Annotated in this window: 52 protein-coding genes, 1 pseudogene and 1 riboswitch (2 of these 54 cut by a window edge); of the genes and pseudogenes, 30 read left to right on the forward strand and 23 right to left on the reverse strand. The window is 71.8% G+C overall.

Annotated elements, in window-relative coordinates:
* The 4 genes and pseudogenes from panC to ACLQ2R_RS29115 form a co-directional block, all read left to right on the forward strand.
* Positions 1-299, forward strand: partial view of a pantoate--beta-alanine ligase gene (panC, locus tag ACLQ2R_RS29100; protein ID WP_425964020.1) — the end only. It extends 550 nt beyond the left edge of the window; only the last 299 of its 849 coding nucleotides appear in the window; the start codon falls outside the window, past its left edge; it ends in the stop codon at positions 297-299.
* Positions 300-561: 262 nt separating this feature from the next.
* Positions 562-3,192, forward strand: a complete 2,631-nt coding sequence (locus ACLQ2R_RS29105; RefSeq protein WP_425964021.1) for an L-aspartate oxidase — start codon at positions 562-564, stop codon at positions 3,190-3,192.
* Positions 3,192-3,974 (forward strand): type III pantothenate kinase, encoded by a 783-nt coding sequence (locus ACLQ2R_RS29110; RefSeq protein ID WP_425964022.1) that lies wholly within the window; start codon positions 3,192-3,194, stop codon positions 3,972-3,974. The genes ACLQ2R_RS29105 and ACLQ2R_RS29110 overlap by 1 nt, the downstream gene beginning before the upstream one ends.
* 23 nt (positions 3,975-3,997) lie before the next feature.
* Positions 3,998-4,330 (forward strand): annotated as a pseudogene (locus ACLQ2R_RS29115) (amino acid--tRNA ligase-related protein); the annotation flags it as partial.
* Here the strand turns inward: ACLQ2R_RS29115 and ACLQ2R_RS29120 are convergent.
* Positions 4,308-5,636, reverse strand: a complete 1,329-nt coding sequence (locus ACLQ2R_RS29120; RefSeq protein WP_425964023.1) for a cytochrome P450 — start codon at positions 5,634-5,636, stop codon at positions 4,308-4,310. The pseudogene ACLQ2R_RS29115 and the gene ACLQ2R_RS29120 overlap by 23 nt on opposite strands.
* A 539-nt stretch (positions 5,637-6,175) precedes the next feature.
* On the opposite strand from ACLQ2R_RS29120, the gene ACLQ2R_RS29125 reads away from it, so the two are divergent.
* Positions 6,176-6,424 carry a LuxR family transcriptional regulator gene (locus tag ACLQ2R_RS29125; protein ID WP_386239504.1) on the forward strand — a complete coding sequence of 83 codons (249 nt, stop codon included), beginning with the start codon at positions 6,176-6,178 and terminating at the stop codon, positions 6,422-6,424.
* A 259-nt stretch (positions 6,425-6,683) separates the two neighbouring features.
* On the opposite strand, the gene ACLQ2R_RS29130 is transcribed toward ACLQ2R_RS29125, so the two are convergent.
* Positions 6,684-7,646, reverse strand: coding sequence for an NlpC/P60 family protein (locus tag ACLQ2R_RS29130; RefSeq protein ID WP_425964024.1), 963 nt, complete (start codon positions 7,644-7,646; stop codon positions 6,684-6,686).
* 92 nt (positions 7,647-7,738) lie between these two features.
* Positions 7,739-7,885, reverse strand: a riboswitch (cyclic di-AMP (ydaO/yuaA leader).
* A gap of 557 nt (positions 7,886-8,442) precedes the next feature.
* Here ACLQ2R_RS29130 and ACLQ2R_RS29135 point away from each other — a divergent pair.
* The 5 genes from ACLQ2R_RS29135 to ACLQ2R_RS29155 all read left to right on the forward strand — a co-directional run bounded on the left by ACLQ2R_RS29135 (position 8,443) and on the right by ACLQ2R_RS29155 (position 16,423).
* On the forward strand, positions 8,443-9,009 hold the full coding sequence (locus ACLQ2R_RS29135) for an amino-acid N-acetyltransferase (RefSeq protein ID WP_425964274.1): 567 nt from the start codon (positions 8,443-8,445) through the stop codon (positions 9,007-9,009).
* A gap of 216 nt (positions 9,010-9,225) precedes the next feature.
* Positions 9,226-10,311, forward strand: a complete 1,086-nt coding sequence (locus tag ACLQ2R_RS29140; protein WP_425964025.1) for an RDD family protein — start codon at positions 9,226-9,228, stop codon at positions 10,309-10,311.
* A gap of 1,672 nt (positions 10,312-11,983) precedes the next feature.
* Positions 11,984-12,316 (forward strand): histone-like nucleoid-structuring protein Lsr2, encoded by a 333-nt coding sequence (locus tag ACLQ2R_RS29145; RefSeq protein WP_362799437.1) that lies wholly within the window; start codon positions 11,984-11,986, stop codon positions 12,314-12,316.
* Between the two features lie 279 nt (positions 12,317-12,595).
* The gene (locus ACLQ2R_RS29150; RefSeq protein ID WP_425964027.1) at positions 12,596-15,103 is read left to right on the forward strand and encodes an ATP-dependent Clp protease ATP-binding subunit; all 2,508 of its coding nucleotides are present in this window, start codon (positions 12,596-12,598) and stop codon (positions 15,101-15,103) included.
* A gap of 369 nt (positions 15,104-15,472) precedes the next feature.
* Positions 15,473-16,423, forward strand: a complete 951-nt coding sequence (locus ACLQ2R_RS29155) for a TIM barrel protein (RefSeq protein ID WP_425964028.1) — start codon at positions 15,473-15,475, stop codon at positions 16,421-16,423.
* 130 nt (positions 16,424-16,553) lie between these two features.
* On the opposite strand, the gene ACLQ2R_RS29160 is transcribed toward ACLQ2R_RS29155, so the two are convergent.
* Positions 16,554-17,429 (reverse strand): A/G-specific adenine glycosylase, encoded by an 876-nt coding sequence (locus tag ACLQ2R_RS29160; protein ID WP_425964029.1) that lies wholly within the window; start codon positions 17,427-17,429, stop codon positions 16,554-16,556.
* 164 nt (positions 17,430-17,593) lie between these two features.
* Here ACLQ2R_RS29160 and ACLQ2R_RS29165 point away from each other — a divergent pair, with 164 nt between their 5' ends.
* On the forward strand, positions 17,594-18,334 hold the full coding sequence (locus ACLQ2R_RS29165; RefSeq protein ID WP_425964030.1) for a hypothetical protein: 741 nt from the start codon (positions 17,594-17,596) through the stop codon (positions 18,332-18,334).
* 460 nt (positions 18,335-18,794) lie between these two features.
* Here ACLQ2R_RS29165 and disA read toward each other — a convergent pair whose 3' ends face one another.
* The 5 genes from disA to ACLQ2R_RS29190 form a co-directional block, all read right to left on the reverse strand.
* The gene (gene disA / locus ACLQ2R_RS29170) at positions 18,795-19,880 is read right to left on the reverse strand and encodes a DNA integrity scanning diadenylate cyclase DisA (RefSeq protein ID WP_425964031.1); all 1,086 of its coding nucleotides are present in this window, start codon (positions 19,878-19,880) and stop codon (positions 18,795-18,797) included.
* Positions 19,881-20,001: 121 nt separating this feature from the next.
* On the reverse strand, positions 20,002-21,405 hold the full coding sequence (gene radA, locus ACLQ2R_RS29175; protein ID WP_425964033.1) for a DNA repair protein RadA: 1,404 nt from the start codon (positions 21,403-21,405) through the stop codon (positions 20,002-20,004).
* Positions 21,406-21,488: 83 nt separating this feature from the next.
* Positions 21,489-21,803 (reverse strand): thioredoxin, encoded by a 315-nt coding sequence (gene trxA / locus ACLQ2R_RS29180; protein ID WP_425964035.1) that lies wholly within the window; start codon positions 21,801-21,803, stop codon positions 21,489-21,491.
* Complete coding sequence (locus ACLQ2R_RS29185) at positions 21,800-22,180, reverse strand: MerR family transcriptional regulator (protein WP_386239513.1); 381 nt, start codon at positions 22,178-22,180, stop codon at positions 21,800-21,802. Before ACLQ2R_RS29185 ends, trxA begins: the two co-directional genes overlap by 4 nt.
* Positions 22,181-22,373: 193 nt before the next feature.
* Complete coding sequence (locus tag ACLQ2R_RS29190) at positions 22,374-23,072, reverse strand: class I SAM-dependent methyltransferase (RefSeq protein WP_425964036.1); 699 nt, start codon at positions 23,070-23,072, stop codon at positions 22,374-22,376.
* A gap of 163 nt (positions 23,073-23,235) precedes the next feature.
* Between ACLQ2R_RS29190 and ACLQ2R_RS29195 the strand changes: the two genes are divergently transcribed.
* The 6 genes from ACLQ2R_RS29195 (at position 23,236) to ACLQ2R_RS29220 (ending at position 29,692) form a co-directional block, all read left to right on the forward strand.
* The gene (locus ACLQ2R_RS29195) at positions 23,236-24,045 is read left to right on the forward strand and encodes a sugar phosphate isomerase/epimerase family protein (protein WP_425964037.1); all 810 of its coding nucleotides are present in this window, start codon (positions 23,236-23,238) and stop codon (positions 24,043-24,045) included.
* 11 nt (positions 24,046-24,056) lie between these two features.
* On the forward strand, positions 24,057-24,833 hold the full coding sequence (locus ACLQ2R_RS29200) for a TetR family transcriptional regulator (protein ID WP_425964038.1): 777 nt from the start codon (positions 24,057-24,059) through the stop codon (positions 24,831-24,833).
* 288 nt (positions 24,834-25,121) lie between these two features.
* A complete protein-coding gene (locus ACLQ2R_RS29205; protein WP_425964039.1) occupies positions 25,122-27,272 on the forward strand; it encodes a (Fe-S)-binding protein in 2,151 nt (716 codons plus the stop codon).
* Positions 27,273-27,435: 163 nt separating this feature from the next.
* On the forward strand, positions 27,436-28,230 hold the full coding sequence (locus ACLQ2R_RS29210; protein WP_425964041.1) for a hypothetical protein: 795 nt from the start codon (positions 27,436-27,438) through the stop codon (positions 28,228-28,230).
* Positions 28,227-29,303 (forward strand): glycosyltransferase, encoded by a 1,077-nt coding sequence (locus tag ACLQ2R_RS29215; RefSeq protein ID WP_425964042.1) that lies wholly within the window; start codon positions 28,227-28,229, stop codon positions 29,301-29,303. The genes ACLQ2R_RS29210 and ACLQ2R_RS29215 overlap by 4 nt, the downstream gene beginning before the upstream one ends.
* A 107-nt stretch (positions 29,304-29,410) precedes the next feature.
* Positions 29,411-29,692 carry a metal-sensitive transcriptional regulator gene (locus tag ACLQ2R_RS29220; protein WP_362799392.1) on the forward strand — a complete coding sequence of 94 codons (282 nt, stop codon included), beginning with the start codon at positions 29,411-29,413 and terminating at the stop codon, positions 29,690-29,692.
* 88 nt (positions 29,693-29,780) lie between these two features.
* Here the strand turns inward: ACLQ2R_RS29220 and ACLQ2R_RS29225 are convergent, their stop codons facing one another.
* The 3 genes from ACLQ2R_RS29225 to ACLQ2R_RS29235 form a co-directional block, all read right to left on the reverse strand.
* Positions 29,781-29,969, reverse strand: coding sequence for a hypothetical protein (locus tag ACLQ2R_RS29225; protein ID WP_362799636.1), 189 nt, complete (start codon positions 29,967-29,969; stop codon positions 29,781-29,783).
* A gap of 208 nt (positions 29,970-30,177) precedes the next feature.
* Positions 30,178-31,521, reverse strand: a complete 1,344-nt coding sequence (locus ACLQ2R_RS29230) for a hypothetical protein (RefSeq protein WP_425964043.1) — start codon at positions 31,519-31,521, stop codon at positions 30,178-30,180.
* 13 nt (positions 31,522-31,534) lie between these two features.
* The gene (locus ACLQ2R_RS29235; RefSeq protein ID WP_425964044.1) at positions 31,535-32,077 is read right to left on the reverse strand and encodes a gamma carbonic anhydrase family protein; all 543 of its coding nucleotides are present in this window, start codon (positions 32,075-32,077) and stop codon (positions 31,535-31,537) included.
* 138 nt (positions 32,078-32,215) lie between these two features.
* Between ACLQ2R_RS29235 and ACLQ2R_RS29240 the strand changes: the two genes are divergently transcribed.
* Positions 32,216-33,871, forward strand: coding sequence for a hypothetical protein (locus tag ACLQ2R_RS29240; RefSeq protein ID WP_425964045.1), 1,656 nt, complete (start codon positions 32,216-32,218; stop codon positions 33,869-33,871).
* A gap of 277 nt (positions 33,872-34,148) precedes the next feature.
* On the opposite strand, the gene ACLQ2R_RS29245 is transcribed toward ACLQ2R_RS29240, so the two are convergent.
* From ACLQ2R_RS29245 to ACLQ2R_RS29265, 5 genes are all read right to left on the reverse strand, one after another.
* A complete protein-coding gene (locus ACLQ2R_RS29245) occupies positions 34,149-34,379 on the reverse strand; it encodes a hypothetical protein (protein WP_425964047.1) in 231 nt (76 codons plus the stop codon).
* Between the two features lie 126 nt (positions 34,380-34,505).
* A complete protein-coding gene (locus ACLQ2R_RS29250) occupies positions 34,506-35,258 on the reverse strand; it encodes a GntR family transcriptional regulator (protein ID WP_425964048.1) in 753 nt (250 codons plus the stop codon).
* Positions 35,259-35,409: 151 nt separating this feature from the next.
* Complete coding sequence (locus tag ACLQ2R_RS29255; protein WP_425964049.1) at positions 35,410-35,961, reverse strand: VanZ family protein; 552 nt, start codon at positions 35,959-35,961, stop codon at positions 35,410-35,412.
* A 113-nt stretch (positions 35,962-36,074) separates the two neighbouring features.
* On the reverse strand, positions 36,075-36,857 hold the full coding sequence (locus ACLQ2R_RS29260; RefSeq protein ID WP_425964050.1) for a dienelactone hydrolase family protein: 783 nt from the start codon (positions 36,855-36,857) through the stop codon (positions 36,075-36,077).
* Positions 36,858-37,048: 191 nt separating this feature from the next.
* Positions 37,049-37,807, reverse strand: a complete 759-nt coding sequence (locus ACLQ2R_RS29265) for an IclR family transcriptional regulator (protein WP_425964051.1) — start codon at positions 37,805-37,807, stop codon at positions 37,049-37,051.
* 76 nt (positions 37,808-37,883) lie between these two features.
* On the opposite strand from ACLQ2R_RS29265, the gene ACLQ2R_RS29270 reads away from it, so the two are divergent.
* The 9 genes from ACLQ2R_RS29270 (at position 37,884) to kynU (ending at position 46,324) form a co-directional block, all read left to right on the forward strand.
* On the forward strand, positions 37,884-39,338 hold the full coding sequence (locus tag ACLQ2R_RS29270; protein ID WP_425964052.1) for a 2-hydroxymuconic semialdehyde dehydrogenase: 1,455 nt from the start codon (positions 37,884-37,886) through the stop codon (positions 39,336-39,338).
* Complete coding sequence (locus ACLQ2R_RS29275; RefSeq protein WP_425964053.1) at positions 39,331-40,131, forward strand: 2-keto-4-pentenoate hydratase; 801 nt, start codon at positions 39,331-39,333, stop codon at positions 40,129-40,131. Before ACLQ2R_RS29270 ends, ACLQ2R_RS29275 begins: the two co-directional genes overlap by 8 nt.
* Positions 40,128-41,111 carry an acetaldehyde dehydrogenase (acetylating) gene (locus ACLQ2R_RS29280; RefSeq protein WP_425964054.1) on the forward strand — a complete coding sequence of 328 codons (984 nt, stop codon included), beginning with the start codon at positions 40,128-40,130 and terminating at the stop codon, positions 41,109-41,111. Before ACLQ2R_RS29275 ends, ACLQ2R_RS29280 begins: the two co-directional genes overlap by 4 nt.
* Positions 41,108-42,235: a 4-hydroxy-2-oxovalerate aldolase gene (gene dmpG / locus ACLQ2R_RS29285; protein WP_425964055.1), complete on the forward strand. Its 1,128-nt coding sequence runs from the start codon at positions 41,108-41,110 to the stop codon at positions 42,233-42,235. Before ACLQ2R_RS29280 ends, dmpG begins: the two co-directional genes overlap by 4 nt.
* Entirely contained in the window at positions 42,232-43,026 is a 795-nt protein-coding gene (locus tag ACLQ2R_RS29290; RefSeq protein ID WP_425964056.1) for a 2-keto-4-pentenoate hydratase, read from the forward strand. The genes dmpG and ACLQ2R_RS29290 overlap by 4 nt, the downstream gene beginning before the upstream one ends.
* A complete protein-coding gene (locus ACLQ2R_RS29295; RefSeq protein WP_425964058.1) occupies positions 43,023-43,445 on the forward strand; it encodes a RidA family protein in 423 nt (140 codons plus the stop codon). Before ACLQ2R_RS29290 ends, ACLQ2R_RS29295 begins: the two co-directional genes overlap by 4 nt.
* Positions 43,442-43,957, forward strand: a complete 516-nt coding sequence (locus ACLQ2R_RS29300) for a 3-hydroxyanthranilate 3,4-dioxygenase (protein WP_425964060.1) — start codon at positions 43,442-43,444, stop codon at positions 43,955-43,957. The genes ACLQ2R_RS29295 and ACLQ2R_RS29300 overlap by 4 nt, the downstream gene beginning before the upstream one ends.
* A 3-nt stretch (positions 43,958-43,960) precedes the next feature.
* Positions 43,961-44,932 (forward strand): amidohydrolase family protein, encoded by a 972-nt coding sequence (locus ACLQ2R_RS29305; RefSeq protein ID WP_425964061.1) that lies wholly within the window; start codon positions 43,961-43,963, stop codon positions 44,930-44,932.
* A 147-nt stretch (positions 44,933-45,079) separates the two neighbouring features.
* Entirely contained in the window at positions 45,080-46,324 is a 1,245-nt protein-coding gene (gene kynU / locus ACLQ2R_RS29310; protein WP_425964062.1) for a kynureninase, read from the forward strand.
* Between the two features lie 82 nt (positions 46,325-46,406).
* On the opposite strand, the gene ACLQ2R_RS29315 is transcribed toward kynU, so the two are convergent.
* The 4 genes from ACLQ2R_RS29315 to ACLQ2R_RS29330 all read right to left on the reverse strand — a co-directional run bounded on the left by ACLQ2R_RS29315 (position 46,407) and on the right by ACLQ2R_RS29330 (position 50,832).
* Complete coding sequence (locus ACLQ2R_RS29315; protein ID WP_425964063.1) at positions 46,407-47,108, reverse strand: hypothetical protein; 702 nt, start codon at positions 47,106-47,108, stop codon at positions 46,407-46,409.
* 233 nt (positions 47,109-47,341) lie between these two features.
* Positions 47,342-48,937 carry a CocE/NonD family hydrolase gene (locus tag ACLQ2R_RS29320; protein WP_425964065.1) on the reverse strand — a complete coding sequence of 532 codons (1,596 nt, stop codon included), beginning with the start codon at positions 48,935-48,937 and terminating at the stop codon, positions 47,342-47,344.
* 9 nt (positions 48,938-48,946) lie between these two features.
* Positions 48,947-49,396, reverse strand: a complete 450-nt coding sequence (locus ACLQ2R_RS29325; RefSeq protein WP_425964066.1) for a DUF3237 domain-containing protein — start codon at positions 49,394-49,396, stop codon at positions 48,947-48,949.
* Positions 49,397-49,491: 95 nt separating this feature from the next.
* Positions 49,492-50,832 carry a flavin-dependent oxidoreductase gene (locus ACLQ2R_RS29330; RefSeq protein WP_425964067.1) on the reverse strand — a complete coding sequence of 447 codons (1,341 nt, stop codon included), beginning with the start codon at positions 50,830-50,832 and terminating at the stop codon, positions 49,492-49,494.
* 73 nt (positions 50,833-50,905) lie between these two features.
* Between ACLQ2R_RS29330 and ACLQ2R_RS29335 the strand changes: the two genes are divergently transcribed.
* Positions 50,906-51,409, forward strand: coding sequence for a MarR family winged helix-turn-helix transcriptional regulator (locus ACLQ2R_RS29335; RefSeq protein WP_425964068.1), 504 nt, complete (start codon positions 50,906-50,908; stop codon positions 51,407-51,409).
* Positions 51,410-51,629: 220 nt separating this feature from the next.
* Here ACLQ2R_RS29335 and ACLQ2R_RS29340 read toward each other — a convergent pair whose 3' ends face one another.
* The 3 genes from ACLQ2R_RS29340 to pcaD all read right to left on the reverse strand — a co-directional run bounded on the left by ACLQ2R_RS29340 (position 51,630) and on the right by pcaD (position 54,604).
* Positions 51,630-51,998 carry an MmcQ/YjbR family DNA-binding protein gene (locus tag ACLQ2R_RS29340; RefSeq protein WP_425964070.1) on the reverse strand — a complete coding sequence of 123 codons (369 nt, stop codon included), beginning with the start codon at positions 51,996-51,998 and terminating at the stop codon, positions 51,630-51,632.
* Between the two features lie 48 nt (positions 51,999-52,046).
* Complete coding sequence (locus tag ACLQ2R_RS29345; RefSeq protein ID WP_425964072.1) at positions 52,047-53,792, reverse strand: pyruvate dehydrogenase; 1,746 nt, start codon at positions 53,790-53,792, stop codon at positions 52,047-52,049.
* Between the two features lie 71 nt (positions 53,793-53,863).
* On the reverse strand, positions 53,864-54,604 hold the full coding sequence (gene pcaD / locus ACLQ2R_RS29350) for a 3-oxoadipate enol-lactonase (protein ID WP_425964276.1): 741 nt from the start codon (positions 54,602-54,604) through the stop codon (positions 53,864-53,866).
* 152 nt (positions 54,605-54,756) lie between these two features.
* Here pcaD and ACLQ2R_RS29355 point away from each other — a divergent pair, with 152 nt between their 5' ends.
* Together ACLQ2R_RS29355 and ACLQ2R_RS29360 are read left to right on the forward strand one after the other, a co-directional pair.
* Positions 54,757-55,641, forward strand: coding sequence for a class I SAM-dependent methyltransferase (locus ACLQ2R_RS29355; protein WP_425964074.1), 885 nt, complete (start codon positions 54,757-54,759; stop codon positions 55,639-55,641).
* Between the two features lie 243 nt (positions 55,642-55,884).
* On the forward strand, positions 55,885-56,374 hold the beginning of the coding sequence (locus tag ACLQ2R_RS29360) for an MFS transporter (RefSeq protein ID WP_425964075.1). 941 nt of this gene lie beyond the right edge of the window; only the first 490 of its 1,431 coding nucleotides appear in the window; its start codon is at positions 55,885-55,887; its stop codon lies off the right edge, out of view.

The raw sequence follows: 56,374 nt of genomic DNA on the forward strand, positions 1-56,374 counted from the left end.
ACGGCCTGGCGCTGTCGAGCCGCAACCGCTACCTGTCGGCCCAGGACCGGCCGGTGGCGCTGGCCCTGTCCCGGGCGCTGGACGAGGGGGCGCGGGAGCGTACGGCGCCCCGGGTCCGCCGGGCCGCCCGCGCGGTGCTGGACGCCGAGCCGTCGCTGGCCCTGGACTACCTGGTGCTGGTCGATCCGGCGACGTTCGCGGAGGTCGGCGACGACCACGCGGGCGAGGCGATCCTCGCGGTGGCGGCACGGGTGGGGACCACCAGGCTGATCGACAACGTCACACTCACCCTCGGCTGACCGGAACCGGCGGACGGTCCCCGTAACCGGTTCCGGTTCCGGTCGCACGGTGCCCGCACCTGGAACCGGAACCGGCCGCACGATGCCCGCACCCGGAACCGGCCGCACGGCGCCCGTCGCCGCGACAGGAGCGGGCCGCGCGATGCCCGGGATCGGTGCCGGTCCCCAGGGACCCACCCCGGGGTGGGTCCGCTCGGACCCGCGCGTTATCGTCACATTGACGAAATGAACGGCCTCAACGAACCCCCGCGAGGAGGCGGCAATGAGCATCCCGGCCATCCCCCAGAGGTTGACCGCGCCCGCACCGGGCTGGACGGTCCAGGCGGACGTGGTCGTGGTGGGCTCCGGAATCGCGGGCCTCACCCTGGCACTCCGGTACGCGAGCCTCGACCCCGCCGCGAAGGTCCTGGTCGTCACCAAGGACGTCCTGTCGTCCGGCTCCACCCGCTGGGCCCAGGGCGGCATCGCCGCCGTGCTCGACCCGGCCGACACCCCCGCCGAGCACCTGTCCGACACGCTCGTCGCCGGGGTGGGGCTCTGTGACGAGGAGGCCGTACGGGTCCTGGTGACCGAGGGGCCGGACGCGCTGCGCGACCTGATCGCCTCGGGCGCCCGGTTCGACACCGACGCCTCCGGCGCGCTCCAGCTCACCAGGGAGGGCGGTCACCGGCGCGACCGCATCGTGCACGCGGGCGGCGACGCCACCGGCGCCGAGGTGCAGCGGGCACTGGTGCAGGCCGTCGGCGGGGCGGGGATCGAGGTGATCGAGCACGCGCTCGTCCTCGACCTCCTCAAGGACGCGCGCGGCCACGCGGCGGGGGTGACCCTGCACGTCATGGGCGAGGGCGAGCGCGACGGGGTGGGCGCGGTCACCGCCGGGGCGGTGGTGCTGGCCACCGGCGGCATGGGACAGGTCTACGCCGCCACCACCAATCCGGTCGTCTCCACCGGCGACGGGGTGGCGCTCGCGCTGCGCGCCGGCGCCGTGGTCAGGGACCTGGAGTTCGTCCAGTTCCATCCCACGGTGCTCTGGCTGGGCGAGGACTCCACCGGCCAGCAGCCGCTGATCTCCGAGGCGGTCAGGGGTGAGGGCGCGGTGCTGGTCGACGCGGACGGCACCCGGTTCATGCGGGACGTGCACGAGCTGGCCGACCTGGCCCCCCGCGACGTGGTGGCCAAGGCGATCATGCGGCGGATGCGCGCCACCGGGGCCGACCACGTCTACCTCGACGCCCGCCACTTCGGCGAGGAGAAGTGGCGCACCCGCTTCCCGACGATCCACGCGGTCTGCCGGGAGCACGGCATCGACCCGGTCGTCGACCTCGTCCCGGTCGCCCCCGCCGCCCACTACGCCAGCGGCGGCGTCCGCACCGACCTGCGCGGCCGTACCAGCGTCCCGGGACTGTACGCGTGCGGGGAGGTCGCGTGCACCGGCGTGCACGGCGCCAACCGGCTGGCCTCCAACTCCCTGCTGGAGGGGCTGGTCTTCGCTGCGCGGATCGCCGCCGACGTCCACGCCGGATCGGCCGGAAGGTCCGCGCACGGCCCGTCCACCGTGACCGGCACCCCGGACGCCGGGACCGTCGAGGCCGACGCCAGGACCGACGCCGGGGCCACCGGGGACGTCCCGGCGGGCGGGCCGATCGGCGACGACCGTCCCACCGGCCTGATCGATCCCAGGGCCCGGACCAGGATCCAGGGGCACATGAGCCGGGGGGCGAGCGTGCTGCGCGGCCAGGAGTCCCTGGCGGAGGTCTCCAGGGCCCTGGTGAACCTCCGGTGGACCCCGGTGGCGGTCGAGCCGTGCACCGAGTCCTGGGAGACCACCAACCTGCTGACGGTCGCCTCCGTGCTGGTGGCGGCGGCCGGGCGGCGCCAGGAGACCCGGGGCTCGCACTGGCGCGAGGATTTTCCCGAACGGAACGACGAGCGGTGGCTCGGCCACCTCGACGTGACCCTGACAGCGGAGGGACCGACCATGACGTACGTACCCCACGGGCGGCGCGAGACGGCGCTGCCGCACCGGGTGGAGACCGACCTCGCCGAGGCCGGGCTCGACCCGGCGGCGCTGGTCGCGCTCCTGGAGAGCGCCGAGGCCGAGGACGTGTGGCAGGGGGGTGACGTCACCAGCCTCGCCACCATCCCGGCGGACCGGACCGACACCGCCGACGTGGTGGCCCGCGCGGACGGCGTGGTGGCGGGCCTGCCCGTGGCCGAGGCCGCCTTCTCCCACCTCAGCCGGGGCCGCCTGACGGCCGAGCGCAGGGTCAAGGACGGCGAGCGCGTCGCCGCCGGGGAGGTGCTGATGACCGTCACCGGTCCCACCCGGGACCTGCTGACCGCCGAGCGCACCGCGCTCAACCTGCTCACCCACCTGTCCGGCATCGCGACCCTGACCGGCCGCTGGGTCGACGCCGTCGCCGGGACCGGGGCCGCGATCAGGGACAGCCGCAAGACGCTTCCGGGACTGCGCGCGCTGGAGAAGTACGCGGTGCGCTGCGGCGGAGGGACCAACCACCGCATGTCCCTTTCGGACGCCGCGCTGATCAAGGACAATCACGTGGTGGCCGCGGGCGGGGTCGCCGAGGCGTTCCGGGCGGTCCGTGACGCCTGCCCCGGCCTGCCGATCGAGGTCGAGGTCGACCGGATCGACCAGATCGAGCCGGTGCTGGCCGAGGGAGCCGAGGAGATCCTGTTGGACAACTTCACCGTCGAGGAGCTGACGCGCGCCGTACGGCTGGTGGACGGCAGGGCCCGGCTGGAGTCCAGCGGGGGGCTGACCCTGCGAACCGCTCGTGATGTGGCCGAGACGGGTGTTGACTACCTTGCCGTGGGCGCGCTCACTCACTCGGCGCCGGCACTGGACATCGCCTTGGACCTTCGGGGGAATTGATGCTGCTCGCCATCGACGTCGGCAACACGCACACCGTTCTCGGCCTCTTCGAGGGTGAGGACGTGATCGAGCACTGGCGGATCTCCACCGACCCCCGGCGCACGGCGGACGAGATCGCCGTCGTGCTCCAGGGGTTGCTCGGGCAGTCGCCGCTGCTCAAGGGGGCCGACGTCAACGGCATCGCGATCTGCTCGACCGTCCCCTCGGTGCTGAACGAGATGCGCGAGATGTGCCGCCGCTACTACGGGGACGTGCCCGCGGTCATCGTGGAGCCCGGCGTCCGCACCGGCGTCCCGGTCCGGATGGACAACCCCAAGGAGGTCGGCAGCGACCGCATCGTCAACGCGCTGGCGGCCATCCAGCTCTACGGCGGGCCGTGCGTCATCGTCGACTTCGGGACCGCGACCTCCTTCGACGCGGTCTCCGCCAAGGGCGAGTACGTCGGCGCGGTGACCGCCCCCGGCATCGAGATCTCGGTGGACGCGCTGGCCGCGGCCGGGGCGCAGCTGCACAAGGTGGAGCTGATCCGGCCCCGGTCGGTGATCGCCAAGAACACCGTGGAGGCGCTCCAGGCGGGCATCATCTACGGCTTCGCCGGCCAGGTGGACGGGATCGTCGAGCGGATGGCGGCCGAGCTGGCCGACGACCCCGACGAGGTCACGGTGGTGGCCACCGGCAGCGCGGCGCCGCTCGTGGTGAGCGAGGCGCGCTCGATCGACATGCACGAGCCGTGGCTCACGCTGATCGGCCTGCGCCTGATCTACCACCGCAACACCACCTGAGCCCCGCCCACCTCTCCGCGGCCGCCCGCCGGCACCGGGACAACCCGCTCCTGACCGAGAGGCGGGACCTGATCGGGTTCGGCACCGAACTCGGCACCGAACTCGGCACCGCCTGCTCGGAGCCGGTCGACCCGGTCGAGCGGCGCCGCCGTCCCACCGGGCGGTCGCCGCTCGCCGCGGGCGGCGCCCCCGAGGCCGTGCGGCTTGACGAGGGCTTCCTCGCCGCCCTGGAATATGCGATGCCGCCCGCTCGCGGCACGGGGCTGGGCACCGACCGGCCCGTCGTGGCCCTCACGGGCGGGAACATCCGCGAGACCGTCCTGTTCCCGCCGGTCAAGCCGCCGGGCCGAGCCTGACGGGAAGCGCGGCCAGGCCGCGCAGGACGACGTTCTCCTTGTACGGGGGCGCCGGGTCGGCCAGGACCAGGCCCGGTGCCGCCGTCGCCAGCGCGGAGAGCGCGACCGTGCCCTCCAGGCGGGCCAGCGGCGCGCCCAGGCAGAAGTGCGCGCCCAGGCCGAAGGCCAGGTGGCGGCCGGGGCGGCGCTCCAGGTCGAGCCGGTCGGGCTCGGCGAACACCTCGGGATCGCGGTTGGCCGCGCCCAGCAGCGCCATCACGCCCTCACCCGCCCGGACGCGCGTCCCGCACAGGTCCGCGTCGGCGAGCGCGACCCTGAACGTGAGCTGCACGGGCGGGTCGTAGCGGAGCAGCTCCTCGACCATCCGCGACCCGTCGCCGCTGCCGTCGCCGCTGCCGCCTTCGCGGAAGCGGTCCAGGGCTCCGTGCCGCAGCAGGGCCAGGGCGCCGTTGCCGATCAGGTTGACCGTGGTCTCGTGCCCGGCCACCAGCAGCAGCACGCAGGTGGCCAGCAGCTCGTCGACGGTGAGCGCGCCGGTGCGGACGAGGTCGCTCAGCAGGTCGGGGCCGGGCTCGGCCCGCCGCCTGGCGGCCAGTTCCGCGAAGTAGGCGCGAAACTCCGCCCTGGCCGCCTCCCGCTCCGCCACCACCCGCTCCGGGAGCATGAAGTCCGGGTCCAGCCCGCGCGCCAGTGCCTCGCTCCAGCCCTGGAAGCGTGCCCGGTCCTCGGGGGGTACGCCCAGCAGCTCGCTGATCACCCGGACCGGCAGCGGGTAGGCCAGGGCGGCGATCAGATCGCTCTCCCCGCACCCGCTCCCGGCCTCGTCCCCGCCTCCGGACCCGTTCCCCGCGCCGCCCTCGCCCCTGCCCGCCAACGCCGTCATCGACCCCGTCACCTGCGCCGTCACCGACCCTGTGACCGACCCCGTGACCGACCCCGTGACCGACGCCGCCACCGAAGCGGCCAGCTCGACGGCGACGGACTCGACGCGGGGCCGCAGCCGCTCGATCATCCGTGCCGTGAAGGCCCCGCTCACCAGGGAGCGCAGCCGGGTGTGGTCCGGCGGGTCCATGGTCAGGAACGAGCGCGCCACCCGGCCGCGCCGCCGAAGGTCCGAGCCGTGACCGAACCGCGGGTCGCGCAGCAGCGCGGCGCAGGCGGCGTACCCGGTGGCCACCCACATGCCGGACGCCGTACGCGTCAGCGGCCCGTGCTCCCGCAACCGCCGGTAGTGCTCGTACGGGGCGCGGGTGAAACCGGGGGCGGAGGGGTCGAATCCCAGCAGGTCGGAAACGGCGGTGCTCACGGTCCTCCGTGCAATGTGGAGGGGTTTCTGCATAGCGCAGAAACCCCTTCTAGTATGGCCAATATCCCGATGCGGGGGTGATCACGCGCGACACTTCGCAAATCCCGCGAATGAGACAGCCGTGCACCATTTCCTGGTTTTTTACGGGGCACCGTCAAGGAGACGGGGGTGTGATCACCGCCGTGCGGGGGGCAGGGGGGCGGGTGTCCCGGAAAATACGGGGGAGCGTGCCCGTCGCGGGCTCGGCCTCCAGGGGGTCGCGGCGCCGGTCACGCGGACGAAACCTTGTTCTGTGGACATGCCCATCGCCGCAGGCAGAGGGTGGTTGCGAGCCCGTGCCCGCTCAGGGTCGTGACTTAAGCGCAAAGGCGCTGACATATCCTGAGTACTTCACGTATAGCCTGCTATGTCAATAGTGCGGACGCGCTATGAAGGGCGGAACTTGACGACCTTTGAACAAGGCGTTTACCGTTCCTGGCGGGTGGTAATCATTCCTGGCGCCTTAGGCCCGGTTTCCAGAGTGGGGGGAGTGACTCTTGATGGCATATCCCGAAGTGGATTCACGCCATGGCGACAGCCCCCTGGGCATCGGAGACATCGGTCTCAGCGAGGACGATCTCGTGCTGCTGGCCGAGCTCGCCAAGGGCGTCACCGTGGACCGGGTGGGCCGCAGGCTCGACATCAGCGGCCGGACCGTCAGGCGCAGGCTCAGGGGCATCTGTGACCGCATCGGCGTCGCCACCGCGATCGAGGCCGTGGCCTGGGCGGCTCGCCGCCGCCTGATCTAACCGCCCGCGCCTGCGGGCCGCCCGGAAGGACGGTCGTCACCTGGTTCGACGGGATTCCCGGCCGCCCGCGCGTGCGGACCGCCCGCCTGGGCCAGGCGGCCTCGGCCGCGACGGTCCCCCGGCCACCCGCGCGTGCGGGCCGTCCCGTCCCGGAGGAAGCGCGGAGGCGTCCCCGATCCGGGGGGAGCGCGAGATCGCCCCCGGCTCGGAGACGGTGCGGGGCCGTCCTTCCGCCCGGGAAGGCCGGACGGCCCGGCGGTCAGCCGGCGACGCGTACGCCTCCCACGAAGGGCCGGTTGTCGATCGTGGTGATGTGGATCACGTCACCGGTCCTGGGCGCGTGGACCATCAGGCCCGCGCCGATGTAGATCCCGACGTGGTGCAGGTCGGAGTAGAAGAAGACCAGGTCGCCGGGGCGCAGCTGGCTCCTGGAGACGCGGGTGCCCGCGGTCCACTGGTCACCGGTGTAGTGCGGCAGGCTGATCCCGACCTTCTGGTAGGCCCACATGACCAGGCCGGAGCAGTCGAAGGAGTTGGGCCCCTCGGCACCCCAGACGTACGGCTTGAGCTGCTGGGTCAGCGCCCAGCGGGCGGCCTCGGCACCCTTGCCGGCGCCCACGATGGGCGCGTCGACCTTCACCCGGGCGCCCCGGTTGCCGACGGCCTGCGAGCGCACCTCCTTGAACAGGTCGCTCTCCACCCGCGCGACCAGCCGCTCGATCCTGGTGCGCTTGGTGTCGATCTCCGTCAGCAGCTTCTTGACCTCGGAGGTCCTGGCCTTGGCGCCGGCCTGGGCCCGCTCCGCGGACTCGATCGCCCGCGCCACCTGGGCGACCTCCTCGCTCTGGCGCTGCTGCAGGGCGTAGGTGGTGGTGGCCTGGTCGAGGAAGGCGTCGGGGTCGGTCGTCTGGGTGAGCGCGAGACCGGAGTTCAGGCCGCCCGACATGTAGCTGCTCTGCGCCAGCAGCGCGGCCTTGGCCCGGCGTGACTCCAGCTCGGACTCGCTGGTGGCGAGGGTCTTCTCGGCGCTGTCCGCGGCCCGCTGGGCCTGCTTGAGCTTGACCCGCTCGCCGTTGTACTGCTCGGCGAGCGTCTCGATCTCGTTGTGCAGCTTCTCGGCCTGCTCGGCCAGTTGCTTGAGGCTGGGCTCCGGGTCGGCGGTGGCCGCGACCAGGGGGGTGCCCAGCGTGAGAGTGGCGAACGCCAGGCCGATGACCGCCATGCGGCGGCGGAGCCCTCGCGGCGCGCGTCGTGGACGGCGGGCGTCGCCACCCGCTCGGTCTCCTCCGCGGTCGCGCGTGCGCTTCACCAATGGACTCCTCTCCTCGGCCGCCTACCGGGTTAGCTGACGGGTTCGGGCCGGAGGCAGCCCTACCGGGTGCGCCGGTGGCACTCGGATTCACCCCAGGGACACGGTGGGTCCCCGGTTCTTCCCTGCGGAAGATTCGGCGGGTCAGGCTCTTTCACATGTCTGACATCGAGCACGGAGATTAGTCGACCCGTGGTTCCTGCTCAACCAGAACCCTGAATTCAGTAGAGGTTCCGCAACTGAAATGTCACGGGCGGATCACATCTCACAATGATCACTGTTGCCTTTGCGCGGCCTTTGCCTGGTGCTTCACCAGGCCCTCGGGGGTCGGCCCAGCTCCGGAACCGTACCAAAGATGAAATGGGCCACACCACGGCACCCCCGTGCCCAGTGTGGTAATGCCACTACCAAGGGTCATGGGGGAGGGGTGGTGCGTGAGTTAGGGATGAGCCGTAATTGGAGGTCGGCGGGCGACGTACGCTGATCGGTCATGGAGCAGGTTGCGGAACAGTCTGCGGCGCCGGTCGTGCACACCCCCGCCGAGACCGGGCGCGGGGCCGGGCACGAGTCGGGACACGAGGCGGGGTGCGAGGTCGGGCACGCGACCGGACGGGCGAACGGACGCGAGTCCGTACGCGGGAACGGCTCCCGGGACGGCGCGGAACGGGACGGCAGCGAGCAGGACGGCGAGGAGCGGGGCGATTCGTCCATGGTCGCGGAGGCCGCCGAGATCACCGTCCGGCGTGCCCGCACCCCGGACGTCCGCGCCATCAGGCGCCTCGTCGACACCTACGGCGGCGCGGGGCCGCGTCTGCTGGAGAAGGCCACCGTCACGCTGTACGAGGACGTCCAGGAGTTCTGGGTCGCCACCGACGGGCAGGGAGAGGTGGTCGGCTGCGGGGCGTTGCACGTCCTCTGGGAGGATCTGGCCGAGATCCGCACCGTCGCGGTCGATCCGGCCCGCCGGGGGGCCGGGATCGGGCACCGGATCGTCTCCGCGCTGCTGCGCACCGCGGTCGATCTGGGCCTGCGCCGGGTCTTCTGCCTGACGTTCGAGCTCGACTTCTTCGCCCGGCACGGTTTCCGGGAGATCCAGGGCACGCCCGTCGCCCCGGAGGTCTACGCCGAGCTCCTGGCCTCCTACGACGAGGGTGTCGCGGAGTTCCTGGATCTGGAGCACGTCAAGCCCAACACCCTGGGCAACACCCGGATGTTGCTCCACCTGACACGCGAGCCCGACGCGAGTGACTTTGAAGCTGACAAGGTGGAAAGGTGACTGTTGTTACCTATGTCGATACCTTGTGCTGCAACAGGCATGTGCGTCTGACATCTACCACATGCACATTCAAAGTGAGGTGACGCGGTGAGCACCGGACAGCCGCCGTATCCACAGGATGATCCCGATCGCGATCGCACACCGTCGGGGCACCCGGAATACGGACAGCACAACGCGGGTCGAGCCCCTGGCGGTCTCGACCCCGACGTAACGGTCGTGGGTTATCGGTCGGAGGCCTCACAGCCGAACACCGGTCCCGGTCAGGCCCAGGGGTACGGCCAGCAGGGCTACGGCCAGCAGGCCGACTACGGGCAGCAGGGCTACGGCCAGCAGCAGGGCTACGGCCAGCAGGGCGGCACGGGCGGTTACGGCCAGCAGCAGGGCTACGGCCAGTCCTCGCACGAGCAGTCCGGCTACGGCCAGCAGGGCACCGGCGGCTACGGGCAGCAGGGCGGGACCGGCGGCTACGGGCAGCAGGGCGGCTACGGCCAGTCCTCGCACGAGCAGCCCTCCTACGGCCAGCAGAGCACCGGCGGCTACGGCCAGCAGGGCGGCACGGGCGGCTACGGCCAGCAGCAGGACTACGGCCAGCAGGGCGGCGGGTACGGCCAGCAGCCCTACGGGCAGCAGTCGTCCCAGCCCTCCTACGGCCAGCCCGACTACGGCCAGCAGCAGGGCTACGGCCAGCAGCCGACGTACGGCCAGCAGGGCTACGGTCAGCAGCCCGACTACGGGCAGCAGGGCTACGGCCAGCAGCCGGCCTACGGGCAGCAGGGCTACGGGCAGCCGTACAGCGGCGTCCCGGGCGCTCCGGCACCCCTCGCCGAGTGGTGGCAGCGTCTGGTGGCGCGCATCGTCGACGGGATCCTCCTGGGGATCTCGACGGCGATCGTCACCTTCATCCTGAGCTTCGTGCTCATCGCGCTGCTCGGCATCAACAGCGTCAGCACGGAGACGAGCTTCGTCGCCTCCCTGATCATCTCCCTGTTCGTCGCGGTGGTCTACTTCGTCTACGAGTTCCTCATGCTCAAGAGGAACGGGCAGACCGTCGGCAAGATGGTCATGGGCATCAAGGTCGTCCCCGTCGGCTCGGTCCTGCCCCCCGGCGGACTCAGCTCCGACATCGCCCTCAAGCGCGCCGGCGTGCTGTTCGGCCCGCAGTTCCTGTCCTGGGTCCCCTTCCTGAACTGGGCGGCGAACATCTTCTCGCTCGTGAACGTCCTGTGGCTGCTGTGGGACCAGCCGCTGCACCAGGCGCTGCACGACAAGGTGGCCGAGACGGTCGTCGTGAAGATCAAGTAGTTTCCCGGACGACGGGACCGGCGGTTCGTCCGCCGGTCCCGTTTTTCGTACCCGGGCGGCCTTCCCGGACGCGGGGCCCACGCGCCCCCTCGCGCCCTTCTCGCGCCCGCCCCCCACACGCGGCCCTTCTCGTCGCAGGCGGGCTTTCCCGTACGGACCCTGACGCGGGATCCCGCCCGTGAGGAAGTCCGTGGCCCTCGCGCCCGCACGTTCCTCCCGGACCCTCCCGCACATCCCTTCCCGTGCCCTCACGTTCCCTGACGCCTTCGCGCTCTCACGCACGGCCCTTCACCACGCGCCTTCACGAACGCGTCCTCGTGTACGCGTTCCCCACGCGAGACCCGCCGGGCCCGCGCCTTACACCCGAGCCCGGATCCGCCCCTTACACCCGAGCCCCGGATCCGCGCCCTTCCCCGGGCCTTCGCACGCGGCTTCTTCTTACACGCGGCTTCGGGCGCGGCCCGGAAAACGGGGCGCGGGGGATCGCGGTAACGGTCCGGCCCGCCGGACCGTCACGGTGCCGTAAAAACATTTGCCCCCGGCACGCCGGCCGGACTTATGGCCCGCTCTCGGCCTCCTCCGGTGAAAATACCCGTCCTCGACACTCGGCGGCGTCCTCGATACGTCTATGCCTCTCAATGGCGGATCGTCCACCGTCGGTGGTCCGCCCACCACTCACCGAATGACCGATCCCACTCGCCCCGGACATCCCGCGTGACGCTCCCGGGTTTTCTGTGGTTCGTCTTCCGGGGCGCGTTCGCGGCGGCCGGTGAAGGCCTTCTTGGAGATCCGGGCAGGGCGGACGCGGCCGTGGCGGGGTTGTTGTGAGGGGGGCGCGCCTTTGGTGGTTATACGGTCTACGACTATGTGCCGTCTACCGGGACGGGTCGCACTCTCGGCAAGAAAGCGTTGAAGATCCGTCTTGTTACGTGGACTGCACCCCATCGGTTCGGGCAGGGGTGATGAGGTGACCGGCTCCGTGCCCCGTCGTTCCAGCGGCTCCGGGCATTCCCGTGATGAACCCGGCCGCCGCGATCCCGGTTTCACCACGGGAGGGCGTTCTTGTCACGCGTGCCCCTGAACAGGGCTTCCGGCGTAGGGGACGCGCCGGCGCCGAGGCCGGGAAGCCCGTGGGGACGGGTATTCCCCGCGTGCGGACGATCATCTGTTCGGCCGGGCTGTTTTTCTTCCCGGCTTTACGGCCGCAACCGGTAAGGCGGCTGGAGAGAAGCATTAGGCTGGAGAGCGACGGGCGTGGCGCCCCTGCGACGCATGCCGCAGGTCGGTGGCGCTATGGTCATCCTTGAGCGGTTCCGGGCCGATGGGCACGCGCCCGTGCCCGGGAGTCGCCACATTTCCCCGGCCTAGAAAGCATCCACGGTGCGGAGCGAGGACGAATGTACGCTGTATTGTCCGCGTTGATACCCCCGGCGGTCGTCGGCGGGGCCTTCATCTACGGAGTCGTCAAGTTGGTCCGGAGTGAAGCCGCCGGCCGGCGCCCGGCAAAACAGGCCGATCCCGCCGACACGCAGAAGAGCTGATCCACGGCGGGCCTCGACGGGGAGTCTCGGTTCCCTGTGAGAATCGCCGAACTTCTGGAATTGCCGCTCTTCGGTCGCGGGTATATGTTTAGCTTGCGAATGAAACAATACTCCGCGAAAGGATTGTGTAGATGGCCAAGCAGATCCAGGAGATTCTCATCGACGACCTCGATGGGGGGGAGGCCGACGAGACCGTCACCTTCTCGATTGACGGCACCAGCTACGAGATTGACCTGAGCGACGTTAACGCCAAGAAGCTGCGTGACTCCCTCTCGCCTTTCGTGCAGAGTGCCCGCCGTTCCGGTGCCCTGGCCACCCGCCGCCGTCGCGCGGGCGGAGCGCGGGCACTCACCCGCGAGAAGAGCGCCGACATCCGCGCTTGGGCGAAGGCCCACGGGATGAACGTCAGCGAGCGCGGACGGATCGCGTCCAAGATCGTCGAGGACTACGAGCGGGCTCACTAGATCGGTCCGTACGATCGAGTGAATCATGCGGTTATGGCGGTCACGGTGGGGTCCGGTGGCGGCCATGACCGCATGATCTGTTTCACGGGTTGAGAAACGTCGTTCGCTTGCGGCGTAGCGGGAACATCCCACCCCCCGTAAGTAGTTGGATGGAGGGTGAACGCCCTGCTCTCGGGGAACGTCTTCTGCATAGAGCGGTCGCCGGGTCGGGGCTACCATGCGGGATGACAGGGCCCGGATATCCCGGACCTGCCTGACCGCTCTGTGAGGAGCGACGAGATGTTCGAGAGGTTCACCGACCGCGCACGGCGGGTTGTCGTCCTGGCCCAAGAAGAGGCCCGGATGCTCAACCACAACTACATCGGTACGGAGCACATTCTTCTTGGCTTGATCCATGAAGGTGAAGGCGTTGCCGCCAAGGCTCTGGAGAGCCTCGGCATCAGTCTTGAGGGTGTGCGTCAGCAGGTCGAGGAGATCATCGGCCAGGGTCAGTCTGCGCCGTCGGGGCACATTCCGTTCACCCCGCGTGCCAAGAAGGTCCTTGAGCTGTCGCTCCGCGAGGCCCTGCAACTGGGACACAACTACATCGGCACCGAGCACATCCTGCTCGGCCTCATCCGTGAGGGCGAGGGCGTCGCCGCCCAGGTGCTGGTGAAGCTGGGGGCCGACCTCAACCGGGTCCGGCAGCAGGTCATCCAGTTGCTCCACGGCTACCAGGGCAAGGAACCGGCCGCCGCGGGAGGCCCGACCGAGGCCGCCCCGTCGACCTCCCTCGTGCTGGACCAGTTCGGCCGCAACCTGACCCAGGCCGCCAGGGAGGGCAAGCTCGACCCGGTCATCGGCCGGGAGAAGGAGATCGAGCGGGTCATGCAGGTCCTGTCCCGCAGGACCAAGAACAACCCGGTCCTGGTGGGCGAGCCCGGCGTCGGCAAGACCGCCGTCGTGGAGGGCCTGTCCCAGAAGATCGTCAAGGGCGAGGTGCCCGAGACGCTCAAGGACAAGCAGCTCTACACCCTCGACCTGGGCGCCCTGGTGGCGGGTTCGCGCTACCGCGGTGACTTCGAGGAGCGGCTGAAGAAGGTCCTCAAGGAGATCCGCACCCGAGGCGACATCATCCTGTTCATCGACGAGCTCCACACGCTCGTCGGAGCGGGCGCCGCCGAGGGCGCGATCGACGCCGCCAGCATCCTGAAGCCGATGCTGGCCCGTGGTGAGCTGCAGACCATCGGCGCCACCACGCTCGACGAGTACCGCAAGCACCTGGAGAAGGACGCGGCGCTGGAGCGTCGTTTCCAGCCGATCCAGGTGGCCGAGCCCAGCCTCAGCCACACGATCGAGATCCTCAAGGGCCTGCGGGACCGCTACGAGGCCCACCACCGCGTCTCCATCACCGACGGTGCCCTGGTGGCCGCCGCGCAGCTCGCCGACCGCTACATCAGCGACCGGTTCCTGCCGGACAAGGCGATCGACCTCATCGACGAGGCCGGTTCGCGCATGCGCATCCGCCGCATGACCGCGCCGCCGGACCTGCGGGAGTACGACGAGAAGATCGCGGGCGTGCGGCGCGACAAGGAGTCCGCGATCGACGCGCAGGACTTCGAGAAGGCCGCGGCCCTGCGTGACCAGGAGAAGCAGCTCCAGCTCAAGCGCGAGCGCCGCGAGAAGGAGTGGAAGGCCGGCGACATGGACGTCGTGGCCGAGGTCACCGAGGAGCTCATCGCCGAGGTCCTCGCCACCGCCACCGGCATCCCGGTCTTCAAGCTCACCGAGGAGGAGTCCCAGCGACTGCTCCGCATGGAGGACGAGCTGCACAAGCGGATCATCGGCCAGGACGACGCCATCAAGGGTCTGTCCCGCTCGATCCGCCGGACCCGCGCCGGCCTGAAGGACCCGCGCCGCCCGGGTGGCTCGTTCATCTTCGCCGGCCCGTCCGGTGTCGGTAAGACCGAGCTGTCCAAGGCGCTGGCCGAGTTCCTGTTCGGGGACGAGGACGCGCTGATCATGCTGGACATGTCGGAGTTCATGGAGAAGCACACCGTCTCCCGCCTGTTCGGCTCGCCTCCGGGCTACGTCGGATACGAGGAGGGCGGTCAGCTCACGGAGAAGGTGCGGCGCAAGCCGTTCTCGGTCGTCCTGTTCGACGAGATCGAGAAGGCCCACCCCGACATCTTCAACTCGCTGCTGCAGATCCTGGAGGACGGTCGCCTGACCGACGCCCAGGGCCGGGTGGTCGACTTCAAGAACACCGTCATCATCATGACCACGAACCTCGGCACCCGGGACATCTCCAAGGGGCAGGGGGTCGGCTTCGCCAAGAACAACGACGCCGAGTCCAACTACGACCGGATGAAGTCCAAGGTCCAGGAGGAGCTCAAGCAGCACTTCCGGCCCGAGTTCCTCAACCGTGTCGACGACATCGTGGTCTTCCACCAGCTCACGCCGAAGGAGATCATCCGCATCGTGGACCTGATGCTGGCCCAGGTGGGCCTGCGTCTGAAGGACCGCGACATGGGGATGGAGCTCACCCAGGAGGCCAAGCAGCTCCTGGCCGACCGTGGCTACGACCCGGTGATGGGCGCCCGCCCACTCCGGCGCACGATCCAGCGCGAGCTGGAGGACACGCTGTCCGAGAAGATTCTGTACGGCGAGCTCCGTCCCGGCCAGATCGTGAAGATCGCGATCGAGGGCGAGGGCGAGAACGCGAAGTTCACCTTCGTCGGTGAGAACGCGCCGGTCGACCGGGTCCCCGACTCGGCCGCCGAGATCGCGGAGCCCATCCAGAACTAGGCACGACGGCCCCCAGGGGCCACCGGCAGGCCCCGCCGTGAGGAGACTCACGACGGGGCCTGTCTATTTGTTACCAAAGAAGGTGTGTCCGCCACGACGGGTAGTACTACACTCTGTAGAGTGAGCTCGGCGGGGTCTCACCGCGTGATCCTCGGACCACGCCGGCCCCGTGGACCACCGGCGAGGTCAGCCTCGTGGGGTAGCGACATATCAGCTCCGGGATTGACGCGGAGGTCGCAGGCCGCGCGGGATGCTGCATGAAGCCGGGCCGGGCTCCCGGCTGGGAGAGAGCCTCCGGCTCACAGCGCCGCGAACGGCCGGCGTGGGGCGATCGGGGACCTTACGAGAAGCACGCCTTGGAGGCACCACATGCGTTTACGGCACGAGGACGGAACACTCGTTCACCTGGCCTACAACGCGGGTGTGCACCCCGCCGAGGACCTGGAGAACCTGATCGCGCACCTGACCAGGTACGCGGTGCCGGTGCGCAAGCGCCTGGGCGTGGAGCGCATGGGCGTCGGCCTCTGGCTCTCCCCGAGCGTCGCCGACCACCTCAGCGCCGACAGGATCGAGCTGGTGCGCCTGCGCCGCTCCCTGGAGGAGCGCGGCCTGGAGGTCGTCAGCCTCAACGGGACCGGCGGCAGGAACCAGGAGTCGCCGGGCCCCGACTGGGCCAAGCCCGAGCGGTACCGCTACACGATGGCGCTGGCCAGGATCCTGGCCTTCCTGCTCCCGGACGACGTCCGCTTCGGGAGCATCTCCACCATCCCCATCGGCTGGCGCCGTGACTGGCCGGCCGACCTGAACGCCATCGCCTCGCGCCGCCTGGAGCGGCTGGCCCGGGAGCTGCGCGGCCTCTACAGCGTCACCGGCAAGACGGTCAGGGTGGGTTTCGAGCCGTGGCCCGGCTGCGTGCTGGAGACCACCGAGCAGGCCCTGGAGCGGGTCGGCGGCATCGACTCCGAGCACCTGGGCGTCTGCCTGGACGCCTGTCACCTCTCAGGAGGCGCCGAGGAGCCCGGAGCCGCCCTGCGCGGCCTGGCCGCCGCCGGGGCCCCCGTGGTCAAGCTCGGGCACGTGCACAACCACATGACCGCCGCCTGCCAGGAGCTGCCCAGCACCCGCCCGATCCTGGAGGACACCCTCACCGCGATGCTCTCCGGCGCGGTGAACGGCACCGCCCACATCGAGGTGGAGACCCACGACCTGGCCGTGCCGCTGCGGGCCAGGGGGCCGGGCGCGCTGGTCAACATGATCGCCGAGGAGCTCGACTGGGCCAGGAGCAACCTCACGGCCCTGGGCCTGCGCCTGGCCGCCTGAGAGGACACGCCCCGGCCGGAGCGTGCGCGGCGTGTGATGCGCGGTCACGGGCCGCCGTCGCGGGTGGTCGCGGACTCGTCGAGGGCCGCTCGGGTCGTCCGGGGTCGTCGCGGCTCCGCGGTGCCGGTTCTCAGGCGGGGAGGCGGTAGGTGCCGTCGTCGAGGACCTCGGCCAGCCCGTCCGCGATCAGGCCGTCCAGGGCTCGCTCGCGCTGCGGCGCGTCCTGCCAGACGACGTCGAGGGCGTCCTTGGGAACGGCGCCGTGGGATTGGCGCAGCACCGCCAGGAGGCGACCGCGGCACTGGCGGTCCGTGCCCGCGTACGTCTGTCCCTTGCGTGCCGGGCCGTCGTAGGCGGGCTTGCCCGCCAGCCGCCACGCGCACAGGTCGCCGACCGGGCAGTCGGCGCAGCGGGGCGCGCGGGCGGTGCAGACCAGGGCGCCCAGCTCCATCACGGCGACCGCCCACACGGGGGCGCGGCCGGCGTCGGGGAGCAACGATGCGGCGAGCCTGCGCTCGGCCGGCGTGGTGGCCTTCGGCGGGTACTCCTCGCCGCCGACGGCCCGCGCCAGGACCCGCCGGACGTTGGTGTCGAGAACCGGGTGCCGGCCCAGGAAGGCGAAGCTGGCGACCGCGGCGGCGGTGTACTCGCCGACGCCGGGCAGCGTCAGCAGGGTGTCGTGGTCACGGGGGACCTCGCCGCCGTGCCGGTCGACGATCGCGCGGGCGCACGCGTGCAGGTTCAGCGCGCGGCGCGGGTACCCGAGCCGCCCCCAGTGGCGTACGGCCTCGCCGGGCGCCTCGCGGGCCAGGTCGGCAGGGGTGGGCCAGCGCTCCGTCCACTCCTTCCACACGGGCAGCACCCGCACGACCGGGGTCTGCTGAAGCATGATCTCGCTGACCAGGATCGACCACGGTGAGGCGCCGGGCGTCCGCCAGGGAAGGTCGCGGGCGTTGCCGGCGTACCAGTCGAGGACGGGTTCGAGCAGGCGGTTCGACTCGGGCACGTTCCGACGATAGTGCCGCCTCCGGAGTCCCCGACCCGCCTTTCTGTCCTTCGTCCGCTTTCGCCGGGCGGCCGGGCCGGTTCGCGGGCCGGGCCGCAGGCCGAAACGGGGCGGGAGCGGCGGGTCGGCTCCCCGGGCCCGTGCGAGCTGCCCATACTGTGAGCATGGACCCCGACACGTTCCGTGACGACATCGGAGCCGACATCTACTGGCGGCGCCGGATGACCGCGCTGATCGGTGTGCTGCTGGTGGTCGCCGTGGTGGCGTGGGCCTGCTCGGCGACGGGAGGCCCGGACGACGTCCGCGAGCGGAGCGGCACCGCGGGACACGCGCAGGAGCCGATGCCGGGAGTCCTGCCGCCCCTCGAGACCACCTCCCCGGCGACCGGGAGCCGCACACCGTCCCCCGGAGCACCGGAGACGCCCGGCGCGACCGGGACGCCCGGCGCGACCGGGACACCGGGTGTGACCGGGACACCCGGCACGACCGGGACGGCGGTCCGGCACAGGCGGCCGGGGCAGGCCTGCGCCGGCCGGCAGCTCGTGCTGAGCATGGAGGGCCAGGGGACGGTCTACCCGCCGGGCATCAGGCCCCGGTTCATCCTGACCCTGGTCAACGTCGGCAAGGTGATGTGCACCACCGAGGTCGGGCCGCGCTCCCTGGAGGTCCGCATCACCTCCGGCCCCGACCGGGTGTGGTCCTCCTCCGACTGCATCAGCGGCGAGACCGACCGCGTCGACCGGCTGGAACGCGGCGTCCCCTACGTCCGGGAGCTGGTGTGGGACCGCCGCCGCTCCGGGCACGACTGCGCCGCCGACCGGGTCGCGGCCCGCCCCGGCACCTACGTCGCGGTGGCCCACGCCCCCGGCCTGAGAAGCCGCAAGGCCGTCTTCCACCTGCGCTAGGAGAGCGGGCCGAACCCGTTCGGGCGGCCCCCGAGCCGTGCCCGGCCGCGAACTCCACGCCGCGCCGGGCCGCCGACTCCACGCCGCGCCGGGCCGCGAACTCCACGCCGCGCCGGGCCGCCGACTCCACGCCGCGCCGGGCCGCCGACTCCACGCCGCGCCGGGCCGCCGACTCCACGCCGCGCCGGGCCGGGCCGGGCTGGGCCAGGAGGCAGGTGGTGGATGGTCCACATGCCGGTGACAGAGGGAGCTACCGGTGGGATCCCGCCGCCGTCGCCGTCGCGGCCTCGCACGCTTAGGGCCCCGGCCGGGGCGTGAGCGGGCCGGCCGTGGCGTTCCCGTACGACACGGAGATCACCCGCCTGGCGGCCCGGCACGGCCGGGGGCATGCCGGGCCGGGCGAGGTGTGCCGGCGATCGGGTCCGTGACGGCGAACGCCCGCACGGACCCCGCACGGACCTCAGACGTAGCGTTCCAGGATGGACGACTCGGCCAGCCGGGACAGGCCCTCGCGGATGTGGCGGGCCCTGGCCTCGCCCACCCCGCCGACCTCCTGGAGCTCGCCGACGCTGGCGGCCAGCAGCTTCTGCAGGCCGGCGAACTGGTCGACGAGCCGGTCGACCACGGTGCTCGGCAGCCGCGGGACCTTGGCCAGCAGCCGGTACCCCCGGGGGCTCACCGGCGTCTCCAGCGCGTCGCTGCCGGCGTGGCCGAGGACCTGGGCGACGATCGAGAGGTCGAGCAGGTCGGTGGAGGAGAGCCGGTCGAGCTCGTGCAGGGCGTCGGCGAACTTGCGCGGCCGGCGTCCCGCCGCGGGCAGGTAGTCGCGGACGATCAGCTCGCGGTCGCTCTCCGTGCCGGCCACGAGCTCGTCCAGCTGCAGGGAGAGCAGCCGGCCGTCGGTGCCGAGCTCGACCACGTAGCCGGCGATCTCCTCGGAGATGCGCCGGACCATCTCCAGCCGCTGGGCGACCACCGCGATGTCACGCACCGTGACGAGATCCTCGATCTCCAGCGCCGACAGCGTGCCGGAGACCTCGTCCAGGCGGAGCTTGTAGCGCTCCAGGGTGGCCAGGGCCTGGTTGGACTTGGACAGGATGACCGCCGACTCCTCCACCACGTAGCGGATGCCCTCCAGGTAGAGGGCGATGATCCGCATGGACTTGCTGAGGGAGATGACCGGCAGGGAGGTCTGCAGGGCCACCCGCTGGGCGGTGCGGTGGCGGGTCCCGGACTCGTCGGTGGGGATGGAGGGATCGGGCATCAGGTGCACGGCCGCGCGGACGATCCGCAGGTCACCGGCGTTGAGGACGATGGCGCCGTCCATCTTGGCCAGCTCGCGCAGCCGCGTGGCGGAGAACTCGACGTCCAGCTCGAACCCGCCGCTGCAGATCTCCTCGACCGTGCGGTTGTAGCCCAGGACGATCAGGCCGCCGGTGTGCCCGCGGAGAATGCGCTCCAGGCCGTCGCGCAGAGCGGTGCCCGGGGCGACCGCGGCCAGGATGCTCCTGCGGCGCTCGTCGAGCCCTTTGTAGGTTGCTGCCACCTGACCCCCGTGGTCTGCCTATGGCACCCAGCTTACCGGCGAAGGCCGCGCCGGGCCCGGAATCGCCGGATGCCCGTGAACCACGGGGCCTTCGGGGCCTTCGGGGCCTCCGCCTCGGGGATCAGGTGACGTGGGTGAGGGCGTCCCAGACGTTCTCCGCCTCGACGACGTCGAAGCCCGGGGCGAAGGCCGCGCCGCGCCCGCCCACCGGGACCAGCGAGTTGTCACCGCCGCGCCGCTTGCCGCCCTCCAGCGAGCCGGCCGGGACCAGGGCCCGGGTGAAGCCCAGCCGGGCGGCCTCCGACAGGCGGCGCCGCACGTCGCGCACCGGGCGCAGCTCCCCGGCCAGGCCCACCTCGCCGAGCACCACCAGGCCCGAGGGCAGCGCCTTGTCACCGGCCGCGCTGGCCACCGCGAGCATCACCGACAGGTCGACCGCGGGGTCGCTGAGCTTGATCCCCCCGACGGTCGCGGTGAAGACGTCGCACCCGCCCAGTTTGGCGTTGAGCCGCCGCTCCAGCACGGCCAGCACCATCGTCACCCGGTAGGTGTCGAGCCCGGAGGAGGAGCGCCGGGGCTGCTGGGCCTCGGTCCTGGCGACCAGCGCCTGGACCTCGGCGGGCAGCGGCCGGGTGCCCTCCAGGGTGACGGTGACGCAGGTGCCGGGCACCGGGTCGGTGCGGTGGGAGACGAACAGGCCGCTGGCGTCGGCGATGCCCTCGATGCCGCTCTCGTGCAGGTCGAAGCAGCCGACCTCGTCGACCGGGCCGTACCGGTTCTTGATCGCGCGGACGAGGCGGAGGCGGGAGTGCCGGTCGCCCTCGAAGTGGAGCACGACGTCGACCAGGTGCTCCAGGGTGCGGGGCCCGGCGATCGAGCCCTCCTTGGTGACGTGGCCGACCAGCACGGTGGACATGCCGCGTTCCTTGGCCAGCCGCACGAGGTTTCCGGCGACCTCCCTGACCTGGGTCACCCCGCCGGGCACGCCGGTCGCCTGGACCGAGCCGATCGTCTGCACCGAGTCGACGATGAGCAGGTCGGGCTGGACCTTCTCGACGTGTGAGACCAGCGCGCTCAGGTCGGTCTCGGCGGCGAGGTAGAGGCGGTCCTGGATCGCGCCGATCCGGTCGGCCCTGATCCGCACCTGGGCGGCCGACTCCTCGCCGGTGATGTAGAGGACGGTCTGCTGGCGGGCGATCTTGGCCGCCGCCTCCAGCAGCAGGGTGGACTTGCCGATGCCGGGCTCCCCGGCCAGCAGCACCACCGCGCCGGGCACCAGGCCACCGCCCAGGACCCGGTCGAGCTCGGCCACCCCGGTGGGACGCGCGTGCGCCATCTCGGCCTTGACCTGGCCGATCGGCACGGCCGGGGCCGACACCGCCCCGGCGGAGGCCACCCGCACGCCCGCGCGGGCCGTCTCCTCCTCGACCGTGCCCCAGGTCTGGCACTCGCCGCAGCGCCCCACCCACTTGGCCGTCTGCCACCCGCACTCGGCGCAGCGGTAGCCACCAGCCTTCTTCACCATGGCCGCACGTTACCGGCCCGCACCGACAACTTTCACCCGGTACGGGCACGCCGTACCGGGTGAGAGGGATCGTGTGCCGGGCCTCAGATGTGCCCCTCCAGGTCGGCCAGGAGCAGGCGCTTGGGCTTGGCGCCCTTGATCTGCTGCACGACCTCGCCGTTCTTGTAGAGGTTGAGCGTGGGCAGCCCCATGACGCCGTACCTGGCGGTGATCTCGGGGTAGTCGTCGGCGTTGAGCTTGGCGATCGTGACGCGGTCGCCGTACTCGGCCTCGATCTCGGCCAGGACGGGCGCGATCATCTTGCACGGCCCGCACCACTCGGCCCAGAAGTCGACCAGGACGGGCTTGTCGCTCTTCAGCACCTGCTCGTCGAAGTTCTCGGCGGTCAATGTGATCATGATTCTCCTGCTTTCCTCAGTACGCATCCCGGGCAGGCCGTGGTGAACTGCGCCGCCACCTCGGCCCTGCGGATCAGCAGTGTGCGGATCTCGTCGTCGATCTCGGAGAGCTTGCGCCGGTAGACGGCCACCGAGTCCGGGCACGACCCCCCGGAGTCGTGCCCGGCCCGCAGGCAGGCCACGAACGGGCGGGCGTCGTCCAGGGTGAAGCCGACGGCGAGCAGCGACCGGATCTCGGAGACGAGGCGCAGGTCCGCCTCCCCGTACTCCCGGTAGCCGTTGGCCGAGCGCCGTGCCGAGATCAGGCCCTGCTGCTCGTAGTAGCGCAGCGCCCGGGGGCTGACCCCCGCGCGCCGTGCCAGCTCACCGATCCGCATCAATCCTCCCCGATGGGACGACGATAGACCTTGACACCAACGTCAAGGTCAAGCCGCCGCCCGTTGTTCCCGGATCCGGCGGCGGGGGGATTCTCGCGGCCGGGCCCGAAGGCCCGGCTCGGTCGGACTCCGCCGGACGGGGCGGCCGGACGCTCCGGTTCGGCCGGGTGGGAGGGCAGGCGCGTGGGTGGGGTCAGTAGAGCTTCCAGCGGAGCAGGTTGGGGTAGTCGATCTCCAGTCCGGCGGTCTCGGCGATGGCCCGCCCGGCGACCTCGGGGGTGAACTCGATGCGGAGCACCGCCTCCAGGTCGGCGCGGCGCTCGAAGCGCATGCGCAGGTCGAGCTCGGCGGCCTGCCAGCCCTGGCGGCTCCAGAACTCCTCGACGGATCGGGCCGAGTAGGTGGGGATCGACCGGGAGAACCAGCGGCCGAAGGCGCCGCGGCCCGCGTCGACGTCGATCACGAAGGCCGCGCCGCCGCGCCGCAGCACCCGGGAGAGCTCGGCCAGGCCGGGCTCGCACCCGGGTCCGAAGAAGTAGGCCCAGCGGGCGACGGCCACGTCCACGCTCGCGTCGGGCAGCGGGAGCGCCTGGGCGGTGCCCGTGTGGACCTCGACGTTCGGCAGCTCGCGGCACCGGCGCCGGGCCAGGTTCACCAGGTCCTCGTGCGGTTCGACGCCGACGACCCGGGCGGCGGTGGCGGCCAGGGACGGCAGGTGGTAGCCGGTGCCGCAGCCGACGTCCAGGACCGTCGCCCCCCGCCAGGGCCGGATGGCGGCCATGGCGGCCTCGGCGCGTCCCTCGGGGTCCACCGCCCGGTTCTCCAGCTCGTAGGTCCTGGGCGTGTTCCAGATGTTGGGGCTGGGGATGGCGCCCTTGGCGTACCTCGGCATGCCCTCACCGTAACGGTGTGATCTCGGACGCGTCGGGCTCCGGCGTACAGCACCGCTCTCCGGACCCGCTTAGGCTGGCAGAGGTGAGCGACATGAGCGAGCGGACCGGTCGGCCCGGCGGTGTTCGCGAGCGTGTGCTCCGAGCCGGAGACGAGGAAGCGGTATGAGCGTCCGTACATCCAGTGCGAAGATCGCGCTGTCCACCGCGTCGGTGTATCCCGAGCGTACTCCCGACGCCTTCGAACTGGCCGCACGCCTGGGGTACGACGGCGTGGAGATCATGGTGGGCGCCGACCCCGTGAGCCAGGACGTCGACGTCCTGGAGCGGCTGTCGGACCACTACCAGATGCCGATCCTGGCCATCCACGCGCCGTGCCTGCTGGTGACGCAGCGGGTCTGGGGCAAGGACCCCTGGGCCAAGCTGCAGCGCGCCCAGCGTGCGGCCGAGCGGGTCGGTGCCCGCACGGTCGTGGTGCACCCGCCGTTCCGCTGGCAGCGCGACTACGCCCGCGACTTCGAGATCGGCCTGGCCAGGATGCGCGACGAGACCGACGTGGTGTTCGCGGTGGAGAACATGTTCCCCCTCAAGGCCAGGGGCAACGAGGTCGTCCCCTACTCTCCCGACTGGAATCCGGTCGACTACGACTTCCCCCAGGTCACGCTGGACCTGTCGCACACGGCGGTGTCCGGGTCCGACGCCATGGAGATGTTCACCAAGCTCGGCGACCGGCTCGCCCACCTGCACCTGGCCGACGGCGTGGGAGTGCCCAACAAGGACGAGCACCTGGTCCCCGGGCGGGGTGGCCAGCCGTGCGCGCCGATCCTGGAGCGGATGGCGGGCAACGGGTACTCCGGGCTGGTGGTGCTGGAGATCAACACGCGCAAGGCGGCCAGCCGCACCGAGCGGATCGACGACCTCGCCGAGGCGCTGGCCTTCGCCCGGCTGTACCTGTCCGCCTCCGCCAGCGCATGAGAGAGCCCGTCGTGAGCGATCCCGCTGCGGGCGATCCCGTGGTGGTCGGGTCCGCTGCGGGCGATCCCGTCGTGGGTGAGGCCACCGTCGGGAGTGAGGCCGCCGTGGACGAGGCCGCCGTGGACGAGACCGTCGGGGACGAGACCGTCAGGGACGAGGCCGTCGGGAGCGGGTCCGTCGCGGACGACCCCGTCCCGGCGGCGAGGAGACGGCCGGGGCGCAGGCCGGGGTCGGCGGACACGCGGGGGCAGATCCTCGCGGCGGCGCGCGAGACCTTCGCGGAGAAGGGCTTCGACAAGGCGACCGTCCGGGGCATCGCCCGGCAGGCGGGGGTGGACCCGGCCCTGGTCCACCACTACTTCGCCGGCAAGGAGGGCATCTTCGTCGCGGCGATGGAGCTGCCGATCAACCCCGAGGACATCGTCACGGCGATCCTGGCGGGCCCGCGCGAGGAGGTCGGCGAGCGGCTGGCCAGGTTCATCCTGACGATCACCTCGGACGCCGCGGCCCGCCAGCCGCTGCTGGCGCTGGTGCGCACCGCGATGACCAACGACCAGATGGTCGTCATGATCCGCGAGTTCATGACGCGGGCGCTGCTGCGCCGGGTCGCGGAACTGCTGGGGATCCCGCCCATCCGGATGGAGGCGGCCTTCGCGCAGCTCTTCGGCGTGGTCCTGGTGCGTTACGTCCTCAAGCTGGAACCGCTGGCCTCGGCCGACATCGAGGAACTGGTCGACCTGCTCGCCCCCACGATCCAGCGCTACCTGGACCCGCCCGACCCCGGGTGAGGACCGAGGTCCCCCTCGTATCCGCGATCCGGCGATCGATGACCGGGCCCCCGTGCCCGTGAGTCCGGTGCCGTCCGGGCCCGCTCCGGCCACAGTGATCACTTCGGTATCTGGCCGGAGGCGTACAGAGCATTGTTCTGGGCACTGGGTCGGCCATAGGGTGACCACGGTCGGCCAGGGGTCGGCGCGCGGGTAAGTTACCCGTAAGTAGGCTTCGTGGGGACCCGTCGTCATCATGGGTGACCGGCGGTCGTACGCTGGCAGCCAACGCCGTCTGTGGGAGGACCCGTGCTCTGGGTAGCGATCATCGGGCTGGTCATGACAGCCGTCGCGCTCGCGCTTGCCGCGCGCCGCGTGTTGTTCCTGTACCGGCTCGCCACCGTCGGGCCACCCGCGCCCGAGCGCGTCGAGTACGCCAGGACCCACCTCGGGGAGGAGATCAAGGCCCAGCTCGTCGAGGTCTTCGGCCAGCGCAAGCTGCTGAAGTGGACGGCGCCCGGCACCGCGCACTTCTTCGTGATGTGGGCGTTCTTCATCCTGGTGACCGTCTACGTCGAGGCCTACGGCGCGCTGATCCAGGGCGCGATCACCGGCACCCCCGACTTCCACATCCCGCTGGTGGGGACGTGGCCGGTACTGGGCTTCCTGCAGGACTTCATCGCGGTCGCGGCCCTGTGCGGCCTGATCGCCTTCGCGGTCATCAGGATCAAGAACTCGCCGAAGAAGCTGGGCCGCAGGTCGCGCTTCTCCGGCTCGCACCTCGGCGGCGCCTGGCTCGTCCTCTTCATGATCTTCAACGTGATCTGGACGATGTTCCTCTTCCGCGGCGCCGCGGCCAACACCGGCAACCTCCCCTACGCCTCGGGGGCGTTCGCCTCCGACGCGACGGCCGCCCTGCTCCGGCCACTGGGCGCCCCGGCCAACGAGGCGCTCGAACACGTCGGCCTGCTGCTGCACATCGGCGTGATGCTGGTCTTCTCGGTCATCGTGGTGAACTCCAAGCACCTGCACATCTTCACCGCACCGCTGAACGTGGCCTTCTCCCGGCGCCCGAACGGCAACGGCCCGGCCCAGCCGCTGCGGATCGACGGCAAGGTCGTGGACTTCGAGGACGAGGAGCTCGACGGTGACCGGCTCGGCCGGGGCAAGATCGAGGACACCACCTGGAAGGGCTTCCTCGACTTCTACACCTGCACCGAGTGCGGGCGCTGCCAGGACCAGTGCCCGGCCTGGAACACCGACAAGCCGCTCTCCCCGAAGATGCTCATCCTCCAGCAGCGCGACCACGCCTTCCAGGTCGCGCCGTACCTGACGGCCACCGAGGAGCAGCGCGCCGACCTGCACGAGGACGTGCTGGCCCTGCTGAACAAGCCGCTGGTCGGCGAGGACGGCGTCATCCACCCCGACGTGCTGTGGTCGTGCACGAACTGCGGCGCCTGCGTCGAGCAGTGCCCGGTCGACATCGAGCACATCGACCACATCCTGGACATGCGCCGCTACCAGGCGATGGTGGAGTCGAACTTCCCCTCCGAGGCCGGCGTCATGGTCAGGAACCTGGAGAACAAGGGCAACCCCTGGGGGATGTCCGAGACCAAGCGGGCCGACTGGATCGAGGAGCTGGCCGGCCGCGAGGTCGACCCCATCGAGGTCGCGCTCGTCGACGAGAAGCTGGACGAGGACGTCGAGTACCTGTTCTGGGTCGGCTGCGCCGGTGCCCTGGAGGACCGGGCCAAGAAGACCACCAAGGCGGTCGCGGAGCTGCTGCACGTCGCCGGGGTGAAGTTCGCGGTGCTCGGCCCGATGGAGGCCTGCAGCGGGGACCCGGCCCGGCGCCTGGGCATGGAGTACCTCTTCGACATGCTGGCCAGGCAGAACATCGAGACGCTGAACGAGGTGGGGGCCAAGAAGATCGTGGCGACCTGCCCGCACTGCTTCAACACGCTGGCCAACGAGTACCCGCAGCTCGGCGGCACCTACGAGGTGGTGCACCACACCCAGCTGCTGGCCAAGCTGGTGGACGAGGGCAGGCTGGTGCCGGTCACGCCGATCGAGGAGAAGATCACCTACCACGACCCGTGCTTCCTGGGCCGCCACAACAAGGTCTACTCCCAGCCGCGCGACATCATGGCCAAGGTGCCCGGGGTGAAGACCCAGGAGATGCACCGCCACAAGGACCGCGGTTTCTGCTGCGGCGCCGGCGGCGCGCGGATGTGGATGGAGGAGCGGCTGGGCAAGCGCATCAACACCGAGCGGGTGGACGAGGCGCTGACCACCGAACCCGACACGATCTCCACGGCGTGCCCGTTCTGCCTGGTGATGCTCGGTGACTCGATCAACGAGAAGAAGAACGCGGGCGAGGCCAAGGAGACGCTGGAAGTGGTCGACGTCTCCCAGCTGCTGATCAAATCGATCAAGGGCCAGCCCGTCGAGGCTTCCTGACCCTCCTCTGATGTCAGATACGAGCTATTTCAACGGCTCGTATCTGACATTTGGTCAAGTGTTCGTGAAAAGGGTGAAAGGTCAAAAACCATTCTCCACATAACGGGAAAATCACGGTAACCTCAACGTCGCGTAGCTCATTCAACGGGGAGGGGGCTCGACGATGCCTGTCGTCGTCAGCGATGCCGAGGTCACCCTGGCAGACGTTCTCTCACTTCGGCTGGCCGTCGACGAACCGCTGGCCGACGGCGCCGAGCTGGTCCTTCGCAACCGGGCCACCTCGGCCGAGAGCCGGGTGCCGCTCGGCAGACCGGGGGCGGAGGTGCGCGACGCCGCGCTCGCGGTCTCGCTCGCCCCGCTGGAGCTCGGACCGGGCCGCTGGGACACGTACCTGCAGCAGGGCACGTCGCGCACCCGGCTGCGCAGCGTCGACCCCGGTTTCTCCCTCGACCACCTCGAGGCGTACGCGCTGAGCCGGCGCACGCTGGCCTACCGCGCGTACCGGACCCGGAACGGTTTCCTGGCGTTGAAGATCGACGACGCCCGGCCGGCGGCGGAGGTCAGGTCCGTCTGGTTCCGGGAGGGCCGCTTCGAGGTGACCGGGCTGCTGGCCTTCACCGGCCTGGAGGACGACGAGGCGCGGCACGAGGCCCGCCTCACCCTGAACCGCAACCGGCCCGACGCCGAGCTCTCCTCGGCCGCGACGGTCCAGGGGGTCCGTTTCCACGCCGCGCTCTCGCTCTGCGACGTCATCGAGGCCGCCCCCGGCCAGACCGGTACCTGGGAGCCCTCGCTGCAGGTACGCGGAGTCTCCACCCCGCTGCGGCTGGGCTCCCGGCTGGACGACGTCGACGGCAAACGCCGGCGGCTGCACTACCCGGCGGCGCAGATCGACGGGGTGCCGATCCGCCCGTGCTACACCGCGGACGACGAGCTGCGGATCGAGGTCGGTGGGTGAGGATCTGCCTGCTCGTCCCCTCCGTGTACGGCATGCGCGGTGACATCCGCTCGATCGTCAACCTCGCGGGGGAGCTGGCAGAACGTCACGACGTGGAGATCGTCAGCGTCCGCCGCCACCGGGAGAGGCCGTTCTTCCCGGTGGCCTCCGGCGTGGAGCTGTCCTGGGTGGTCGACGGCAGGCCCGGGGTGAGGCACCTGCTTCCCGGCGGCCGGATGCGCGCCGAGGTCGCCCTGTGGCGGCGGCTGCGGGGCCTGAGGGCCGATGTGGTCATCAGCACCCGGCCGGGGCTGAGCGTCCAGGTCGCCCGGCACGTGCCCCGCGGCCCGATCCGCATCGCCCGTGAGTGGGGCCGCCCGCCGGTGCCGGGACCGATCAAGAGGTTCTACCCGCGCCTGGACGCCGTGGTGACCGCCACGGAGACGGCCCGGCAGGAGTGGGACGGGCTGCTGTGCGGGAGCGTCCCGGTCGGCGTGATCCCGGACGCGCTGCCCGCCGGGCCGTGGCCGCGCTCGCGGATGGACAACCGCATCGTCGCCGCGGGCGGGCGCCTGGTGCCGGTCAAGGCCCACGAACGGCTGATCCGGGCGTTCGCCGTCGTCGCGGGCAAGCGACCCGACTGGCGGCTGCGCCTGTACGGCGGCGGCCCCGAGGAGAAGCGGCTGCGCGCCCTGGTCGGCGACCTCGACCTGCACAACCACGTCTACTTCATGGGCACGACCTCCGACCTGACCGGCGAGTTCGCCAAGGCCTCGATCGTGGCGACGACCTCCAGGACCGAGGAGCTCGGCATGACCGTGATCGAGGCGATGTCCAGCGGGGTGCCGGTGATCGCGTTCGACAGCCCGCGCGGGCCGGGGGAGTTCGTGACCGACGGGCGCAGCGGCGTCCTGGTCGCCGAGGGGCGGGAGGAGATCGAGGCGTACGCCTCGGCGCTGCTCACGCTCATCGACGACGAGCGGCGGCGCAGGACGCTCTCGGCGGGCGCGCTGGAGGCCGCGACGGCGTACGGGGCGCCCGCGGTGGCGGAGCTGTGGGAGAAACTGATCGCGTCCACGTCCCGCCCGGCATGAGGGGGAGACCGATCGCGGCGACGTCCCGCCCGGCGTGACCGGGATGGCCGGGGTGGGGGAGAAACCGGTGGCGGCCACGTCCCGCCGGACCCGGGTACCGTTGGGACATGCATGGGTACAGCGGTGACAAGCAGGCGTACCTGACCCGCCTGCGGCGTATCGAGGGGCAGATCAGAGGCCTTCAGCGGATGGTCGAGGAGGACGCCTACTGCATCGACGTGCTCACCCAGGTCTCGGCCGCCACCCGGGCGCTCCAGGCGGTGGCGCTCGGTCTCCTGGAGGACCACATCGGGCACTGTGTCACCGACGCCATCGCGGCGGGCGGCCCGGAGGCGGAGGAGAAGGTCAAGGAGGCCTCGGCCGCGATCGCCCGGCTCGTCCGCTCGTGACTAGTCACATGACTATCTTTTTCGACCGCGTCCCGGACCCCGTCGAAGGGTCCGGGACCAGGTCTCGGAAATCGTTCCTGCCGTGGCCTCAGCAGACAGCCGAGGCGCTCAACCCGAGCGCGTTGTCGAGCTCAACCAAGGTGAGGGGCCGTTCGCTGATCGCGACGGCGGACAGCACCTCGGCGTAGAGCGCGATCTCGTCCAACGCGACACGGTCGTGGACTCTGGAGTCCAGGTCGTCGTGCCCCACCGCGTCGTCCTTCCTTCCGCAGCCCACACCCACTTCGAGGTTACGGCGGGCGGTCATCGGTGCCCATGGCCCATCGGGACCATTCCTCGCCCCGCCCGGTCCGTCCTCTTGGAGGATCATTTCCCGATTGCGAGATCACAATTCAGCCAATTGTCTGATACATACGGGCTGAGAAGGATATAGCGGCAGTAAGGATAAAATAACTAAATCTGTGGTTTGCCGTCATGGAACCGTGTCAGAAGTGACGGGGATAGGTGCCCGATGCTCCCGGGACGGGATCGTCCCGCTCGTGCGTGAGCCGGTGCACCACGGCCGAGGCCGTCGCGAACCCGCGCTCCGGCACCTCGGTGCCGGTGAGGCGGCACCAGGCGAGCCCGACGGCGTAGGCGGCTCCGAGCAGGGCGGCGGCGGTGGCCCGGTCCGGCGGGTGCAGCGCCGACGGCAGCTCTCCCGAGCGCGGCCAGCACTTCCGCAGCGGGTGCGAGGCGTCGGCGAGGACCTCGTTCACGATGTGCCGCAGCTCCGGGTCCAGCCACGGGGAGAGCCCGTCGGCCGCCCGGGGGGCGAAGGCCTCCAGGTCCGCGGCCAGCAGCGAGGCCGCCACCGCCCGGGGGTCGGCCCCGGCCGGGGCGAGGAAGCCCAGCGCCGCGACCAGGTCGTAGACCGCGTGCTGGAAGTGCTCGCCTGGGAAGGCGTCGGGCAGCGTGACGTGCGACGGGCAGCGCGCCAGCCACGCCTCCCGTACGGCCTCGTCGCCGTCGTGGGCCAGGACGGGGTCCTGGCAGGCCCGCCGGAGCAGCGGCCGGAGCATGCACAGCAGGGCGTCCGCGCGCGGCCCGAACCTCGGGTCGCCGCGGATCACGGCCGCGGTGTCGGCCATCAGCGCGACCAGCCGCAGGCCGGCCTCGGGATGGGCGGCCCTGACCCGCTCGCAGTAGAGGGCGACCAGATCGTCCAGCCGGGTGGGCGGCAGCCAGCGGACCCACTCGTCACCGGGGAGCGGGCGGGCCAGGAACTCCCCGAACATCGACAGCAGCACCTCGTTGCCGTCGAAGGCCGGGGCGTAGGCGCACCACATGAGCGTGCCCCAGATCGCGGCGACGGGACTGGCCACCTCCGGCGCGAACAGCCCGGTGAAGGCCACGGTGAGCGGGAAGTCCTCCCGGCGCCTGCCGCGCTGGGAGATCACCAGCTCGCGGACGCGCTCGGTGATCTCGTACGGCACGTCGGGGCCGACGAAGCCCTGGACCGAACCCCGGTCCACGGTGAAGTCGAGGCCGGTGGGGATCAGGTGCGGCAGGATCGCCGAGGCGACCCGTGTCCGCTGCGCCGCCGCGCGAAGATCACGGCCGGCCGGGGGCGCGGTCAGGTACCAGCGGCCGTCGGCGGGGTCCTGCCGGTACCAGCGGGCGTGCGCGCCGAACAGCCAGCGCCCGCCGTCCGAGGTGGCCAGCGCGCGCTCCGCCAGCATCTGGGCGCGCGTGAACGGCGACAGGACGGCCCACCGGGGGTCGGTCACCATGGCCCGCACGTCGTTCTCCACGGCGTCGAACCCGTCCCACTGCCACATGCCCGTCATCGGCGCTCCGGGGTCAGGCCTGTGGCACGGGGACGGCGGCGCGGTGGCGGGCGGCCTTGTCGACGTAACCGGCCGCCGTGCCGGCGAAGAGGGCGCGGTCGTCGTCGGTGAGGTCGCGGACGATCCTCGCCGGGACGCCCGCGACCAGCACGCCCGCGGGGATCCGCTTCCCCGGCGGGATCACGGTGCCCGCTGCGACCAGCGTTCCCGCGCCGATCCTGGCGCCGCCCAGCACGATCGCGCCGATGCCGACGAGGGACCCGGTCTCCACGTACGCCCCGTGCACCATGGCCCTGTGCCCCAGGCTCACCCGGGGCTCCAGCACGGCGGCCTCGCCCGGGTCGGCGTGCAGGCAGCACAGGTCCTGGACGTTGCACTCCTCGCCGATCTCGACGTCCTCGTCCTCGCCGCGCAGCACCGAGCCGTACCAGATGCTCGCGGCCCGGCCCACCCGGACCCTGCCGACGATCACCGCCCCGGGGGCGACGTAGGCGTCCGGATGGATCCGGGGGACGGCGTCGTCGCCGAGCGTGGCGACGTAGGGTGCGGAGGTCATGACAGCGATGGTACGGGGGGCGATTTGTCCGGTGTTTCGGCGGCCAGGTGGGGGTTCAGGTTGCGGACGGGGGCGTTAAGCAGGAAAGTCGTGTCCTGACGTCTCCTTTTCCGCCACACGATCTCCACGGGCAGTGCCATGACAAATCAGCACGAGAGCTTTCCCGACCTGATGCATGAGGACTCGTTCGAGGTCGTCATGCGCGGTTACAGCCGCCGCCAGGTGCACGACTACATGGACCGGCACCGCCACCAGATCCGCGAGCTGGAGCAGCGGCTCGCGCACGCCGCCCAGCAGGTCGAGCAGAGCCGGCTGGAACTCGACGAGGCGCGCCGCAGGGTCTCGGACGTTCCGCAGGGCTACGACGAACTCGGCGAGCGGCTCAGCCAGATCCTGAAACTGGGCGAGGAGGAGGCCGCCTCCAAGAAACAGGTCGCCGAGGCGGAGGCCGCCCGGGTGAGCGAGGAGGCGGCCACCGAGTCCGAGCGGCTGCTCACCTCCGCGCAGGAGCGGTCCGAGAGCATCCTGAACGCCGCGCAGCAGGAGGCGGAGCGCCGGGTGGCCGAGGCCACCGCCGCGGCCGAGCAGATGCTGTCCCAGGCCGGGAACGACGCCGAGGAGACGCTGAACGCGGCCCGCGCCGAAGCGGACGAGACGCTGCGCGGCGCCCGCGACGAGTCCGAGCGGCTGGTCACCTCGGCCAGGAACGAGGCCGAGCGGACGGTGGAGGAGGCCCGCGCCGAGGCCGAGTCCACGGTGGCCGCCGCCCACGCCGAGGCGCAGGCGACCGTCCTGGCCGCCGACACCGAGGCGCAGTCCACGCTCGCCGCGGCCCAGCGGCGCGCAGCCGTCCTGGACGAGTCCACCGGCCGCCGGGTGGTCTACCTCACCGACACGCACAACGAGGTCATGCGCCGCCTGCACGAGATGGGCGCCGTCCTGGGGGACGTGCTGCACCGCGAGGGCAGCGCCGGGCCGCTGGTCGACGAGGACGCCGTGCTGCCCCCGGCGCGGGTCAAGCCCGCGCTGACCGCTTCCACCTCTCCCGCCGCTCCCGTGGTCTCCGGCGACGCGGGTGCCGGGGACGGCTCCGAGAGCTCCGCCGGTTCCGGGGCATCCGCCGGTTCCGAGAGTTCCGGCGGCTCCGGCCGGACCTCCGACGAGACTCCGGGCGAGTCCTTCGCGGGTGTTCCCGCCGAGAGCTCCCCGGGTGCTCCGGGGGTCTCTGGTGTCGCGGGTGCCTCGGGTGCCTCGGCCGGAGGTTCCGCGGACGCTTCGGCCGAGCCCGTCGGCCCGGTCTCCGGAGGTACCGAGCCGGAACGCGCGCCGGGACGGACCGGAGCGGGACAGGAGCCGGCCGGGGAGGGTCCCGGTCGCACGGCCAAGGACGGTTCCGGCCGCACGGCCGGGGACGAGCCCGGCCAGACGGCCGGGGGCGGCCGGGGCGAGGACCCGATCGACGACTCACCCGACTTCGCGTCCGTCCGCGTGATCGTGGACGACGACCTGCCCGCCAGGGGCGCCGTTCCCTCCGCCGGGGAGCGGTCCGGAGAGCGGCACGCCGACCCGTACGCCGGCAAGAACATCGGCAAGGACATCGGCAAGGACGCCGGTACGGCTTCCGGCCCGGAGGCCGACAAGGAGAACGGGGCGGAGGCCGCGCCAGAGGCCGGGGCGGAGAGCCCGGCGGAGGCGGGGACCGGCGGTGCCACGGGGCCGGACGCCGACACCGACACGGTGATCACCCCCGCGCCCGGGCGCAGGAACCAGCGGTACGCGAACCCGCGCAAGTAACGACTCGTCCGGAAGGGGGGCCGCGAGCGGGTGACCGCCGGGCCCCCCGCGGCCGGTCGCCCTTCGTCGGGTCTCCAGGAGGTCGAGGCGTCGAGGTCGTGGGGACATCGGGGCCTCGGAGGTCTCGGAGGTCTCGGAGGCGTTGAGACGTCGGGACGCCGAGGTCGCCGGGATGCCGGGCGGAAGCCCCCGCCCCCGATCGGGTCGGGGGCTTCCGCGATCTGAGGCCCGGCGCCGGGACCGCGTCGGATCCGCTCATCCCGGCACCGGGCGGTTTTCAGGCGTTCGTCCCGGGCTCCGTGCCGCCGGAACGTTCCCGTTGTTCGAGGAGCTGCTCGCGCAGCCCTTCGGAGTCGTCCGCGTCGATGGTCATCGCGCAGCCGAGGTCGCGCTGGGCGGAGGTCAGCGGGTGGTGGCGGGTCGCCCACCACCTGCCCGCGTCGCTCCGCCAGATCGTCCAGTCGGGAAACTCCCGGGCGATCTCCGCGAGATGTCGGTCGAATGACATCCGTGCACCTTCCCCGCGCCCAGGTTCGCCCTTTCGACGTTCCACCTTCGACGGTGAGGCAGTTCTCTAGAGAAATCAATGATCGCGGGGGACAGGTCAACCTATCGGTTGACGGATGGTCTTGATCTATGCGTCGAAGTCGTACTGAAGTACATAAGAGGCGGCGTCCAGCACCATCTCGTTCACCTCGACCGCCGTGCCCTCGGCCGTGTAGGCGACCCTGGCGACGGCGATGACCGGGGTGCCCGCGGGCAGGTCGAGCTGGACGGTCTCGTGGGGATGGGGCATGCGGGCACGGATCTCCTCGGTGAAGTGGGCCGGGGGGTGGCCGAGCTCGCCCAGGCGCGCGTAGACGCCCCCGGCCCCGGTGTCCTGCCTGGTGATGGCGCTCCCCTCGACCAGGCCGGCCGGGAAGTGGGAGACCGAGAGCTGTACCGGCCTCCCGTCCACCGAGTAGCGCCGCCTGCGGACCCACACCTCCGGGCCTCCCAGGACGCGTGCCACGGCGTCCTCGGCGGTCTCCCGCTCGATCTCCACCTCGTCCACGGTGTAGGGGCGGCCCCTGGTGTCGGAGTCCCAGATGGCCTCCCCGCGTCCCCAGCCGTCCTGGGAGAGCCGCTTGGAGCCGTGCCGCCTGATCGGGCGGAACTGCCTGACGTAGACCCCCGATCCGCGTTTGGGGACGGCCAGTCCTTCGTTGATCAATACGGAAAGAGCCTGCCTGGCGGTCGCACGGGCGATGCCGTGTCTCGCCATCAGGGCGTTCTCGCCCGGAAGCCGATCCCCGTCTCGGAGATCACCGGACAGGATCGCTCGGCGAAGCCCGTCGGCGATGCGCCGATAGATCGGGGGCTCGGGAGGTACCGGGGACTGCTGCACGTTCGATCACCCTCTGTCACCAACCGGGTTTGGCGTCTCCAGAGAACTTGCCCCGCCTTGTCCACGATCGCACAGATGCAGAGGGTGGTAATGATGCTTCTTTTGGGGGAATCGTGCCCCTGTGGTGATCTTCGCGGGTTTTCCCGGTCCGTTACCGTGGAACGGTCCCGGCCGGTATTCGCGCGGCCCACCACCGGCGCGTGACGAGCGCGGCCAGGACGGCACCCGCCGTGTTGACGATCACGTCGTCGACGGAGCTGACCCGTCCCAGACCCAGGGCGTACTGGAGCGTCTCCACGGTGATCGACGCCGCCGCCGCGACCGCCGCGACGGCCCCGATCCCTGCGGGCGAGGCGAAGCGCGCCGAGCGGACCGGAAGCATCGCGCCGAGCGCGGCGAAGACCAGGAGATTACCCCCGACCTGCACGAACGCCGTCTGAGGAGGCCCCTGGAGGACCGCCCGCAGGTCCGCGAAAGGGACCGGGCCGACACCGCCGGGACCGGCCGCCGGGGTGAGGATCATCCAGATCCAGGGGGCGGTCCCGGCCACCGCCACCACGTCGGCCAGGGCGGTGCGGACGGGGTGGGGACGGCCCGCGCGGGCGCGGCGGAGGGCGAGCAGGCGGGCGGCCACCACGGCCACCGGGACCGACAGGAAGGCCGCGATGACGACGTTCCCCCACATCTGCCACGCCTGGTGCATGAGGCAATGATGCCGGTCCGCGGGGCCGGACGGGCGGCTCGCGGGGGTACGGGAAGGTGACCTTCCGGCAAGGTCCCCTCGCCGCCGCCGCCTCCCTCCGCCGGAGACCGCCGTCAGGGCTGGGCGTCCCCCTCCGGAGCGGACGTCCACGGCGAGGCGGGGCTCAGGTGGCGGCCGAGGAAGGCCACGGTCCGCTCCCAGACGATCTGTGCCGCCACGGGGTCGTGGAACTGCGGGGCCTCGTGGTTGTGGAAGGCGTGACCGGCCTCCTCGGCGACGTACATCTCGACGTTCGGCCGTCCGGCCGCGGCCTCCTCCACCACGGCGACCCGCTCGCGCGGGATGAACGGGTCCGAACCGCCGAAGACGAGCAGGAGCGGGCGGGTGATCTTCTCCAGCATGCCCGTGGCGTCAGGGACGGCGGAGCCGTAGAACGACACGGTCGCGTCCACCTCCATCGTGGCCGCGAGGAGGTAGCCGATCGAGCCGCCCAGGCAGAACCCGAGCACCGCCGCCCCCGCAGTGCCCCCGGCGCCCCCGCCGCCCTCCGTGACGCCTTCGGTGGCCTCGGGAAGCTTCCGCAGGTGCGCCAGGGCCATCGCCGCGTCGGCCACCCCCTGGGGCACGTCGAACGCGGCGCCCAGTTCCATCGACCGCGCCGTCCCGGCCTCGTCGTGCCCGGATACCCAGTTGGGCCGCAGGCGCCAGAACAGGTCGGGGGCGCCGACGACGTACCCGAGCGCGGCCAGGTCCTCGGCGACCCTCCTGATGTACGGCCCGACCCCGAAGATCTCCTGGAGCAGCAGGACGACCGGTCCCCGGCCGCTCGGGGGCAGCCAGAGGTGCAGGTCGAACGAGCCGTCGGCGACGGTGACCGTCTCGGTGCGAGCTTCCACGAAAATCCTCCTGGCGGGTCCGGAATCGTCAACGAGCAGTGAATCGCATACCCGCCGGACGCGGACAGATGTGAGTCTCCGCCGCGCGAACCCTCCACCGCACCCGTCGTCCCCCTGTTCGAGGCCCACACGACCCCGCGCGCTCACCGTCCTCGCGCGCTCACCGTCCTCGCGCCCGCCCTCCCGGGCCGTCAGATGGTCCTGGCCAGGGCGCGGGAGATGCCCAGGGCCGCGGCCTTGACCGCCGGGGCCAGCCGGGCCGGATGGAAGCGGGCCAGCGGGACCGACACCGAGAGCGCGGCCACGGCCACGCCGTCGCCGAACACCGGGGCCGCGATGCAGGCGCCCCCCGGCTGGGCCTCCTCGCGCTCGTACGCCAGCCCCGAGGCCTGGATCTGGCCGAGGGCCTCCTCCAGCCGCCGGGGGTCGACGATCGAGTGCGGGGTCAGCCGGCGCAGCGGGCGGCCGAGGATCTCGTCGATCAGCTCGGGACCGGAGTAGGCCAGCAGCGCCTTGCCGATGCCGGTGCAGGTCAGCGGGAGGCGCCCGCCGACGCGGGACGGCAGCGCGAACGCCTCCTGGCCCTGGATCTTCTCGACGTAGACCACGTCGAGGCCGTCGCGCACCCCCAGGTGGACGGTCTCGTGGGTGGCCTCGTACAGGTCGTGCATGAAGGGCAGGGCCGCGTGTCTCAGGTCGCGTTCCCCGGGCACGATGCTTCCGAGCTCGAAGAGCCGGCGGCCGAGGTAGTAGCCGTCCGGGCGGCGGGTGATCGCGCCGATTTCGGTCAGCTCGGTGAGGAGCCGGAAGGCGGTGGTCTTGGGCAGGTGACAGCGTTCGACGACGTCGTTCAGGCGCAGCGGTCCTCCCGTGGGGCGGAACGCGTCAAGGACGAGCCATGACTTCTCCAGCTGGGAGAGCCGGTCGGGGTTCCGTCTCACGGAACGCATTGTTGCCTATCGGCCGCCTCACGTTCTATACCCGTACGTAGTGACCTCCACATAGGACGATCCCCGGGGAGCAGACGTGTCCGACCAGGTGAACCACTTCATCGGTGGGGTGCCGGTCGCCGAGGGGGCGACGTTCGCGGCGTACGACCCGGTGACCGGAGCGGTGGTCGGTGAGGTCCGCGAGGCGGATCGGGCCGTCGTCGACCGCGCGGTGACCTCGGCCCGCGCGGCCCTGCCCGGGTGGGCGGCGCTGCCGGTGGCCGAACGCGCCGCCTGGATGCGCCGCCTGGCCGGCGCGATCGAGGAGCGGTTCGAGGACCTGGTGGCCGCGGAGATCGCCGACACCGGAAAGTCGATCACCCAGGCGCGCACCCTGGACATCCCGCGCGGCGCCGCCAACTTCCGGTCGTTCGCCGAGATCGCGGCCCAGCATCCGGAGAACGCGTTCCACCTGACGGACGTGCTGAGCTACACCGTGCGCAGACCGCTGGGGGTGGTCGCGGTGATCGTGCCGTGGAACCTGCCGTTCCTGCTGGCGACCTGGAAGCTCGGGCCCGCGCTCGTGTCGGGCAACACCGTCGTGGTCAAGCCGTCGGAGCACACGCCGGGCTCGATGGCGGTGCTCGCCGAGATCGCCGCCTCGATCGGCCTGCCGCCCGGCGTCCTGAACGTCGTGCACGGCTTCGGCGCCGGCTCCACCGGCGCGTTCCTGGTCGAGCACCCCGGCGTGGACGCGGTCACCTTCACCGGCGAGAGCCGGACCGGATCGGCGATCATGAAGGCGGTGGCGGACCGGGTCAAGCCCGTCTCGTTCGAGCTGGGCGGCAAGAACGCCGGGCTGGTCTTCGCCGACGCCGACCTGGACGCGGCCGTCGAGGGGAGCGTGCGGTCGGTCTTCACCAACGGCGGCCAGGTCTGCCTGTGCACCGAGCGGCTCTACGTGGAGCGGCCCGTCTTCGAGGAGTTCACCGAGAGGCTGGCCCGCCGGGCCGGGGAGCTGCGGTTCGGCCGGCCCTCCGACGAGAACGCCACGATGATGCCGATGATCTCCGCCGAGCACCGCGACAAGGTGCTCTCCTACTACGAGCTGGCCGCGCGCGAGGGCGCCGAGATCCGCGCCGGGGGCGGCGTGCCCCGGTTCGGCGACGACCGCGACGGCGGCTACTACGTGGAGCCGACCGTGCTGACCGGCCTGCCGCACGACTCCCGGGTGAACCGGGAGGAGATCTTCGGCCCGGTCTGCCACGTCGCCCCGTTCGACACCGAGGCCGAGGCCGTGGCGCTGGCCAACGACAGCGAGTACGGCCTCGCGGCGACCGTGTGGACCTCCGGCCTGAGCCGGGCCCACCGGGTCGCGCAGTCGCTGGAGGCCGGCCTGGTCTGGGTCAACACCTGGTACCTGCGCGACCTGCGCACCCCGTTCGGCGGGGTGAAGCTGTCGGGCATCGGCCGCGAGGGCGGCACGCGCTCCCTGGACTTCTACTCCGAGCCCACCACGATCACGATCAAGCTGGAGCCCGAACATGACTGAGTGGAGCGAGGCCACCGACGTGCACGCCGAGGCGGCCGACCGGCTGCTGGAGGCGGCCCGGAGCGGCACGCCGTGCGCCCCGGTGCGCGAGATGCTCCCGGCCGGGAGCACCGAGGCCGCCGGGTACGCCGTACAGGAGATCAACACCAGGCGGGCGCTGGCGCAGGGGCGCCGTCCGGTGGGCAGGAAGATCGGCCTGACGTCCCAGGCGGTGCAGCGCCAGCTCGGCGTGGACACCCCGGACTACGGGGTGCTCTTCGCCGACATGGCCTACCTGGACGGCCTGACCGTGCCCACGGGCCGTTTCCTCCAGCCCCGGGTGGAGGCCGAGATCGCGCTGGTGCTGGGGAGCGGCCTGGAGGGCGGCCCGTTCACCGTGGCGGACGTCATCCGCGCGGTCGACTTCGTGCTGCCCGCCATCGAGATCGTCGACAGCCGCATCGCGAACTGGGACATCACGGCCGTCGACACGATCGCCGACAACGCCTCCAGCGGCGCGTTCGTCCTCGGCAACACCCCGGCGGACCTGCGCGCGGTGGACCTGCGCCTGGCCGGGATGACCATGACCCGGCGCGGCCAGGAGGTCTCCACCGGCGCGGGCGCCGCCTGCATGGGGCATCCGCTGAACGCCGCGGTCTGGCTGGCCGACGCGCTGGGCCGCACCGACTTCCCGCTGGGCGCCGGGGACGTCGTGCTCACCGGAGCGCTCGGCCCGGTGGTCGCCGTCGAGTCCGGCGACGCCTTCGAGGCGCACATCGACGGCCTGGGGTCGGTAAGGACGGTCTTCTCGTGAAAGTCGCGATCATCGGTTCCGGGAACATCGGCACCGACCTGATGTTCAAGGCACTGCTCTCGGAGCGGGTCGAGGTGGTCGCGATGGCGGGCATCGACCCCGGCTCCGACGGACTGGCCCGCGCCCGCCGCCGCGGGGTCGCCACGACCGGCGAGGGCGTGGAGGGGCTGGTGGCGCTGCCCGGGTTCGACGAGGTGGACGTGGTCCTCGACGCGACCTCGGCCGGGGCGCACCGGCGCAACGACCGGGTGCTGCGCGCGCACGGCAAGCGGGTCATCGACCTGACGCCGGCCGCGATCGGCCCCTACGTGGTGCCCTCGGTCAACCTGGAGGCCCACCTCTCCGAGCCGAACCTCAACATGGTCACCTGCGGGGGGCAGGCCACGATCCCGATCGTGGCGGCGGTCGCCTCGCGGACGCCCGTCCGGTACGCGGAGATCGTCGCCTCGATCGCGTCCCGGTCGGCCGGGCCGGGCACCCGGGCCAACATCGACGAGTTCACCGAGACGACGGCACGGGCGATCGAGCGGGTCGGCGGGGCCGCCAGGGGCAAGGCGATCATCGTGCTGAACCCGGCCGAGCCGCCGCTGATCATGCGCGACACGGTCTACTGCCTGGTCGGCGACTGCGACGAGGCCGCCGTGACCGGGGCGGTGCGGGACATGGTGGAACAGGTCAGGACGTACGTGCCGGGCTACCGGCTCAAGCAGGAGGTGCAGTTCGAGGAGATCGGGGCCGGGGAGCCGCTGCCCGACGGCACCCGCGACGGCGGCGTCAAGGTGACGGTCTTCCTGGAGGTGGAGGGCGCCGCCCACTACCTGCCCGCCTACGCCGGCAACCTCGACATCATGACCTCGGCCGCGCTGCGCACCGCCGAGCGCCTGGCCGACCGGACGCCAGGACGCTTGGAAGAACGTCCGGACGGACCCGTGGCCCCGGCCGCCGGCGCCCGGGACCGGGACGTGGAGGTGGGGGCATGAAGCTGTACGTGCAGGACGTGACGCTGCGGGACGGCATGCACGCCATCCGGCACCGCTACACCGTCGGCCAGGCCGCCACCATCGCCGCGGCCCTCGACGCCGCCGGGGTGGCGGCCATCGAGATCGCGCACGGGGACGGCCTCGCCGGGGGCGGCTTCAGCTACGGCGTGGGCGAGCACACCGACGACGAGTGGATCGAGGCGGTCGCCGGGGCCGTACGGCGGGCGAGGCTGACCACCCTGCTGCTGCCCGGGATCGGCACGGTCCGGGACCTGCGGCGCGCCCACGCCCTCGGCGTCACCTCGGTCAGGATCGCCACCCACTGCACCGAGGCCGACGTCTCGGCCCAGCACATCTCCGTGGCGCGCGAGCTCGGCATGGACGTGGCCGGATTCCTGATGATGTCCCACCTGGCCCCCGCCGGGGAGCTGGCGCGGCAGGCGGCGCTCATGGAGTCCTACGGCGCGCACTGCGTGTACGTGACCGACTCGGGCGGCCGGCTGACCATGGACAGGGTCCGGGAGCGTATCCGGGCCTACCGTTCGGTGCTGCGGGAGGAGACCGAGATCGGCATCCACGCCCACCACAACCTCGGGCTGGGCGTGGCCAACTCGGTCGTCGCGGTGGAGAACGGCGCCCACCGGGTGGACGCCTCCCTCGCCGGGATGGGCGCGGGCGCGGGCAACTGCCCGATCGAGGCGTTCGTCGCGGTGGCCGACCTGACCGGCTGGGAGCACGGCTGCGACCTGTACGCCCTGATGGACGCGGCCGACGACCTGGTCAGGCCCCTGCAGGACCGGCCGGTACGGGTGGACCGGGAGACGCTGACGCTCGGCTACGCCGGGGTCTACTCCAGCTTCCTGCGGCACGCCGAGGCCGCCTCGGCGCGCTACGGGGTCGACACCCGGGCCATCCTGGCCGAGGCGGGCCGCCGCCGGATGGTGGGCGGCCAGGAGGACATGATCGTGGACATCGCCCTCGACCTGGCACGCCCGGCCTCCCCGGAGAGCCCGGAGAAAGCGACCCCGGAGGAGGCGGCCGGTTCACGTGAACCGGCGCGTCCGGCGCGTCCCGTGGACCCGGTCCTGTCCGGGCCGGGCACCCGTTCGGAGGAGAAGGCATGACCGGCTTCGGAGGAGAGGGCATGACCGACCCGCACAGGCTGGCCGCCGTCCTGGACGAGGCGATCCGCACCGGCCGCGCGGTGCCGCGGCCGGAACAGGACTACGACGTGGCCGACGCCTACCGCGTACAGGAGGAGCTGATCCGGCTCCGCCTGGAGCGGGGGGACCGGCTCGCCGGGGTGAAGCTGGGCTTCACCAGCGAGGGCAAGCGCCGCCAGATGGGCGTGCACGACGTCATCTTCGGCCGGGTCCCCGCCTCGTCCGCCATCGCCGACGGCTCGTACGTGGACGTGTCCGGCTTCGTCCACCCGAGGGTGGAACCGGAGGTCGTCTACCTGCTGGGCCGGCGCATCGCCTCGCCCGCCGACGCGCTCGCGCCGGACGCCGTCGCGGCCGTCGCGGTCGGCGTCGAGGTCATCGACTCGCGCTACGAGGACTTCCGCTTCTCGCTGCCGGACGTGATCGCCGACAACACCTCGGCCGCCGGGTACGCCGTCGGCCCGTGGCAGCCCCACGACCCGTCCCGGTGGAACCTGGGCGTCGTCCTGGAGATCGACGACCGGGTGGTGCACGCCGGGTCGACCGGTGCGATCCTGGGTGACCCGCGCCGCGCCCTGGCGGAGGCCGCGCGATTGGCCGAGCGGGTGGGAATGGTCCTGGAGGAGGGGTGGATCCTCCTGGCCGGGGCCGCCACGCCCGCCGAGCCGCTCCTGCCGGGCGCGCGGGTACGGGCCGAGATCCAGCACCTGGGCTCGGTGTCGTTCACCGCCAAGGAAGAGGGCACACCATGAACGAGGGGCTCGTCGTCGCCGGGAAGGCCGTCCCCCGGGGGCGGTTCCCGCACGTCAAACGGGCGGGGGACTTCATGTACGTGTCGGGCACCAGCTCGCGCAGGCCGGACGACACGTTCGCCGGGGTCAGGACCGACACGTCCGGCAAGATCATCCTGGACGTCGCCGAGCAGACCCGGGCGGTGATAGAGAACATCGGCGACATCCTCAAGGCGGCCGGGGCCGACCTGAGCAACCTCGTTCAGATCACCACGTACCTCGTGAACATGGACGACTTCGGCGCCTACAACGCCGTCTACGCGGAGTACTTCGACGAGACCGGGCCGTCCCGCACCACCGTGGCCGTCCGCGAGCTGCCGCACCCGCACCTGCTCATCGAGATTCAGGCCGTCGCCTACCGACCGGAGGATCATCAGTGATCAGCCCCATCGACTTCACCGCGTGGATCGACGAGCACGCCCACCTGCTCAAGCCGCCGGTGGGCAACAAGATGGTCTTCGAGCGCAGCGACGACTTCATCGTCATGGTCGTCGGCGGCCCGAACGCGCGGACCGACTTCCACATCGACCCCTACGAGGAGCTCTTCTACCAGATCCGCGGCAACATGCACGTCAACGTCATGACCCCGGAGGGGCCCCGGACCGTGCACGTCCGCGAGGGCCAGATGTGGCTGCTCCCGGCGAACACCCCGCACTCGCCGCAGCGTCCCGAGGAGGGCTCCGTCGGCCTGGTGGTGGAGCGGATCCGGCCGGACGGGGTGCTGGAGAAGTTCCTCTGGTACTGCCCCTCGTGCAGTGCCGTGGTCCACGAGGTGGAGCTCCAGGTCCGGAACATCGTGACCGACCTGCCGCCGATCTTCCAGGCGTTCTACGACGACGAGAAGGCGCGCACCTGCGACGACTGCGGCGCGCTGCACCCGGGCAAGGGATAACCCTTGATCGTCGACGTGCACACCCACCACGTCCCCGCGGGCTGGCCGGACCTCGGCTGGCCGGGGGCGCCCCGCCTGCGGATCGACTCCGAGCGCGAGGCCGTCATCCTGCTCGGCGACCGGGAGTTCCGCCGGATCGCCGACGACTGCTGGAACCCCTCGGCCCGGCTGGAGCGGATGGACGCCGACGGGGTGGACGTGCAGGTCGTCTCGCCGACGCCGGTCTTCTTCTGCTACGACCGCCCGGCGCCGGAGGCCGTACGGGTCGCGCGGATCTTCAACGACCTGGCGCTGGAGATCTGCGCGTCCGAGCGGCTGGTGCCGTTCTGCCAGGTGCCGCTCCAGGACCCCGACCTGGCGTGCGCCGAGCTGGACCGGTGCCTGGCCGCCGGTCACGCGGGCGTCGAGATCGGCAACCACGTCGGGGACCGCGACCTGGACGACGAGGGTGTCGTCCAGTTCCTCCAGCACTGCGCCGCCGTGGGCGCGCCCGTCTTCGTCCACCCGTGGGACATGCCGGGCGGGCCCCGGCTGGACCGGTGGATGGCGCGGTGGCTGGTCGGCATGCCCGCCGAGACGCACCTGTCGATCCTCTCCCTCATCCTGGGCGGCGTCCTGGACCGGGTGCCGGAGACGCTGCGCCTGTGCTTCGCGCACGGCGGCGGCTCGTTCGCCTTCTGGCTCGGCCGGTTCGAGAACGCCTGGCACCGCCGCGCCGATCTGGTCGGGGTGTCGGAGCACCCTCCCTCGCACTACCTCGACCGGTTCAGCGTGGACTCGGTGGTGTTCGACGAGCGGGCGCTGCGGCTGCTGGTGGACACCATGGGGGAGGACCGGGTCATGCTCGGCTCCGACTTCCCGTACCCGCTGGGCGAGTCACCGGTGGGCGCGCTGGTCCGCGGCGCGGGCTTCCTGTCGGAACCGGCCCGCGCCAAACTGCTCGGCGGCAACGCCGTCCGCTTCCTGGGCCGCTGAACCGTCCGGGGCCGCGGGTTCACGGGTCCCTGCGCTTCATGCCCGGGGAGCCGTACGCCCGGACGGGGCCCGGGCCCGGGTGAGGGAGGCTTCGACGGCCACGGCATGATGGACCGGTCGTCAGGTGCCTACCCCGGAGGATGACACGTGGCCCCCAGTCGTGCGGAGTGCGTCGCCCTCGACGCCGCCGATCCCCTCGGCCCGTTCAGGGACGAGTTCGTCCTGCCCGACGGGACGATCTACCTGGTCGGCAACTCCCTGGGCGCCCCGCCCCGGGCGGCCGCCGCCGCGGTGACGAGGACCGTGGAGCAGGAGTGGGGAGGAAGGCTGGTCGGCGCCTGGAACGTCGCGGGCTGGTTCGACCTGCCGCTGACCACCGGCGACCGGATCGCCCCGCTGATCGGCGCGGGACCCGGTCAGGTGGCGGTGGGCGACAGCACGTCGATCGCCATCGTCAAGGCCGTCTCGGCGGCCCTGAGCCTGCGGCCCGGACGCCGGGTGATCGTCTCGGACCTGGCCAACTTCCCCACCGACCGCTACGTGGTCGAGGGGCTGGCGGGCGCCCTGGGGGATCACGAGATCCGCGACGTCAGCAGCGTCGGCGAGATCGCGGAGGCGCTCTCGGCCGCGCTCTCCGACGAGGTCGCGTGCGTGCTGCTGTCGGAGGTGGACTACCGGACCGGGACCCGCCACGACACGGAGGCGATCACCGCGCTGGTCCAGGCGTCGGGCGCGCTGATGATCTGGGACGTCTGCCACAGCGTCGGCGCCTACCGGGTGGACGTCTCGTCGGCGGACCTCGCGGTCGGCTGCACCTACAAGTACCTGAACGGCGGCCCGGGAGCCCCGGCCTTCGTCTACGTCCACCCGCGCCACCAGGACGAGGCGCGGCACCTGCTGACCGGCTGGCACGGGCACGCCGCGCCGTTCGCCTTCGAGCCCGGCTTCCGTCCCGCCGACGGCATCCGGCGCTTCACCGTGAGCACTCCGCCGGTGATGGCCTTCGCTCCGCTCAACGCCTCGCTCGACATCTGGGAGCGCGTCGACCTGGACGCGGTACGCGCCAAGAGCGTGGCGCTGACCTCGCTCTTCATCGAGCTGGCCGAGGAGCTCTGTGGGCCGTACGGGCTCGGGCTCGTCTCGCCCCGGGACCCGGAGCGCCGGGGCAGCCAGGTGAGCTTCAGCCACCCCGACGGCTACCCCGTCATGCGCGCCCTGATCGACCGGGGCGTCCACGGCGACTTCCGCGCCCCCGACGTCCTCAGGTTCGGCTTCGCGCCGCTCTACATCCGCTTCGCCGACGTCCACGACGCGGCCGTGCTCCTGGCCGAGGTGCTGGAGAAGGAGCACTGGCGCGACGACCGGTACGGGCGGCGCCTCGCCGTCACCTGAGGCCGCCCCCGCCCTCCTCTCAGGGGGAGGGCGGCCATGGCCGTGTCCTGTCGCCGGTACGCCGTCGTGGGCGCCGCGGGGGTCAGCGTTCGCTCAGCTTGCGTCCCCTGTACATCGGGTGGCTGGTCTCCCAGTACCTCCAGCCCTCCACCCGCGCGGGGATGCTGGCGATGCCCGCGGCGACCTTGTACACCCGGCAGCTGTGGACCCTGCGCCAGGCCGTGAAGCCCGTCCGGTAGCCGAAGACGCGGTACCACAGGTTGCCGTACTTGCCCTCGCTGATCTCCTGCGTGTACTCGTGCCCGCTCTCCACGACGTACTCCTCGGCGACCAGCGGGTTCACCAGGTTGCGGAACAGGCGCACCAGTTCCTCCCTGTCGATCGTGTTGACCCTCTCCCGCTCGACCTCCATCTCGGCGTACACCCGGTGCTGGCGGTTGACGGAGGCCGTCATCGTGCCGCCGGGGCCGTCGATGAACCGGGTGCGCGGGACGAAGAAGTTCCTCGGCCGCAGGTGGTGGAAGCTGTAGAAGGACTTCGGCCGGCAGACGCGCTGCGCCTCTCCCCGGACCGTGCCCGCCGGGGCCAGGTCGCCGGTGATGGACGGGTCGGGGTCGCGCGGGGAACTCAGGGTGGAGGCGCCGGCGGGCGCGGCCAGGGTGACGGCGAGGGCGAGGGCGAGGAATCCCGTCACCGGGAGCGTCATCGCCGCGCGGAGCGGCCGGTGCCCCCCGCGCCGGGCGCGGGAGACCGCGGTGTTCGTCTGGAGGCCGGATGTGGACATGGAGACACCGTTCCTTTCGAGACGCGGTCCGTGGCCGCGATCGATTCGCGGGCCGCGGGACGGCTGCTCTCTGCCGGCGCCGAGCGGCTCAGCGTGACACTGACGATGCTCACAGTCATGATCGACGCCCATGTGGTGCCACGCCGTGACCCACCTCATCAAATAGGGAAAGGGCAGGTGAAAAGGCGTTTACACCGATTCCTCGTGACCGGTCCGCCCCCGGTCCGGGTTCGTCAGCGGGGAACGATCGGCAGGGTGATGGAGGAGCCGGGAAAGACGCTCTGGTGCTGGACGACCAGCTCGTCCTCGCGTGAGTCGGCGCTGGTGCGGCCGTTGCCGGGGTTGCGGTCGAAGCGCGGGAAGTTGGAGCTGGAGACCTCCACGCGGATGCGGTGCCCGGCCTTGAAGACCTGGCTGGTGGCCACCAGGTCGATCGTGAACTCGGCGGGACGGTCCGGCTCGGTGCGGGTTCTGAGGATGCCGTCGATCACGCTCATCGCCCGGCCGTCGGGGTGGACGTCGACGAGCTTGGCCGTCCAGTCGGTGGAGACGGCGGAGGTCGCGGCGCGCAGCGTGACGCTCAGCGGGCCGGTCACCTCGATGTCGGCGTCCAGCACGGCGCTCGTGAAGCAGAGCACGTCGGGGCGGCGCTCCACCTCGCGCTGGTCCTGCGGGCCGACGTTGCCGGCGTCGGCGAGCAGCACCGGACCGCCGACCGTGGGGACCGGGTCGCGGGGGTCGAACACGAACGTCAGGGGGGCCTCCCCGGCCGGGACGTCGGTCGACAGCACGCCGTCGGGGTGCAGGTGGTAGCGGGTCTCGACCGCGCGGGCCAGGGGCCAGGCCTCCTCGTCCCGCCACACGTTGTCGCCCATCACGAAGATCCTCACCGCCGGGCCGTCGTCGGCGCCCCGGAGGAAGTCGAGCTGCCGTGCCTCGACGCGGGCGGCCGGTGCCGAGGCGGCGAAGCCGAAGTCGAGGGCGCCGGTGCTCGCGAGGTGCGACCACGGCCCGACGATCAGCGGACCGCCCAGGCGGCGGTGGTTCTCCAGGGTCCCGCCGAGGAACACGTCGAACCAGCCGGCCGTGTGCATGACCGGTACCTCGATGTCCTCGTGCCGCAGGGTCTCGGCGAGGTCCTGCCAGTAGGCGTCCCGTTCGGGGTGCGAGATCCACTCCCGCCACCACGGGATGCCCGGCACGTCGCGCAGCGGGAGCGTCCGCACGGCTCGCGCGGGGTCGCCGAGGACGGGCATCAGCCCGGCGAACCCGGTCCCCACGTCCTCGCCCGCCTGGGTCGCGTGCATCAGGGAGAGCATCGCCTGCATCGCCCCCCAGTGCAGGGCCGAGCCCAGTGCCAGGGCGCCGCCGTTGTACTTGAGCCCGTCGTGGAAGTCGTGCGGGGTCATGGTCGCGACCACGGCCTTGAGGCCCGGCGGGCGCGTCGCCGCCGCCTGGAGCGCGCACCCGGCGAGGTAGGACATCCCGTACGCCATGACCTCGCCGTTCGACCACGGCTGAGCGGTGATCCACTCGATGGTGTCGTAGCCGTCCGTGCCCTCGTCCAGCCAGGGACGGAAGACGCCGTCGCTGCTCCCGCGTCCCCGGCAGTGCTGGAACACCACCGCGAACCCGGCCTCCAGCGCGGGGACCCTCGGCGCGGAGCGGAACGAGCCCTCGCCGTACGGGGAGCGGACGAGCAGGGTCGGGAACGGGCCGCCCGAGGCCGGGCGGTGGACGTCACCGCGCAGGATCGTGCCGTCGCGCATCGGGAACGGGGTGTCGTGCTCGGCGGCGAGAGGCACGGGCGGACGGTCGAGTCGTGACATCGGGACTCCTCAGGTCAGGGTGCAGGCGTCGTAGCGGACGGCGTCGGCGCTGCGGCTCGCCGAGGCCACGGCCAGGGTGCGGTTGAGCCAGAGATACCGCGCGTCGCCGGTCTCGAAGCGGCAGAACAGCCGGAAGTAGTACTCGGCGGGGTCGACGGGCTCGCCCCGGGAGAGGCGTTCCAGGACCGGGGGCGGGCCGTGGCGTACCCCGCTGGTGGAGATGTAGAGGTGCGCGCCGTCGTGGGTGCGCAGGGTGTAGCGCGTGTCGACGCTGATCATGCCGTCGGCGTGCAGGACCTGCCAGTCGGCCCCGCCGGGCAGCACGGTCCCGGACAGCCGCGCTCCCTCGAACGAGCCTCCCACGATGTTGATCACCCGGCGCCTGCCCCACGGGGTGTCGCCGAGGTCGAGGATCGGGTCGAGTTTCACGTGGAACGTGGCGAGCGGTTCGAGATTCAACGGTTCGGCCTCCGTAGACGCTGGATGTTCGACGGCCCGCCCCTCGGGCGTCCGGTCACCGGGTCACGCTCCAGGGCGGGTGCCCGGTCGACGGGTCACGTTCGAGGGCGGGTTCCCGGTCGACGGGTCACGCCCCTTTCCGGTCGACGGGTCACGCTCCAGGACGGGCGCTCGTTGAGCGCGACCGGGTCGAAGCCCGCCGTGCGCTTGTACGACGCGGCGATCTCGGCCCGCTCGGCGAACGGGATGACGTTCTCCACGTCGTCGAAACCGCCCGGGGCCCGGTCGTGGGCGAGTTTCATGACGACCTCGGGTCCCATCTCCCGGTTGGAGAGCTGGAGGGCGGTCGTGGCCGGGCGCCGGTCCGCCTCGTAGCCCGCCAGGTCGCCGCGGGCCAGGAAGCTCGCGAGCACCCGGGCGTCGATGATCGCCTGGGAGGCGCCGTTCGAGCCGATCGGGTACATGGCGTGCGCGGCGTCGCCCAGCAGGGTGACGTTGCCCGCCGTCCAGTACGGCAGCGGGTCGCGGTCGACCATGGGGTACTCGTAGGCCGCCTCGGCGCCGCCGATGATCCCGGGCACGTCCAGCCAGTCGAAGCGCCAGTCCGCGAAACGCCCGGCGACCTCCGCCGGGTCCGCCGGACGGTTCCAGTCGGCGGGCCCCCAGGTGTCGCCGCCCACCGGCTGCTCGGCGATCCAGTTGATCAGCGGTCTCTCGCCCGTCGTGATCGGGTAGGCCACGAACTTCCGGGTGCCGTCACCGGCCATGATCATGGACCGTCCGGTCAGGAACGGTTCCCCGTACGTCGTGCCCCGCCAGAGGACCAGGCCGTTCCACGGGGGAGGGCCCTCGTCGGGGAACAGGTGTGCCCGGACCGCCGAGCGGATGCCGTCCGCGCCGACCAGCAGGTCGTCCGGGCCGATCCGCACCTCGTCCGCGCCGGCCCGCACCTCGTCCGCGCCGACTCGTGTCCCGTCCGTGCCGGCCCGTGTCGCGTCCGCGTCGATTCGCGGGTCGTCGGTGCCGGTCCGTGAGCCTTTCCCGGCGAGGGTGACGCGGCTGCCGGTCCGTACGGCGTGCGGGCCCAGGCGCTCGATCACGGCCTCCAGCAGGAGCATCTGCAGGCGCCCGCGGTGCACGGAGTACTGGGGCCAGGCGTAACCGGCGTCGAGCCCCCGGGGCTCGGACCAGATCGGCGTGCCGTACCGGTTGAAGTAGGCGAGCTCCGCGGTGGCCACCCCGATCGCGGAGAGCCGGTCGGCGAGTCCGAGCTCGGTGAGCTCGCGCACGGCGTGCGGCAGCAGGTTGATGCCCACGCCCAGGGGACGGATCCGCTCGGCGGCCTCGTGCACGACCACGTCCTCGACGCCGGCCGCGTGCAGGCTGAGGGCCGTCGCCAGCCCGCCGATACCGCCTCCGGCGATGATCACTCGCACGAGCGCCTCCGGTACATATTGTTATGGCCATAACAATATGTACGACCGCCCTCGTCTGAGCAAGACTTGGCCGGTGAACAGAGCAGATCAGCGGTACGCCGCCTACGCCAGGGAACGCCTGGCGGCCATGCCACCTCCGGCCGACGCGGAGGCCTTCGCACTGGCCTACAACCTGCTCCAGCTCGCCTACCTGCTCGTCACGGACCTGGAGACGCGGATCCACCGCCCGCGCGGCTGGACGCTTCCGGGTTTCCGCCTGATGTTCAAGCTCTGGCTGCTCGGCCCCACCCGGCCGGTCAGGCTGGCCGAGATATCCTCGATGTCCCGGTCGGCGGTGACCAACGCCGTCAACACCCTCGAACGCGACGGCCTGGTCGAGCGCCGCCCGGACCCCGACGACGGGCGGGCCGTGACGGTCGCTCTCACCCCGGCGGGCGAGAGCGCCGTCCGGGAGGTCTTCGCCGAGCAGACGCGCCGGGAGCAGGAGTGGTTCTCCCCGCTGGCGCCCGGGGAGCGCGGCGAGCTCACCGACCTGCTCGACCGCGTCCTGGCGGGCCGGCCGGGGGACGTGCCCTGACCGTCGAGGGCGCGCCTCCGCTCGACAGGCCCGCTCGACAGGCCCGCTCGACAGGCCCGTCTCGACAGGCCCGTCTCGACAGGGCCTGCCCGGCAGGGCTCCACTCGACGGACCCCCGTTCGACAGGCCCCTCATCCGACGGCCCTCGCTCGGCAGGCTCCGTTCGACGGAGTCCGGTTCGGCGGAACCCCGCTCGGCGGAGGGGCGTGCGCTCGTCCGGTCAGGAGGCGTCGAGCAGGGCGACGAGCTTCTTGGGAGCGACGGCGCGGTAGCTCTCCTCGACCCAGTCGAGGAGCACCTCGGCCTCCGGAAGCGGGCCGTCCAGCGGGATCGTCACCCATCCCGTCCTGCCGAGCCCGTACCCGGAGGGCTTGACGCCCGCGAGCGCCAGCGCGTGCCCGTTCGACTCCGGCAGTTTGACCCCGGCTTTCGGGCCCCATTTCCCGGTCGGCTCCTCGACGCCCAGGAAGAGGAAGATCTTCTTGTTGACCTTGACGACCGTCTCGCCCCAAGGGTGATCCTCGTGGGCCTCCGGCAGTCGCAGCGCGAACTCGCGCAGTGTCTCGCGGACCTCACGCCAACCGTCCATGGCGCCAGTGTGGACCCCGCCACCGACATTTCAGGGACCCCGTCCGGTTCAGGGACGCGGAACGCTCCGCAGGTTCGCCTTCGCCATGTCGATCATGCGTCCGACCCCGCCGGTGAGAACGGTCTTGCCGGCGGCCAGCGCGAACCCCTTCACCTGCTTGGCACTGATGTGCGGCGGCACCGCCAGCACGTTCGGGTCGGTGACCACGTCCAGCAGGAAGGGGCCGGGGGTGGCGAAGGCGGTCTCCAGGGCCCGGCGCACGTCCGCGGGGTCCTCCACCCGCAGGGACGCGATCCCGGCCGCGGCGGCGATCGCGGCGTAGTCGACGGGGGCGTGGTCGGTGCCGAAGTCGGGCAGTCCGTCCACCATCATCTCCAGCTTCACCAGGCCGAGCGAGGAGTTGTTGAACACCACGGTCTTCACCGGCAGGTCGTGCAGCCGGACGGTGAGCAGCTCGCCCAGGAGCATGGCGAGCCCGCCGTCCCCCGACAGCGAGACGACCTGCCGCCCCCGGTCGGCGAACTGGGCGCCGATGGCGTGCGGGAGCGCGTTGGCCATGCTGCCGTGCCAGAACGAGCCGATGATCCGGCGGCGGCCGTTGGGGGTGAGGTAGCGGGCGCCCCAGACCGTGCACATCCCGGTGTCCACGGTGAACACCGCGTCGTCGGCGGCCAGCTCGTCCACCAGGTTCGCCACGTACTCGGGATGGATCGGCCGGTGGTGCTCGATGTCGTGGGTGTACGCCTCCACGACGTTCTCCAGCGCCTTGAGGTGCCGCGCCAGCATCCTGTCCAGGTGGCGGCGGTCGGTCTTCCGCGTGACGTGGGGGAGCACCGCGCGGATCGTCGCGCCGACGTCGCCGTGCACGGCCAGCTCCAGCGGTGTCCTGCGGCCCAGCCGCGCCGCGTCGTGGTCGATCTGGACCGTGCGCGCGCCGGGCAGGAAGTCGTTGTACGGGAAGTCGGTCCCGGCCAGCACGACCAGGTCGGCCTCGTGCATCGCCTCGTAGCAGGCGCCGTACCCGAGCAGCCCGCTCATCCCCACGTCGTAGGGGTTGTCGTACTGAATCCACTCCTTGCCGCGCAGCGCGTGCCCGACCGGCGCGAGCAGGCGCCCGGCCAGCGCCATGACCTCGTCGCGGGCGTGCCGGGTACCGGCGCCGCAGAACAGCATCACCTTCTCGGCGCGGTTCAGCGCCGCGGCCAGCTCGGCCACCTGGTCGGCGGGTGGCACCACGGTGCCGGTCCGGGTCAGCAGGTCGTGCTCGCCGAGGGGGTGGGGGACGGTCAGTTCGGCCACGTCGCCGGACAGGACCACCACCGAGACGCCGCCGAGGCCGATCGCCCGCTGGATCGCGACCCGCAGCACCCGGGGCATCTGGCCCGGCGAGGCGATCGTCTCGCAGAAGTGGCTGCACTCCACGAACAACCGCTCGGGGTGGGTCTCCTGGAAGAACCCGGTGCCGATCTGCGTGGAGGGGATCTGGGCGGCCAGCGCGAGCACCGGGGCCTCGCTGCGGTGGGCGTCGTAGAGGCCCTGGAGCAGGTGCGTGTTACCGGGCCCGCAGCTTCCCGCGCAGACCGCCAGGCGACCGGTGACCTGCGCCTCGGCCGCGGCGGCGAACGCCCCGGCCTCCTCGTTGCGCACATGGACCCACTCGATGCCCCCGTCGGTGCCCCCCGCCTTCCTGATGGCGTCGACCACCGGGTTCAGGCTGTCGCCCACCACCCCGTAGATCCGTTCCACCCCGGCCTGGCGCAGGATCTCGATGAACTGCTCCGCGACGGTCGCCATGGTGCCCCCTTGTTTCCGGTGTCACTCGATACGTCACCGTATTTCGCAGGATCACTCCCCGTGGCGCCCCATCACTCTCCGGTGAGATGGTCCAGCAGGTGCCGCGAGACCGCCTCCGGCCGCTCGGCGCTCGCCAGGTGCGCCGCGCCGTCCACGACGACCAGCCGGGAGCCGGCGATGCCCGCGGCGATCAGCTCCGCGTGCTCGGGGGGCGTGGCGGGGTCCTCGGCCCCGGCGAGCACCAGCGTGGGCGCGGTGATCAGCGGCAGGCCGGGCCGCAGGTCCATGGCCCCGATCGCCTCGCAGCAGGCGGCGTACCCGGCCGCGGAGACCTCGCCGAGCATCCTGAGGTACGGCTCCGCCCCGGTGTGGCCGGGGGTGAACCAGCGGGCCGCGACCGTCGCCGCCAGGGAGGCGGTGCCCGACTCGCGGACCGCGGACGCCCGCTCCGCCCAGTAGGCGGGGGTCCCCAGCCTCGCGGACGTGCACAGCAGCGCGAGCCGGTCGATCCGCTCCGGCGCGTGCGCGGCCAGCCACATGCCGATCATGCCGCCGAGCGAGAGCCCGACGAAGGAGACCCGGGGCAGTTCCAGCCGGTCGAGCACGTCCAGCACGCCGCGGCCCAGCTCGGCGATCGAGCCGTCGCCGCCCTCGGGGGAGCCCCCGTGCCCCGGGTGGTCGACGCGGACGACCCGGAAACGCGAGGTCAGGGCCTCCATCTGCGGGTCCCACATCCTCAGCGTGGTGCCCAGCGAGCCGGACAGCACGACCGGAGGGGCGTCGGAGGGGCCCTCGATCTCGTGGTGCAGCATGTTCACCTGCCGAACATGAGTTCTTCGTACGGACACATGGGAGCGTAGATGACGGCCTCCGCGAAGAGCCGTGTCCGGGTGCGGACATTCCCTGTCACCTTCCGTGTCGGCTCGCCTACCATGCGGTCGAGCTCACACCCTTGGAGGGGTCGATGACCGGCAAGAACGCCGTGACCGTGTCCGCAGACGTGCCCGCCGGCGCACCCGCCGGCCCGTCCGCCCGCGTGCCGGCCGGTGGGCCCGCCGTTCCGTCCGCCTACGTGTTCGACAACGACGGGGACCACTCCGGCGACCAGCACCGTCACCTGGCCCGGCTGCTCGACCCGCTCACCTTCGAGCGCCTGGCGCTGACCGGCGTCGGGGCCGGGTGGAACTGCCTGGAGGTGGGGGCGGGCGGGGGCAGCGTGGCGCTCTGGCTGGCCGAACGGGTGGCGCCGCACGGGCACGTGCTGGCGACCGACATCAAGCCCGGGCTGATCCCCTTCAGGGACGGGCTGACCGTCGTCCGCCACGACGTCGTCGCCGACCCGCTGCCCGCGGACGCGTTCGACCTGATCCACGCCCGTCTCGTGCTCAGCCACCTGCCCCGGCGCGACCGGGTCCTGCGACGCCTGTGCGCCGCGCTGCGCCCCGGGGGCTTCCTGCAACTCGACGAGATCGACATCACCCGGTGGGCGGCGCCTCCCGTCTCCGGCGGTCGTGCGGCGGAGGCCTACGGCGCCTACGTCAGGGCGATGGCCCGTGTCCTGGGCGACGCCGGGAGCGACCCGACCTGGGGCGCCAGGGTCGCCGCGGAGATGACCGGGGCCGGCCTGGTCGACGTCGACCCGGTGCGCTGGACCGAGGTGTGGGAGCCGGGCTCCGCGGGGCTGGACCTCATGATCAGCAACAGTCACCATCTCCAGGACCGCCTGCTGGAGGCCGGGATACCTCTCGGGCTGCTCCGCGAGGCCCGCGAGGTCATGGCGACCCCGGGGTTCAGCGCCCCGTCGTTCGAGATCCACTCCGTGCTCGGCCGCCGGGCTCCCGCCGCCTGAGCCCGCTCCGGTCCCGACGCCCCGGGTTTGACTTTCGGGCTTGCCGGGGATGGGGACGACCTGTGAGGCTCGACCCCGGTCGCCCGTGAGAAGAGGCGATCGGGGGACCCGGTTCCCGGGCCGTACCGCACCTGACCATGCGATGTGATGTGCGGACCATTTACGCCTGCTGTGATTTGTGCCACCCTCCCTAACAAAGCTCTAGAAGCGGATTCTAGATTTTGGCTACAGGAAGGCCGGCGCATGGTCGACACGCCCACCACCCCACGCCTGAAATTCGGAGCGCCCCGCAACGGAGAGATCGACCCGACCTCCCGTGCTCCCTACGGCTGGGCGCCCTTCGTCGTGCTCTTCATCGTCGGGCTCGTCGACCGGATCGAACACAACCTGCTCTCCGGTGTCCTTCCTCTCATCCAGGCCGAGTGGGGCTTCAGCGACACCGTCGCCGGCTCCATCCCCACCGCCTCCGCCCTGGCCGCCGCCGTCGTCGCGCTCCCCGCCGGATACTTCGCCGACCGGCGCAACCGCACCCGGATCATCGCGATCGTCGTCTTCTGCTGGGCGCTGGCCACACTCGGCTCGGGCCTGGCCACCAGCTTCGCGCTCTTCTACACGATGCGCGTCTTCCTCGCCGCCGCGGAGAGCATCGACAACCCGGCGGCCGGCAGCCTGCTGGCCGACTACTACCCCCCGGTCTCCCGCGCCCAGGCCTACGGCTGGACCCGTATCACCG

Source organism: Streptosporangium sp. DT93 (assembly GCF_049844535.1).
Classification (GTDB): domain Bacteria; phylum Actinomycetota; class Actinomycetes; order Streptosporangiales; family Streptosporangiaceae; genus Streptosporangium.

Coding starts and splice junctions, on each gene's coding strand:
- trxA (WP_425964035.1), bottom strand. CDS start 21,803: ATGATCACATTGACCGCCGAGAACTTCGACGAGCAGGTGCTGAAGAGC.
- ACLQ2R_RS29345 (WP_425964072.1), bottom strand. CDS start 53,792: ATGGCGACCGTCGCGGAGCAGTTCATCGAGATCCTGCGCCAGGCCGGG.
- ACLQ2R_RS29190 (WP_425964036.1), bottom strand. CDS start 23,072: ATGCCGAGGTACGCCAAGGGCGCCATCCCCAGCCCCAACATCTGGAAC.
- ACLQ2R_RS29235 (WP_425964044.1), bottom strand. CDS start 32,077: ATGACCTCCGCACCCTACGTCGCCACGCTCGGCGACGACGCCGTCCCC.
- ACLQ2R_RS29110 (WP_425964022.1), top strand. CDS start 3,192: ATGCTGCTCGCCATCGACGTCGGCAACACGCACACCGTTCTCGGCCTC.
- ACLQ2R_RS29315 (WP_425964063.1), bottom strand. CDS start 47,108: ATGTCCACATCCGGCCTCCAGACGAACACCGCGGTCTCCCGCGCCCGG.
- ACLQ2R_RS29290 (WP_425964056.1), top strand. CDS start 42,232: ATGACCGGCTTCGGAGGAGAGGGCATGACCGACCCGCACAGGCTGGCC.
- ACLQ2R_RS29195 (WP_425964037.1), top strand. CDS start 23,236: ATGAGCGTCCGTACATCCAGTGCGAAGATCGCGCTGTCCACCGCGTCG.
- ACLQ2R_RS29165 (WP_425964030.1), top strand. CDS start 17,594: ATGGACCCCGACACGTTCCGTGACGACATCGGAGCCGACATCTACTGG.
- ACLQ2R_RS29245 (WP_425964047.1), bottom strand. CDS start 34,379: ATGTCATTCGACCGACATCTCGCGGAGATCGCCCGGGAGTTTCCCGAC.
- ACLQ2R_RS29265 (WP_425964051.1), bottom strand. CDS start 37,807: ATGCGTTCCGTGAGACGGAACCCCGACCGGCTCTCCCAGCTGGAGAAG.
- ACLQ2R_RS29125 (WP_386239504.1), top strand. CDS start 6,176: ATGGCATATCCCGAAGTGGATTCACGCCATGGCGACAGCCCCCTGGGC.
- ACLQ2R_RS29255 (WP_425964049.1), bottom strand. CDS start 35,961: ATGCACCAGGCGTGGCAGATGTGGGGGAACGTCGTCATCGCGGCCTTC.
- ACLQ2R_RS29240 (WP_425964045.1), top strand. CDS start 32,216: ATGACAAATCAGCACGAGAGCTTTCCCGACCTGATGCATGAGGACTCG.
- ACLQ2R_RS29220 (WP_362799392.1), top strand. CDS start 29,411: ATGCATGGGTACAGCGGTGACAAGCAGGCGTACCTGACCCGCCTGCGG.
- radA (WP_425964033.1), bottom strand. CDS start 21,405: ATGGTGAAGAAGGCTGGTGGCTACCGCTGCGCCGAGTGCGGGTGGCAG.
- ACLQ2R_RS29340 (WP_425964070.1), bottom strand. CDS start 51,998: ATGGACGGTTGGCGTGAGGTCCGCGAGACACTGCGCGAGTTCGCGCTG.
- ACLQ2R_RS29145 (WP_362799437.1), top strand. CDS start 11,984: ATGGCCAAGCAGATCCAGGAGATTCTCATCGACGACCTCGATGGGGGG.
- pcaD (WP_425964276.1), bottom strand. CDS start 54,604: ATGCTGCACCACGAGATCGAGGGCCCCTCCGACGCCCCTCCGGTCGTG.
- ACLQ2R_RS29130 (WP_425964024.1), bottom strand. CDS start 7,646: ATGGCGGTCATCGGCCTGGCGTTCGCCACTCTCACGCTGGGCACCCCC.
- ACLQ2R_RS29105 (WP_425964021.1), top strand. CDS start 562: ATGAGCATCCCGGCCATCCCCCAGAGGTTGACCGCGCCCGCACCGGGC.
- ACLQ2R_RS29320 (WP_425964065.1), bottom strand. CDS start 48,937: ATGTCACGACTCGACCGTCCGCCCGTGCCTCTCGCCGCCGAGCACGAC.
- ACLQ2R_RS29185 (WP_386239513.1), bottom strand. CDS start 22,180: ATGCGGATCGGTGAGCTGGCACGGCGCGCGGGGGTCAGCCCCCGGGCG.
- ACLQ2R_RS29295 (WP_425964058.1), top strand. CDS start 43,023: ATGAACGAGGGGCTCGTCGTCGCCGGGAAGGCCGTCCCCCGGGGGCGG.
- ACLQ2R_RS29155 (WP_425964028.1), top strand. CDS start 15,473: ATGCGTTTACGGCACGAGGACGGAACACTCGTTCACCTGGCCTACAAC.
- ACLQ2R_RS29355 (WP_425964074.1), top strand. CDS start 54,757: ATGACCGGCAAGAACGCCGTGACCGTGTCCGCAGACGTGCCCGCCGGC.
- ACLQ2R_RS29275 (WP_425964053.1), top strand. CDS start 39,331: ATGACTGAGTGGAGCGAGGCCACCGACGTGCACGCCGAGGCGGCCGAC.
- dmpG (WP_425964055.1), top strand. CDS start 41,108: ATGAAGCTGTACGTGCAGGACGTGACGCTGCGGGACGGCATGCACGCC.
- ACLQ2R_RS29150 (WP_425964027.1), top strand. CDS start 12,596: ATGTTCGAGAGGTTCACCGACCGCGCACGGCGGGTTGTCGTCCTGGCC.
- ACLQ2R_RS29230 (WP_425964043.1), bottom strand. CDS start 31,521: ATGACGGGCATGTGGCAGTGGGACGGGTTCGACGCCGTGGAGAACGAC.
- ACLQ2R_RS29135 (WP_425964274.1), top strand. CDS start 8,443: ATGGTCGCGGAGGCCGCCGAGATCACCGTCCGGCGTGCCCGCACCCCG.
- ACLQ2R_RS29210 (WP_425964041.1), top strand. CDS start 27,436: ATGCCTGTCGTCGTCAGCGATGCCGAGGTCACCCTGGCAGACGTTCTC.